The 54,873-nt window shown below is 59.8% G+C and carries 51 protein-coding genes; 31 read left to right on the forward strand and 20 right to left on the reverse strand.

Translation table 11 applies throughout. The features are described 5' to 3' along the window. On the reverse strand, positions 1-1,051 hold a 1,051-nt coding region (locus NW838_RS04175; protein ID WP_414427552.1), incomplete at its 3' end, for a D-alanyl-D-alanine carboxypeptidase. Between the two features lie 198 nt (positions 1,052-1,249). Continuing rightward, positions 1,250-1,630 carry a hypothetical protein gene (locus NW838_RS04180; RefSeq protein ID WP_414357087.1) on the reverse strand — a complete coding sequence of 127 codons (381 nt, stop codon included), beginning with the start codon at positions 1,628-1,630 and terminating at the stop codon, positions 1,250-1,252. Positions 1,631-1,986: 356 nt separating this feature from the next. Between NW838_RS04180 and NW838_RS04185 the strand changes: the two genes are divergently transcribed. Continuing rightward, positions 1,987-2,433: a Fur family transcriptional regulator gene (locus tag NW838_RS04185; protein WP_011433855.1), complete on the forward strand. Its 447-nt coding sequence runs from the start codon at positions 1,987-1,989 to the stop codon at positions 2,431-2,433. Between the two features lie 201 nt (positions 2,434-2,634). Beyond that, positions 2,635-5,079, forward strand: coding sequence for a M48 family metalloprotease (locus tag NW838_RS04190; protein WP_414427553.1), 2,445 nt, complete (start codon positions 2,635-2,637; stop codon positions 5,077-5,079). Positions 5,080-5,130: 51 nt separating this feature from the next. On the opposite strand, the gene NW838_RS04195 is transcribed toward NW838_RS04190, so the two are convergent. Continuing rightward, a complete protein-coding gene (locus NW838_RS04195; RefSeq protein ID WP_011433853.1) occupies positions 5,131-5,574 on the reverse strand; it encodes a phosphomannose isomerase type II C-terminal cupin domain in 444 nt (147 codons plus the stop codon). A gap of 193 nt (positions 5,575-5,767) precedes the next feature. Between NW838_RS04195 and NW838_RS04200 the strand changes: the two genes are divergently transcribed. The 4 genes from NW838_RS04200 (at position 5,768) to NW838_RS04215 (ending at position 11,302) form a co-directional block, all read left to right on the forward strand. Next, positions 5,768-6,151, forward strand: coding sequence for a 2Fe-2S iron-sulfur cluster-binding protein (locus NW838_RS04200; RefSeq protein ID WP_414357085.1), 384 nt, complete (start codon positions 5,768-5,770; stop codon positions 6,149-6,151). 470 nt (positions 6,152-6,621) lie between these two features. Continuing rightward, complete coding sequence (locus tag NW838_RS04205) at positions 6,622-10,584, forward strand: magnesium chelatase subunit H (RefSeq protein WP_414427564.1); 3,963 nt, start codon at positions 6,622-6,624, stop codon at positions 10,582-10,584. Positions 10,585-10,686: 102 nt separating this feature from the next. Continuing rightward, entirely contained in the window at positions 10,687-11,061 is a 375-nt protein-coding gene (locus NW838_RS04210; protein WP_414330567.1) for a DUF6883 domain-containing protein, read from the forward strand. A gap of 40 nt (positions 11,062-11,101) precedes the next feature. Further along, complete coding sequence (locus NW838_RS04215) at positions 11,102-11,302, forward strand: hypothetical protein (protein ID WP_414419053.1); 201 nt, start codon at positions 11,102-11,104, stop codon at positions 11,300-11,302. Positions 11,303-11,330: 28 nt separating this feature from the next. Here NW838_RS04215 and NW838_RS04220 read toward each other — a convergent pair whose 3' ends face one another. The 3 genes from NW838_RS04220 to cphA all read right to left on the reverse strand — a co-directional run bounded on the left by NW838_RS04220 (position 11,331) and on the right by cphA (position 15,530). Then, positions 11,331-12,161, reverse strand: a complete 831-nt coding sequence (locus NW838_RS04220; RefSeq protein ID WP_414357766.1) for a prepilin peptidase — start codon at positions 12,159-12,161, stop codon at positions 11,331-11,333. 149 nt (positions 12,162-12,310) lie between these two features. Continuing rightward, a complete protein-coding gene (locus NW838_RS04225; protein ID WP_011432545.1) occupies positions 12,311-12,511 on the reverse strand; it encodes a hypothetical protein in 201 nt (66 codons plus the stop codon). A 322-nt stretch (positions 12,512-12,833) separates the two neighbouring features. Beyond that, on the reverse strand, positions 12,834-15,530 hold the full coding sequence (gene cphA, locus NW838_RS04230; protein WP_414427554.1) for a cyanophycin synthetase: 2,697 nt from the start codon (positions 15,528-15,530) through the stop codon (positions 12,834-12,836). Positions 15,531-15,787: 257 nt separating this feature from the next. On the opposite strand from cphA, the gene NW838_RS04235 reads away from it, so the two are divergent. Then, positions 15,788-18,064 carry a ComEC/Rec2 family competence protein gene (locus NW838_RS04235; protein WP_414427555.1) on the forward strand — a complete coding sequence of 759 codons (2,277 nt, stop codon included), beginning with the start codon at positions 15,788-15,790 and terminating at the stop codon, positions 18,062-18,064. A gap of 87 nt (positions 18,065-18,151) precedes the next feature. Next, positions 18,152-19,138, forward strand: coding sequence for an ABC transporter substrate-binding protein (locus NW838_RS04240; protein WP_414357763.1), 987 nt, complete (start codon positions 18,152-18,154; stop codon positions 19,136-19,138). A gap of 126 nt (positions 19,139-19,264) precedes the next feature. On the opposite strand, the gene NW838_RS04245 is transcribed toward NW838_RS04240, so the two are convergent. Beyond that, positions 19,265-20,044: an exonuclease domain-containing protein gene (locus NW838_RS04245; protein ID WP_414357762.1), complete on the reverse strand. Its 780-nt coding sequence runs from the start codon at positions 20,042-20,044 to the stop codon at positions 19,265-19,267. 76 nt (positions 20,045-20,120) lie between these two features. Beyond that, a complete protein-coding gene (locus NW838_RS04250; RefSeq protein ID WP_414357761.1) occupies positions 20,121-20,396 on the reverse strand; it encodes a hypothetical protein in 276 nt (91 codons plus the stop codon). Between the two features lie 248 nt (positions 20,397-20,644). Between NW838_RS04250 and NW838_RS04255 the strand changes: the two genes are divergently transcribed. From NW838_RS04255 to NW838_RS04265, 3 genes are all read left to right on the forward strand, one after another. Beyond that, on the forward strand, positions 20,645-21,448 hold the full coding sequence (locus tag NW838_RS04255; RefSeq protein WP_414356407.1) for a prohibitin family protein: 804 nt from the start codon (positions 20,645-20,647) through the stop codon (positions 21,446-21,448). An 85-nt stretch (positions 21,449-21,533) separates the two neighbouring features. After that, on the forward strand, positions 21,534-22,472 hold the full coding sequence (locus NW838_RS04260) for a prohibitin family protein (RefSeq protein WP_414427556.1): 939 nt from the start codon (positions 21,534-21,536) through the stop codon (positions 22,470-22,472). A gap of 194 nt (positions 22,473-22,666) precedes the next feature. Further along, positions 22,667-23,692, forward strand: a complete 1,026-nt coding sequence (locus NW838_RS04265) for an HD-GYP domain-containing protein (protein WP_414356403.1) — start codon at positions 22,667-22,669, stop codon at positions 23,690-23,692. Here the strand turns inward: NW838_RS04265 and NW838_RS04270 are convergent. Beyond that, entirely contained in the window at positions 23,670-24,374 is a 705-nt protein-coding gene (locus NW838_RS04270) for a ComF family protein (protein ID WP_414427557.1), read from the reverse strand. The two genes, NW838_RS04265 and NW838_RS04270, sit on opposite strands and share 23 nt — an antisense overlap. Positions 24,375-24,583: 209 nt before the next feature. On the opposite strand from NW838_RS04270, the gene rpsL reads away from it, so the two are divergent. From rpsL to dapB, 6 genes are all read left to right on the forward strand, one after another. Beyond that, on the forward strand, positions 24,584-24,991 hold the full coding sequence (gene rpsL / locus NW838_RS04275; protein WP_011432553.1) for a 30S ribosomal protein S12: 408 nt from the start codon (positions 24,584-24,586) through the stop codon (positions 24,989-24,991). A gap of 83 nt (positions 24,992-25,074) precedes the next feature. Then, a complete protein-coding gene (rpsG, locus tag NW838_RS04280; RefSeq protein ID WP_011432554.1) occupies positions 25,075-25,545 on the forward strand; it encodes a 30S ribosomal protein S7 in 471 nt (156 codons plus the stop codon). Between the two features lie 153 nt (positions 25,546-25,698). Next, complete coding sequence (fusA, locus tag NW838_RS04285) at positions 25,699-27,822, forward strand: elongation factor G (protein ID WP_011432555.1); 2,124 nt, start codon at positions 25,699-25,701, stop codon at positions 27,820-27,822. Between the two features lie 31 nt (positions 27,823-27,853). Beyond that, positions 27,854-29,083 (forward strand): elongation factor Tu, encoded by a 1,230-nt coding sequence (gene tuf, locus NW838_RS04290; protein ID WP_414356399.1) that lies wholly within the window; start codon positions 27,854-27,856, stop codon positions 29,081-29,083. A gap of 124 nt (positions 29,084-29,207) precedes the next feature. Further along, positions 29,208-29,525, forward strand: coding sequence for a 30S ribosomal protein S10 (gene rpsJ, locus NW838_RS04295; RefSeq protein ID WP_414328725.1), 318 nt, complete (start codon positions 29,208-29,210; stop codon positions 29,523-29,525). A 121-nt stretch (positions 29,526-29,646) separates the two neighbouring features. Then, entirely contained in the window at positions 29,647-30,507 is an 861-nt protein-coding gene (gene dapB, locus NW838_RS04300) for a 4-hydroxy-tetrahydrodipicolinate reductase (protein ID WP_414356412.1), read from the forward strand. On the opposite strand, the gene NW838_RS04305 is transcribed toward dapB, so the two are convergent. The 9 genes from NW838_RS04305 to NW838_RS04345 all read right to left on the reverse strand — a co-directional run bounded on the left by NW838_RS04305 (position 30,504) and on the right by NW838_RS04345 (position 40,772). Further along, positions 30,504-31,421 (reverse strand): methylenetetrahydrofolate reductase, encoded by a 918-nt coding sequence (locus NW838_RS04305; RefSeq protein ID WP_414356397.1) that lies wholly within the window; start codon positions 31,419-31,421, stop codon positions 30,504-30,506. The two genes, dapB and NW838_RS04305, sit on opposite strands and share 4 nt — an antisense overlap. Positions 31,422-31,498: 77 nt before the next feature. Next, positions 31,499-33,094 carry a hypothetical protein gene (locus NW838_RS04310; RefSeq protein WP_414356395.1) on the reverse strand — a complete coding sequence of 532 codons (1,596 nt, stop codon included), beginning with the start codon at positions 33,092-33,094 and terminating at the stop codon, positions 31,499-31,501. 224 nt (positions 33,095-33,318) lie between these two features. After that, on the reverse strand, positions 33,319-34,209 hold the full coding sequence (locus NW838_RS04315; RefSeq protein ID WP_414427558.1) for a DUF2993 domain-containing protein: 891 nt from the start codon (positions 34,207-34,209) through the stop codon (positions 33,319-33,321). 83 nt (positions 34,210-34,292) lie between these two features. Next, on the reverse strand, positions 34,293-35,774 hold the full coding sequence (locus NW838_RS04320) for an NAD(P)/FAD-dependent oxidoreductase (protein WP_414373180.1): 1,482 nt from the start codon (positions 35,772-35,774) through the stop codon (positions 34,293-34,295). Beyond that, positions 35,728-36,342, reverse strand: a complete 615-nt coding sequence (locus NW838_RS04325; protein WP_414356388.1) for a nucleotidyltransferase family protein — start codon at positions 36,340-36,342, stop codon at positions 35,728-35,730. Before NW838_RS04325 ends, NW838_RS04320 begins: the two co-directional genes overlap by 47 nt. Next, entirely contained in the window at positions 36,332-37,018 is a 687-nt protein-coding gene (tatC, locus tag NW838_RS04330) for a twin-arginine translocase subunit TatC (protein WP_414356410.1), read from the reverse strand. Before tatC ends, NW838_RS04325 begins: the two co-directional genes overlap by 11 nt. 254 nt (positions 37,019-37,272) lie before the next feature. Continuing rightward, positions 37,273-38,478, reverse strand: a complete 1,206-nt coding sequence (locus tag NW838_RS04335; RefSeq protein WP_414356386.1) for an amino acid ABC transporter permease — start codon at positions 38,476-38,478, stop codon at positions 37,273-37,275. Between the two features lie 3 nt (positions 38,479-38,481). After that, positions 38,482-39,717 carry an amino acid ABC transporter permease gene (locus tag NW838_RS04340; RefSeq protein WP_414356384.1) on the reverse strand — a complete coding sequence of 412 codons (1,236 nt, stop codon included), beginning with the start codon at positions 39,715-39,717 and terminating at the stop codon, positions 38,482-38,484. 35 nt (positions 39,718-39,752) lie between these two features. After that, on the reverse strand, positions 39,753-40,772 hold the full coding sequence (locus NW838_RS04345; protein WP_414356383.1) for an amino acid ABC transporter substrate-binding protein: 1,020 nt from the start codon (positions 40,770-40,772) through the stop codon (positions 39,753-39,755). A gap of 281 nt (positions 40,773-41,053) precedes the next feature. Here NW838_RS04345 and NW838_RS04350 point away from each other — a divergent pair, with 281 nt between their 5' ends. Next, a complete protein-coding gene (locus NW838_RS04350; RefSeq protein WP_011432567.1) occupies positions 41,054-41,842 on the forward strand; it encodes an amino acid ABC transporter ATP-binding protein in 789 nt (262 codons plus the stop codon). 8 nt (positions 41,843-41,850) lie between these two features. Here NW838_RS04350 and NW838_RS04355 read toward each other — a convergent pair whose 3' ends face one another. Beyond that, positions 41,851-42,693, reverse strand: a complete 843-nt coding sequence (locus tag NW838_RS04355; RefSeq protein WP_414356380.1) for a class I SAM-dependent methyltransferase — start codon at positions 42,691-42,693, stop codon at positions 41,851-41,853. A gap of 28 nt (positions 42,694-42,721) precedes the next feature. Here NW838_RS04355 and NW838_RS04360 point away from each other — a divergent pair, with 28 nt between their 5' ends. The 12 genes from NW838_RS04360 (at position 42,722) to NW838_RS04415 (ending at position 52,769) form a co-directional block, all read left to right on the forward strand. Next, positions 42,722-42,937, forward strand: a complete 216-nt coding sequence (locus tag NW838_RS04360; protein WP_011430147.1) for a hypothetical protein — start codon at positions 42,722-42,724, stop codon at positions 42,935-42,937. Positions 42,938-43,078: 141 nt separating this feature from the next. Continuing rightward, entirely contained in the window at positions 43,079-44,494 is a 1,416-nt protein-coding gene (locus tag NW838_RS04365) for an ABC transporter substrate-binding protein (protein ID WP_414427559.1), read from the forward strand. 69 nt (positions 44,495-44,563) lie between these two features. Next, entirely contained in the window at positions 44,564-45,379 is an 816-nt protein-coding gene (gene trpA / locus NW838_RS04370; RefSeq protein ID WP_414427560.1) for a tryptophan synthase subunit alpha, read from the forward strand. Between the two features lie 404 nt (positions 45,380-45,783). Next, positions 45,784-46,305, forward strand: coding sequence for a phycocyanin subunit beta (locus tag NW838_RS04375; protein WP_414343171.1), 522 nt, complete (start codon positions 45,784-45,786; stop codon positions 46,303-46,305). A 140-nt stretch (positions 46,306-46,445) separates the two neighbouring features. Then, on the forward strand, positions 46,446-46,934 hold the full coding sequence (locus NW838_RS04380; protein WP_011432574.1) for a phycocyanin subunit alpha: 489 nt from the start codon (positions 46,446-46,448) through the stop codon (positions 46,932-46,934). A gap of 315 nt (positions 46,935-47,249) precedes the next feature. Further along, positions 47,250-47,519 carry a phycobilisome linker polypeptide gene (locus NW838_RS04385; protein ID WP_414349914.1) on the forward strand — a complete coding sequence of 90 codons (270 nt, stop codon included), beginning with the start codon at positions 47,250-47,252 and terminating at the stop codon, positions 47,517-47,519. A 73-nt stretch (positions 47,520-47,592) separates the two neighbouring features. Next, positions 47,593-48,363, forward strand: coding sequence for a HEAT repeat domain-containing protein (locus NW838_RS04390; RefSeq protein WP_414356375.1), 771 nt, complete (start codon positions 47,593-47,595; stop codon positions 48,361-48,363). Positions 48,364-48,438: 75 nt separating this feature from the next. Then, complete coding sequence (locus NW838_RS04395; protein WP_414427561.1) at positions 48,439-49,080, forward strand: HEAT repeat domain-containing protein; 642 nt, start codon at positions 48,439-48,441, stop codon at positions 49,078-49,080. 57 nt (positions 49,081-49,137) lie between these two features. Then, the gene (locus tag NW838_RS04400; protein ID WP_011432578.1) at positions 49,138-49,863 is read left to right on the forward strand and encodes a phycobilisome rod-core linker polypeptide; all 726 of its coding nucleotides are present in this window, start codon (positions 49,138-49,140) and stop codon (positions 49,861-49,863) included. Positions 49,864-50,005: 142 nt separating this feature from the next. Continuing rightward, the gene (locus NW838_RS04405) at positions 50,006-50,317 is read left to right on the forward strand and encodes a DUF6825 family protein (RefSeq protein ID WP_414356373.1); all 312 of its coding nucleotides are present in this window, start codon (positions 50,006-50,008) and stop codon (positions 50,315-50,317) included. Further along, positions 50,314-52,050 carry an ABC1 kinase family protein gene (locus NW838_RS04410; protein WP_414356372.1) on the forward strand — a complete coding sequence of 579 codons (1,737 nt, stop codon included), beginning with the start codon at positions 50,314-50,316 and terminating at the stop codon, positions 52,048-52,050. The genes NW838_RS04405 and NW838_RS04410 overlap by 4 nt, the downstream gene beginning before the upstream one ends. Further along, positions 52,050-52,769: a PP2C family protein-serine/threonine phosphatase gene (locus NW838_RS04415; protein WP_414356370.1), complete on the forward strand. Its 720-nt coding sequence runs from the start codon at positions 52,050-52,052 to the stop codon at positions 52,767-52,769. Before NW838_RS04410 ends, NW838_RS04415 begins: the two co-directional genes overlap by 1 nt. A gap of 11 nt (positions 52,770-52,780) precedes the next feature. Here NW838_RS04415 and NW838_RS04420 read toward each other — a convergent pair whose 3' ends face one another. After that, the gene (locus NW838_RS04420; RefSeq protein ID WP_414427562.1) at positions 52,781-53,698 is read right to left on the reverse strand and encodes a histone deacetylase; all 918 of its coding nucleotides are present in this window, start codon (positions 53,696-53,698) and stop codon (positions 52,781-52,783) included. 131 nt (positions 53,699-53,829) lie between these two features. On the opposite strand from NW838_RS04420, the gene NW838_RS04425 reads away from it, so the two are divergent. Continuing rightward, positions 53,830-54,873 (forward strand): serine/threonine-protein kinase (locus NW838_RS04425; protein WP_414427563.1); only part of this gene is annotated, 1,044 nt, incomplete at its 3' end.

Raw genomic sequence — 54,873 nt, forward strand, 5'->3', positions numbered from 1 at the left:
TCATCCGGCCAAACCACACGGCCCCCTGCGCGGTTGGAAAAACACCCCACAAGGAGCGGACCCTCATAACGGGGCCCGACTTGGCAATTAGGATCCCTGGCAACAGACGCCGCTCCAACACTCCCACATCTTGGCCAACGACGGCAAAAGCATCCGCCAGAGTGAGCCCCTGCTCCTCCAGAAGAGACTGGATGGCTTGAAGCATAGCTACATTGGCCCGCGGCGAAATGCGGTTTTCCACCCCCAACCCGGAGCCGTTGATCAGTTGCAGCTCTTCTGCCGGGATCCCGGCGATGGCCCGGGCGATTTGGGCCACTTGGTCTGCTCCCCCCACCGCATCGGCCAACATCTCGGCCATGGAGTTGTTGCTGTAGAGGTTCATCAGCTTGACCAGGTGAATGAGGGGGGGCGATTCATGTCTGAGCAAAACCTGAGCGCCGGGCGGGATCTGCTGGGCAACCCGCACCGAACCCAAGATCTCCACCTGCGGTCTGGGTGTGCCGGGGGGCAGGGTTGAAAATTGGACCTCCGCTTCTGGTGGCCAACGCCGCGCATCCAGCCCCTGCCGCAACAGGGATCCCGATTGCGCCACATCCCGGGAAAAGTTCATGTAAAAGCGGCCCACCACCACCAGATCCCCGCGCACCTGGCGGATCCCATAGGCATTGAGCAGGTTGCCGACGGAGAAGGCTTCCTCCCAGACAAACAAGGGATCCTCCCCCCCCAGAACCCAGAGATCCCCCTGTAGAACTCCCTCAGCAGTTAAGGGGCCAGTGGCCAGCCAGGTGGTAACAAAGCGGTGCTGCGGGCCAAAGTGCTGCAAAGCGGCCAGGGTCGTTGCCACCTTGGTCAAAGAAGCAGCCGGCAAGGGTGTGGATCCCTGATGCTGTCCCAAAACAAGGATTCTGTCCCGCTGAGGCGAAGGATCCTCCATCTGCAGCCAAACCCCCTGAGCTGTGGGCGAAAACCCCCGACCGGCCAACTGAGCCAGATAAGTTTCCACCTGAGGTTGCAGGGATCCCTGCTCCGTCGCCTGAGAAGTGGGAGACAAACTCAGCAACAGAGTGGCCGCCGAGAGCAGCCCAACCCAGCTCGAAACCAGCCGCCTACCGGGCCAGCCCCACAGATGTCGTTCGTGCCGTGGCGTCAGCGTTGCGGAGCAACAGTGTTGTGTAGCACCATGGGGTGCCGCAGGCATAGCACTTTTCACGGAAAACACCCTCTAAACATCCCGGCAACCGAGGGGGCATCAGCTCGTCAATTCCCAGCCACCCTCTTCCACAGGCTCTACATCGATGGTGCCGGGGGGTGTTTGCCGATAAAAACGTCCGTCTGCAACAAACAGCGGCTCTCCACAATTGGGGCAAAAGAAACGGCTGCCCTCGACGGCTTGCGATTCCGACCCACACACCGGGCAGCGATCGGTGGTAATCCAGCGGCGCGCCCACCAGCGAAAGGCCAGGAGCACCAATACCGGCAAGGACAGCAAAAACAGCAACAGAGCCACCAATCCGGCGACCAGCCACCCCAGCCCGACACTGGTCAGCAAAGCTGCCAACGCCAGGGATCCCAGCCAGAACCCCCAGCCACCCAGAGAAATGGAATAGGTTTTGGGCTGCTCAAACCGCATTTTCGTTTTCCTTCCCCGATCACTACGCTTGCCAACGCTGTCAGGATGCCGCGGGCCTTTTCTTGAGTATGTTAGCCTAGGCGCGCCCGAACACCAGAAACAGTCCGCCACATGGCTCTGCTCTGTAGGCTAGCTCATCCCGGATGGATGAGGGATTGGGTTTCCCGCACCCTTCCCGAGGCTCTCCCGGCAGCCCATGCGCCTCAGTTGCGTCCCTGTTCTATTGGGCCTGAACTGAGCTTGAACGATGTCTTCAGCAACCAAGTCGGGTGGTGTCGTCATAAATGAAGTTATTATCAATTACAGAACTTATTGACTGTTACGGCGACGTTGCCCAACAGCGGAGGGGCGGCATCATGGTCTACACCGAAGAGGCGTTCAAGGCAGAGCTCAATGCCAAAGGCTGGCGAGCCACTCGGCAGCGGGAGATCATCCTGCAAACGTTTCAAAACTTGCCTGAGGGCACGCATCTGAGCGCGGAGGAGTTGCACAAAAAGTTGCGGGAAGAAGGCCACAACATTAGCCTTTCCACCATTTACCGCACCGTCAAGCTGATGTCCCGCATGGGCATTTTGCGAGAACTGGAACTGACCGAAGGGCACAAACATTACGAGATCAACCAGCCGGCCCCCCACCACCACCACCATCTGGTGTGCGTCAAGACCAACAAGGTGATCGAGTTCAAAAACAACGCCATTCTTAACATCACCCAGAAGGTGGCAGAAAAGTACGGTTTCAAAGTGTTGGATTGCCAGCTCACCATCATCGGCATCAGCCCGGAGGGGCAGCGCTCGATTTTGTAGTCAAAAGTCCCTAGGGCTCAGGTTCTGAGGCTTTCCCAGCAGGGGAACCGTACTGGGCTGGGGAAGGATGGGGATCCCGTCAACGGGAGGAAATGCCAGAATAGCTCCCGTGAGGCCAATCGGCAGTCGGCAACCGAGGCAACAGTTGAATGGTTGATGAATAGTTGATCTTCTTCACCCCACTAGATCCGGGAGAGGGCCATGAACGAACAGGAAGTGGTGCAGTGGCTGGAGCAGGCGCTGGCCAATCCCCGCCTTAGGTTACAGGCCAAAGCCCAACCGCTCCGGGACAGCCCCAAGGCTTATGCCCTTGTCATTATGATCAACCGTCCTGCCGGCCTTGCTCTCAACTATGAGGAGTTGACGGCCTGGTTCCAGAAGGCGATTCCCACTTGCTACCCCCAAGTCAAACGGTTGGCCCTCTACAGCCGCCCCATGGGCCAGCAGGCTGCCGACTGGAAAACTCAGGTGAGGCTGGATCCGGAGCCGGCGACAGACAAGGTGGATCCCGGTCGTGTTTGCCGTGGAGAGCCCGTTACCGCTACGCGACCCGCTCGCGCACCCCGCCGTGGGGCGGCGTACCCGGAGAGGGCGGCTCTAAGCCGCCACTGCTTTGTCAGCAATCGCCAGTTGCTTACCGCCGACCTTCCTCAGCCGCCTGGTTTGCTCCGCCAGGCGGTTTTGGGTTTTCACGGCCTCACTTCTGGGCAAAAGCAGGAGGTTCTGCCCCTCCTGCCCACCTTGTTTCGCAATCCCAGCGCCGTCTCGACGGTGATGTTATCGGTGGAAGCGGCCTTGTGGCTGGAGCCTCTGAAAAGCCTGAATCCTCACGAGCTGCGTCTACTGAGCGTTTGGCTGAGCCGCTATTGCTTCAACCCCAGCCGCACCCTAGCGGAATTGGATCCCGCCACCTCAGGTCTCAAAACTGGGCAAACCAAGCGCAGCTACCGCGCGCCTCAGGTGGGGGTCTCGCTAATGTTGGCCAGCTTTGCCGGCAACCTGACGGCGGCCTCAGGTGTGACCCTGAGCCTGCTGTTCGGTATGGTGTTTGTGCTTTTCCTGACCGTCTTGGGCAGCTTAGAGGGGGGATTCTCTCTGGGCTCTTTCATCTTCGCCATTCTGCTCACCCTCGCCTTCAATGCCCTGATCTTCTTTTTGTCCCCTTGGCTGATGGACTGGATCCAGCACAGCCTCTATGGCACCGAGTGGGTGAGCTTGGCGGAAATCGGGCGTCGCAGCCCAGAGAGTGCAGAGGTGATTCAACGGGTTTGCCGCCAGTACAAGCTGAAGCAGCCGAAGCTGGGGCTGATCCGCGACCAAAACCCCACTGCTTTTACCTACGGCAGCCTGCCGGATACGGCCCGCATCGTCGTCAGCGAAGGGTTGTTCACCTACTTGGAAGATGAAGAGGTGGCTACGGTCTATGCCCACGAGCTGGGGCATGTGATCCACTGGGATTTCGCCGTCATGACCCTGGCTTCCACGCTGGTGCAGATTCTCTACCTTCTTTACGTCTACATGCGGGATGCGCGCGACAACGGCAAAAGGGGCAGCCTCCGCTCCCTGGCCTTGGTCGCCTACTTTTTCTATGTGGCCGGCTCCTACTTGTTGCTGTATCTGTCGCGGGTGCGGGAGTACTTTGCCGACCACTTTGCTGCCGAAACCACCGGCAACCCCAATGGGCTCTCGCGGGCTTTGGTGAAAATTGCCTACGGCATTGTGCAAGAGGGAGAGCGGGAGCGGGATGAGGAAACCCGACAGCGCAGTGCTCGCCTGCTGGAAGGAACGCGGGCTTTGGGGATCTACGATGCCAAGGCGGCTGTTACGGCGGGGACGGCCTACCGGGTTGCCTCGGATCCCGGCCAGGTGGGCAGGGTATTTTTGTGGGATCTGTTTAACCCTTGGGCCTGGTGGATGGAGCTGAACTCCACCCATCCCCTCACGGGCAAACGGGTACGGGCGCTGAGCACCTATGCGGAGCAACTGGATCTGCCGGTGGAGTTCGATATGGCCAGCGTGGTTGCCCAGGGCAAGCAGCTCAACCGGCAACAGCTCTACGGGAACTTTCTGCTGGATATACTGCTGTTGAACGCCGAGTGGCTGGGGGCAATCGCGGGGGCACTGCTCGGGATCCCGGCCTTGCAGGTGGGCTTCTATGAAATGTTTGCCGGGCTGACCCTGATGGGGGTGGGCTTGGGCCTGCTGCTGAAGATGACGGTGATGTACCCCAGTCTGGAAAACCCGCCGGCGTTGACCGTGCTGAAGGCGATGAGCAATCCCTACGCCAGCCCTCTGCGTGGGCTGCCAATGCAGTTGGAAGGGCGGGTGATTGGGCGAGGGGATCCGGGCTATCGCTTCGGCTCCGATCTCAAGTTCCAGGATGAGACAGGGATGATCTTCCTGCGCTATGCTTCCCGCTTTGGGCCGCTGGGCAACTTCCTGTTTGGAGCGCGCCAGGCAGGGGGGGTAATCGGCCAAGAGGGATCCGCAGTGGGGTGGTTCCGACGGGGGGTGGCCCCTTACCTGGATCTGGCCCGCTTTCAAAGCCGCCATGGCCAGCTCATCACCAGCTACCATCCCTTCTGGCAAGCTGTCTGGGCTGTGCTGTTGTTGGTGGTTGCCCTGCTGGCAATGCTGCTGTTCTAGAGGATCCCGATCCTCAGTAGCCAAAAGCTTGCCTAGGCCATTTGAGATTGGCTACTTTTGCCCACCGTTGACGCGGGCGTAGTCGTCGCTGAAGCGGACGATATCATCTTCGCCCAGGTACTGGCCATTTTGCACCTCAATAATCACCAGAGGGATGACGCCGGGGTTTTCCAGACGATGCTTGGTGCAAGGGGGCACATAGGTGGATTGGTTGGCCGTAATGAGCTTTTCTTCGTCTCCGCAGGTGACCTTGGCGGTGCCGGCAACGACGATCCAGTGTTCGCTTCGATGGTAGTGCAACTGCAGGCTAAGGCGATGCTTGGGCAAAACCACGATCCGCTTGATTTTGTAGCCAGGGCCCTCTTCCAGCACTGTAAAGCTCCCCCAAGGCCGACTTTCAGCATTGCTCTCGATCAGCTTGTTGAGGGTTTCGGCAGAGAGGGAAGGCGAAGGTTTTTCCGGTGAGGCCAGATTGGCATTGGGGGTTTCCAGCATGAGATGCTCTCCTTGGGAGGCCTACCTGTAGCTTATCTCAACAACCAACTCGAAGTCTGTTTGTTTATCTTTAGAACCACCAACAGATCGGCTTCAGCTCCTGGGGATCCCCAGCCAATTCGGGCTTGCCAGGGCAGTGGCTAGAATCCTGTGGAATCATGAATAAAGATCTCTGCAAAAAGGCCACTTCTCGATGCGTCCTTTCTCTTCTGTCCCTTCTTACCCGGTTCACATCCATGACCGCCAACGGGACACCCACTATCTGATCCAGGTGCCGGCGGATCAATACATTTTGGCCAGCGCCGAGGCCCAAGGGATCCAACTGCCCTTTGCCTGTCGCAACGGCGCCTGTACCACCTGTGCGGTGCGGGTACGGCGGGGATCCCTGTATCAGCCGGAGGCAATGGGCATCTCGCGGGAGTTGAAGGAGCAGGGGTATGGGCTGCTGTGCGTGGGCTATGCCCGCTCGGAGCTGTGGGTAGAAACCCAGGATGAAGATGAGGTGTACGAGCTGCAATTTGGGCGTTACTTCGGCCAGGGGCGGGTAAGGCCAGGGATCCCCATCGAGGATGAGTGATGTCTTCTTCGGCACCGGTTTTGTCTCCCGAGTTGTCGCCGGATCCCTTGCCCTCTCAGCCGAGGGGCTGGCTGCTGGCAGCAGCGGCGCTGATCCCGGTGAATCTGGCCCCCAGCTTACTCTTGGCTTTGGTGGGGACGATCCAGGGTTATACCCGCTGCGGTGGCCGGATCCTGCGGGATCCTCTATTTGGACTGGCGGCTCTCCTGAGCCTGGCTGCGGTGGGAGTGGCCCTTTGGGGGGAGGATTGGCGACTGAGCCTGCCGGGGATGTTCAACTACTGGCCTTTTTTATTGATGCTGCCGGCCTTTGCCGCTGTTCTGGCCGATCGCGTCAGCGGGACGGAGTCCTTTCGCGTCAGCGGGACGGAGTCCTTTCGCGTCAGCGGGACGGAGTCCTTTCGCGTTAGCAGGACGGAATCCTTTCCCCGGTTTACCCAATTTTTGCATTGCACGACGGAGAGCGACCGCATGTTTACTCTGGTTAAGCCCATCACCCGCCACGTTACCCCTGCCGAGGTAGGGGATCGCCGCTTGATGAAGGTGGTGTATGTGGTGTTGGAGCCGCAATATCAGAGTGCCCTGACCGCAGCAGTGCAGCACATCAACGCCCACAACTCCAAGCTGGCGGTGGAGCTGTCCGGCTATCTGGTGGAGGAGCTGCGGGATCCCGCGGGCTATGAGGCTTTTCGGCGGGATCTGGAAACGGCCAATGTCTTTATTGGATCCTTGATCTTCATCGAGGACATTGCCCAGAAGGTGGTGCAGGCGGTAGAGCCCCTGCGGGAACGGCTGGATGCGGTGGTGGTGTTTCCCTCCATGCCGGAGGTGATGCGCCTGAACAAGATGGGATCCTTTTCTATGGCGCAGCTGGGACAGTCCAAGAGCGCCATTGCCCAGTTCATGCGCAAGCGCCAGCAGGGATCCAACTTCCAGGAGGGGATGCTGAAGCTGCTGCAGACCCTGCCCAAGGTGCTGAAGTATCTGCCCTTCGACAAGGCGCAGGATGCCCGCAACTTCATGCTCAGCTTTCAGTATTGGCTGGGGGGATCCCGCGAGAACCTGGAGAACTTTTTGCTGATGTTGGCGGATCGCTACCTGCCGGGGATGCGGGATCAGGTGCAGTTTGCCGAGCCGGTCACCTATTTGGAGATGGGCATTTGGCACCCCCTGGCACCCCAGATGTTTGCCAGTCTGGCGGAGTATTTGGATTGGTACAACGCCCGCGAGGATCTGCCGCAGGACGTGAAGGATCCCTTGGCTCCCTGCGTGGGGTTGGTGTTGCAGCGCACCCACCTGGTGACGGGGGATGATGCCCACTACGTGGCCATGGTGCAAGAGCTGGAGTCGCGCGGGGCGCGGGTGGTGCCGGTGTTTGCCGGGGGTCTAGATTTCTCCAAGCCAGTGAACGAGTTTTTCTGGAACGCGCAGAAGACAGCGCCCATTGTGGATGTGGTCGTGTCGCTAACCGGGTTTGCCCTGGTGGGGGGGCCGGCGCGGCAGGATCACCCCAAAGCAGTGGAAGCGCTGCAACGGCTGAATCGCCCCTACATGGTGGCGCTGCCCTTGGTGTTTCAATCGACGGAAGAATGGGCCAGCAGCGATCTGGGCCTACACCCGGTGCAGGTGGCTCTGCAGATTGCCATTCCCGAGCTGGACGGGGCCATTGATCCCATCATCCTCTCAGGGCGGGACGCGGCCACCGGCAAAGCCCATGCCATGCAGGATCGGATCGAGCTGATCGCGGCGCGGGCCATTAAATGGGCCAATTTGCGGCGCAAGCCCAAGCTGGAGAAGAAGATCGCCATCACCGTCTTCAGCTTCCCACCGGACAAAGGCAATGTGGGGACAGCAGCCTACTTGGATGTATTTGCCTCTATTCACCGGGTGATGCAGGCCCTGGCCCACAACGGCTATGACCTCGGCCCCGAGCTGCCCAAAACCCCGCAGGAGCTGATGGAGTCCATCCTGCACGATCCCCAGGCCCAGTACGCCAGCCCGGAGCTGAATGTGGCCGCCAAACTGTCGGTGCGGGAGTACGAGGCGCTGACACCCTACGTGAAAGCCATCGAGCAATACTGGGGGCCAGCGCCGGGGCACCTGAATACCGATGGGCAAAATCTGTTGATCTACGGCAAGCACTTCGGCAATGTGTTCATCGGGGTGCAGCCCACCTTCGGCTATGAAGGGGATCCCATGCGGCTGCTTTTTTCCAGGTCAGCCAGCCCTCACCACGGCTTTGCCGCCTACTACACCTACCTGGAGAAAGTGTGGGGGGCGGATGCGGTGTTGCACTTTGGCACCCATGGATCCCTGGAGTTCATGCCGGGCAAGCAGATCGGCATGTCGGGCGAGTGCTATCCGGATAATCTAATTGGATCCCTGCCCAACCTGTACTACTACGCCGCCAACAACCCCAGTGAGGCCACTATTGCCAAGCGGCGGGGCTACGCCTGCACCATCAGCTACCTGACGCCGCCGGCAGAAAACGCCGGCCTCTACAAGGGGCTGCAAGAGCTGCGGGAGCTGATCGGCTCTTACCAAAGCCTGCGGGAAGGGGGGCGCGGCATTCAGATTGTTAACACCATCTGCGACAAGGCGCGGCTGGTGAACCTGGATAAGGATGTGGATCTTCCTGCGGGGGATGCTGCCCAGTTGAGCCTGGAGGAGCGGGACACGGTGGTGGGCAAGATCTACGCCAAGCTCATGGAGATCGAGTCGCGGCTGTTGCCCTGTGGTCTGCACGTCATTGGAGCGCCCCCCACAGCAGAGGAGGCGATTGCCACCTTGGTGAGCATTGCCAGCATCGACCGCCCGGAAGAAGGGATCCTGGGTCTGCCGCGCATTCTTGCCCAAAGCCTGGGCCGGGACATCGACGAGATCTACCGCAACCGAGATCGGGGGCACCTGGCGGATACGGAGCTGCTGGATCGCATCAACAAGGCCTGCCAGAAGGCGGTGGCGGCGCTGGTGCAGGAGCAGACCGACGCCCAGGGCCGGGTCGCGCGGGTGGCCAAGCTCAACTTTTTCAACATGGGCCGGCAAGCCCCCTGGTTGGCAGTCCTAAAAGAAGCGGGCTACCCCCAGGTGGATCCGGATCTTTTGAAGCCTTTGTTTGAGTTCCTGGAAGAGTGCCTCAAGCAAATTACCGCCGACCAAGAGCTGGGATCCCTGCTGCGGGCCTTGGAAGGGGAGTACATTTTGCCGGGGCCAGGAGGGGATCCCATCCGCAACCCCAATGTGTTGCCGACAGGGCGCAACATCCACGCTTTGGATCCCCAGTCCATCCCCACGGCAGCCGCCATCCAGTCGGCGGAGATGGTGGTGGAACGGCTGCTGGCTCGCGAGATGAGCAGTAACGGTGGCCGGTACCCGGAAACCATCTCGGTGGTGCTCTGGGGCACCGACAACATCAAGACCTACGGGGAATCCCTGGCGCAGGTGCTGTGTTTGCTGGGGGTGCGACCCAAACCCGATGCCCTGGGGCGGGTGAACAAGGTGGAGCTGATCCCCTTGGAGGAGCTGGGCCGTCCCCGAATCGATGTGGTGGTGAACTGCTCTGGGGTATTCCGGGATCTGTTTGTTAACCAGATGGACCTGATCGACCGGGCGGTGAAGCTGGCGGCCGCAGCGGTGGAGCCACCGGAGCTGAACTTTGTGCGCAAGCACGCCTTGCAGCAGGCAGAAGAGCTGGGGCTGACCCTGGAACAGGCGGCGACGCGGGTCTTTTCCAATGCGTCTGGCTCCTACTCGGCCAACATCAACCTGGCGGTGGAAAACAGCTCTTGGGAAGATGAAAGCGAGCTGCGGGAGATGTACCTATCCCGCAAGTCCTTTGCCTTCGGCTCCAACCTGCCCAACCAGCAGATGCGACAGCTCTTCGAGGCCAGCCTGAAAACGGTGGATGTGACCTTCCAGAACCTGGACTCCTCGGAGATCAGCTTGACGGATGTCAGCCACTACTTTGACTCGGATCCCACCAAGCTGGTGCAGAGCCTGCGCCCGGATGGCAAAGCCCCCTCTGCCTACATGGCGGATACCACCACGCCCAACGCCCAGATCCGCACCCTGAGCGAAACCATCCGTCTGGACGCCCGCACCAAGCTCCTCAATCCCAAGTGGTATGAGGGGATGCTCAAGCACGGCTACGAAGGGGTACGGGAGATCGCCAAGCGGTTGGTCAACACTTCGGGCTGGTCGGCCACGGCAGGTGCGGTGGACAACTGGATCTACGAAGAAACCAACGAGACTTTCATCAAGGACGAGGCGATGCGGCAGCGCTTGATGAACCTCAACCCCCACTCCTTCCGGCGCATTGTCGGATCCCTGCTAGAGGTGCATGGGCGCGGCTACTGGCAGACTTCCCAGGCCAATATCGAGCGCCTGCAGGAGCTGTATCAGGAGATCGAGGACAGAATCGAAGGGGTGGAGTAATTAATATGGTTGTTTCAGGTTAGCGTGAGACGTCTGGGCTACTGTTCGCGCCAGCGGGACGGAGTCCTTAGACCTTACGTGAAGTCGGCAAAAGCTGCAACCATGGCCGGATCCTTGCCCAGGGCTTCTGAAGCAGCAGTGGATCCTGCCAAGTTCGTTGATTACTCTATGAATCCAGCTAATCCTGGAAATCAAGGCAAGTGGATTGCCTTTGCAGAGCTTGGCTATGATGTCAGTACACCAGAGGGAAGAAGGGTGGGATTTGCTCACATTCTGCAACAGGTTACTGCTGCTCTGCCTTGCGCCTTAGCCGGGGATCCGTTTCCAACACCCTATGGAAGCCGCTATCGAGTCAAGATTGAAATTTTGGGCCTCAATCAGAAAAAAGGCACTTTAGTGACCGTGTGGCAGGTTGATAAGGAAAGTTTAATCCCTCGTTTGGTCACCAATTGGCTAGAGGTACACAATGATGAGTAAAACCACTTCTAGAATCAAGCCATACAGTAGAGTCAAAACTGTGGCAGATGTCAAGGAGTATTTCAGCGAGACCACTATTCCTGCTGGAACTCAGGGATCCATTGTGGAATGTTACTCAGATCCCACTGAAGGCTATGCGGTTGATTTAGCGGTTCCGGATTTGAGCTTGGTAGGAGGTTTTCGATATTTTAATCTCATTCTTTTTCCCGATCAGTTTGAAGTCATAGATCCCGAAACATGAAGTATCCAATGTTGAATGGACGTTCCCTCTACCCCACCAATCCGGCCCAGCGTAGGTAGCCCTCCACCAGTTGGGATCCGGCCAGAGCCGCTACCCCTCCACCCAAGGCCAGGTAGGGGCCAAAGGGGATGGGTTTTCCCAGGCGGGCTTGCCCCAAGCCTATAGCCAGCAGGCTGCCCACCAGGCCAAACCCGCAGCCCAGCAGCAGGGTGACTGTCACCCCCTGCCACCCCAACCACATGCCGATCACAGCCAACAGCTTGCCATCTCCCCCACCCATGGCCTCCCGCCGCAAGACCCACTGGGCCAAAAGGCCAATCCCCTCCAACAGCCAGAGGCCCAGCACAGCTCCTGCAATCCCTGCCACCAGTGACAGACCCGTAGCAGCCAGGGATCCGGATCCCTGTAGCCACGGCAGAGCCAGGCGGGCCAAAAGCCCCACCACCAGGCCTGAACGGGTCAGCTCCTCCGGCAGCAAAAAGGTATCCAGATCGATGAGCGCCAGGGCCAACAGCCAGCTCAACAAGACGCAGGTGAGGATCCCTTGGGCAGAAAACCCCAAAGCGCCGATGCTGAGGGCAAACAGGCCCATTGTCAACGCCTCAACGGCAGGGTAGCGCCAGCTAATCTGCGCTCCACAATGGCGGCAGCGACCGCGCAGCAACAACCAGCCTAGGATGGGAATGTTCTCCGTCGGGCCCAGCGGCGTCTTGCAGCTTGGACAATGGGATCCGGGATAGAGCAGAGAAAGGCCCTGCGGCAGGCGATAGACCACCACGTTCAAGAAGCTGCCCACACAGGCCCCCAGTACCAGTACCAGCACCCAGCCCAGTAGGTGCAGCTCCCAGGTGCTGTTCACATCAGCGTTGCTTAGCCACATCACGCGAGCGTTGCGCAGTAGGGGAGAGCCTTGAGCGTGGCAGCGATTCCCATCGCGTCGGCGGGACGGAGTTCCCAAAGGCAGAAGAGGAAGGGGGGATCTGCTCTGTCAGCGTAGCTCCTTGTGCCTCACCGCAGCGGCTCCAATTGCTGCAGCGGAATAAAAGTTTCCTGGGGCAGCAGGATGGGGAACTCGGAAAAGATCAGATCCCCTCGCAGGGTACGGCGGTGAATAACTACCCCCCGCGGAGGTTGCTCCAGCACTTCCGGTCGATACTGCAGATGAAATTGATAAATCTGGCGAGCCGCTTGAAGCAGAGCGCTGTCCATGAGCTGTTTTCCTTGCCAAATTCACAACTACCCTAACGACATTCCCATCGCGTCGGCGGGACGGAGTCTTTAGACCTTTTGGGATCCCCAAAGTTCTGTCTGCCATCCCTCAGACTTTTTTAGAACGGTTAAGGCTTCTGAAAAGCCGAGGATCCCCTGAGCCGAACACCTGCTGCTTCCCAAAAGACAAGTCACCCGCCCCCGCCAGCCTAAACTTAGGATATCGCCGCCGAGGACTTATGGGTCACCTCCGCCCACTCAATTCTCGATGTCTGTCCAGGAATGGAGGCCATAGAGCACTCTGGAGTTGTCGGCAGCCAGCCTAAGACAGTTTGACGTCAGGGCTGGGGGAGATCAAATCTGGGCCGATGCTGTAGGAGGAGCCACGGTAACTGGGTTTGGGATTGAGCTTGTCTTGAAAGCGGGTGATGATCTGGATGGTGCGCTGTACATCCGCCGGAAAGATCACCACCAGGTCTCCGGGTTCGGCCTTTTCCAAAGCGGTTTCGATGGCAGTTGCCTCATCCAAGATTTCCTGCAGACGATCCCCTGCCTTTTCCTGTTCCCAACCCTGCCGGATTAGGGCGGCCACCTCGCCTGGTTCCCGTCCTCGCCGGTCATCATCTTCTTTGACAATGGCTCGGTCGAACATGCGCGCTGCCAAGACTCCCAGCTCTCGTAGGTCGCTGTTGCGCCGATCCCCAGGCCCGCCGATAACCCCAATTTTTCGTTGGCAATCCCAGCGCTCCAGGGTACTTTGAATGGCTTCGTAACCTGCTGGGTTGTGGGCATAGTCCACCAACACCTGGTAGCCCCCTACATCAAACAAGTTGAGGCGACCGGGGGTCTGGGCTACAGAACTGGTGAAGGTGCCCAGCGCCATGCGGATGTCGTCGATGGAAACCCCGTGCAGGAAGGCTGCCAAAGTAGCGGCCAGCACATTTTGGATCATGAAGCTGGCCTTGCCAGAGAGGGTGAGGGGAATTTTGGTTACATCTTCTATGCGCAGTTTCCAGCCCCGTTTCAAAATTGAGATGTGGCCCTCTTCATAGACAGCTGCTATGCCCCCGGAAGCAATGTGCTTTTGAATGAGGGGATTTTCCGGGTTCATGCTGAAATAGGCCACTGTCGCCTTGACATTGGCGGCCATGGCGGCCACCAGACCATCATCGGCATTCAAGACAGCGTAGCCCCGCTCGTGTACCGCTTCCACCAAGACGGATTTGACGCGGGCCATGTCTTCTAGGGTTTCGATATCCCCCAACCCCAGGTGATCTGAGGTTACGTTGAGCACCACGCCAATATCGCATTCCGGAAACCCCAGCCCCTCTCGCAAAATGCCGCCTCGCGCCGTTTCCAGCACCGCCACTTCTACGGTGGGATCCCTGAGCACCAGGCGGGCGCTGTGGGGGCCGGTCATGTCTCCCTTGGCAATTTGATGGTTTTGGATGTAAACGCCGTCGGTGGTGGTGAAGCCGACCCGCTTGCCGATGCCTTTGAGGATGTGGGCGATCAGGCGGGTGGTGGTGGTTTTGCCGTTGGTGCCGGTGACGGCCAGGATAGGGATGCGGGTGTGGCTGCCGGGGGGAAAGAGCATGTCGATGATGGGCTCAGCCACATTGCGCGGGATCCCTTCGCTGGGGGCCAGGTGCATGCGCAAACCCGGAGAAGCGTTCACCTCGACAATGCCGCCCCCGGTTTCGTTGACGGGCTGGGCAATGTCCGGGCAGATGAGGTCAATACCCGCCACATCCAGGCCGATGATCTGAGCTGCCCGTTCGGCAATGAAGGCGTTGTAGGGATGGATGATATCGGTGCAATCGACGGCAATGCCGCCGGTGCTCAGGTTGGCCGTGGACTTGAGGGTGCAATGTTCTCCTTCGGGCAGCACGGTATCCAGGGTGTAGCCTTTGCTTTCGAGGATGCGCAGGGTCATGTCGTCAACGCTGATTTGGGTCAGCACGTTTTCATGGCCAAACCCCCGTCGCGGATCCCTGTTGACTTCGTCGATCAGCTCTTGAATGGTGGAGCGGCCATCTCCCACCACATAGGCTGGGATCCGTTTGGCCACAGCCACCAGCTTGTTGTTGATCACCAGCAGTCGGTAGTCATCCCCCACCAGGTGCTTTTCCACCAACACCACATCGGAGTATTGGCTGGCGGCATCGTAGGCGATCTCGGCGGCTTCCAGGCTGGTGATGTTGACGGTGATGCCCTTGCCGTGGTTGGCGTTGAGGGGCTTGATCACCACCGGAAAGCCCCCGACATCCTCGATGGTGGCTGCCAACTCGCTGCGGCGACGCACCGTATAGCCCTTGGGCACCGGGATCCCCATGTCCTGCAGCAGCTCTTTGGTGGCCCGCTTGTCGGCGGCCAGGTCGGTAGCAATGATGCTGGTTTTTTCAGTGGTGGTGGCTTCGATGCGCTTTTGGTAGACGCCGTACCCCAGTTGCACCAGGGATCCCTTGTTGAGGCGCAGATAGGGGATCCCGCGCAGGGCGGCCTCGTCCAGCAAAGCTTGGGTGCTGGGGCCGAAGCGGACGTTCTCTCGGATCTCTCGCAACTCTTGAATGTCCAGTTCTAGGTCGCGGCGGTAGTCTTCTCCATCCACCAAAGCCTGACAGAGGTAGACTGCAGCTTTGGCCGCAAAGCGCCCGGCCTCTGCCTCTTGATACTCGAACACGACGTTGTAGGTGCCGGGGGTGGAGGTTTCGCGGGTGCGGCCAAAATCCACTTTCATGCCGGCCAGGGTCTGCAGTTCCAAGGCCACATGCTCCACCACATGGCCCATGAGGGTGCCCTCTTCCACCCGTTGCAAGAATCCCCCATAGCAGCCGCGGGAGCACTGGTGTTCCCACAGTCCCGGCAACAGGGCCTCCAACCTTTCTTTGAAACCCGGGATGGTGTTGGTGGGTCGCTCCTGCAAGTCTTCCAGATCAAGCCGCATTTGAATCAGCTTATGACGACGGATGCTCCAGTAGTTGGGGCCACTGAGAACGCGGATGGATCGGATGCGCATAGGGTCTAGGGGAAACAGCGGGGAAGGGGACAGATAACTTAGGGTCGTTTTAGGGTCGTTTTCAGGATGCCGGCGCAGGAAACTGCCAAGGACTACATCCCGCTGGCGCGACCAGCCCTAATCTACACTCCCTTTGCCAAGGTCGAGAAAGAGTATCCTTTAATACAATTCTTTCGGCAGGCGAGCAAGGTTAAGACAACGCAATGGATCCCGCTTGACCACATCGGTACAGTGGGGGGCAGACGGGTCTGCGGCACATGGAAAGAACCTATCTGCTGGGGTTGGGCTGGATCTTGGGCCTGCTGGTGCGGGCTTGGCCCCAGGCTGCCGGGTGGGGCTGGGGGATCCTGCTGGGATTGGGGCTGGCGGGATCCCTGCTGTGCCGGCGGCAACCGCGTCTGGCCCGCACTTGGCTGGCGATGGGTCTGGTGGGGTGTCTGGCTTGGAATTACCTGGGTTGGCGGCAGCCTTTTCCCGGGCCGACGGATATCAGCCTGTTGGCCCCCCAGCAGCAGATGAACTTGGTGGGCACCGTCCTCTCGGAACCCCGTCCCACCCGCAGCGGACGGCTGCAATTTTGGCTGAGAGCAGAGCAGGTGCTCAACGCCGACTCCACGGCCCGCCAGGTCAGCGGCAAGCTCTACGTCACCACCGGCCCTGAGGCCCTCCAGGACAAGGATCTCCACCCCAACCAACGGGTGCGCCTGACGGGATCCCTGTACCTTCCCAGTCCGGCCTTGAACCCAGGCAGCTTTGATTTTCAAGCCTACCTGCAGCGCCAGGGAGCTTTTGCCGGCTTCAGCGCCCGTGAGGTGATCCTGCAGCCGGGGGGAAGAGGTTGGGGGGGCTGGGTGTTGCGGCGGCGGGTGCGAGAGGCGTTCGTTGCTGGATTGGGGGAGCGGCAGGGGAATCTGTTGGCTTCCTTGGTGCTGGGATCCCGGGCCGCCCAATTGGATTTCGACTTGCAGGATGCCTTCCGGGAAATCGGCATGGCCCATGCGCTGGCCGCCTCTGGGTTCCATGTGTCGCTGTTGGTGGGGGTGGTGTTTGTCCTAACACGGCGGTTGGCGGTGCGCCTGCAGCAGGGGATCATTCTGGCAGTGCTGGGGCTTTACATTGCCCTGACGGGGTTCAGCCCTTCGGTGTTGCGAGCGGCACTGATGGGGGCAGCAGCCATGGTGGTGCTGACGGAGCCGCGCCTGGAAGGAAAGGTGAAGCTCAATCCCCTGGGGACGCTACTGGTGGCGGCAGTTTTGCTCTTAATCTACGAGCCGCTGTGGATTACAGACCTGGAGTTTCAGCTCAGCTTTGCCGCCACCCTGGGCCTGCTGGTCGGAACAGCCCCAATTGTTTCCCGGCTGGACTTTTTGCCTCCGGCTGTGGCCACCGCCTTGGCCGTTCCTCTGGCCGCCCAGATCTGGACTTTGCCGCTGCAGGTGGCCATCTTTGGCCGCATCCCCACCTATTCACTGCTGGCCAACCCGCTGCTGCTGATTCTGCTGGTGCCGCTGCTGGTGGCGGGGTTCGGGGTGGCCTTTGTGGCTTTACTCTCTCCAGGGCTGGGATCCCTGCTGGCAAGGCCCCTAGGGCTGCTTCTCACGCCTTTGATCAACTGGGTGAGCTGGATAGCCGGTTGGCCCTTCAGCTCCTACTACACCGGCGGAGTTTCTCTGCTCCAGTGCTTGCTCCTCTACGGCGCGCTGGTGGCCCTAACCTTTTGGCCGCGGTGGCAACGGGCTTTCCGCTGGCAGGGCACTGCCTTGATCCTGGTCGGGATCCTGTTGGGGCCGGGGTTGTGGCCGGGGCCAGCCGTTCAGATCACCGCCTTGGCCAGTGGACGAATTCCCATCCTGGCCATTCAAGCGGAAGGGCGCCACCTCTTGCTCAACAGCGGGGATCCCCGTTTGGCAGAACGCACGGTGTTGCCCTTTTTGCGGCAGCGGGGCCTGCGCCGTCTGGATGGAGCGGTGGCCATGACCTCCGCCGGCTCTGCCAATGGCGGCTGGGAGATCCTGCTGTCGGCTTTCTCCAAAGGAGTACGTCCCGCCAACGCGATTGGGCAATTCTGGGATGGGGGAGGGGCTAATGCGGCTTCCGAAAGTTACCTGCGCTCCCTCAGTGCTGTGCAAGCTGCCGGGATCCCCTATCGAGTGTTGCAGCCTGCCGACCGGATCCCGGTGTCGCAGCGGTTGAGCCTACAGGCCATCCACACCAACCCCCTGGTGTTGACTTTAGAAACAGAGGGATCCCATTGGCTGCTGCTGGGCTCTGCCGGCACCCATGTGCAAGCCGAGCTAACCGGATCCCCGCTGATGCCGGCCCAGATCGACTGGCTGTGGTGGGACGGAGGATCCCTGATCCTGGATCTGTTGGAGCGCTTTCAAGTGCAGGCGGGCATCAGCTCTGGCCCTGTCAGCGAAGCAGTGACTGCCTGGTTTCGGCAAAAACAACGGCCCCTCTACGTAGCCGATCGAGCTGGAGCGGTGAGCTGGTCGCGACGGGGGGTGCAAACCCTGAAGGCGCAATTGGACTGAGCCGTGCTGTAGCCTGAAATACAGACTCGATGGGTTGCAGAAAGCAACAATCAATTGTTCTTTTCTCAATCCATCCAGAAGCCCAGAATGATGAAACGTCGCGATCTCTTGAAATACGGAGCAGCTTGTTCTGCCGCGCTTGCTCTGCCGGTGCAGCAGGTTCGTCGCGTAGAGGCGGCAACCTCCATGTCCTTTCAGTTTGATTGGAAGTTTAACGCCCAGTTCGCGGGCGTGTTTGTGGGGATCGATGCCGGTTTGTACGCAGAGAAGGGTATCGCACTTGAGCCTCGGCCCTGGTCGGATGGGGTTAATGTGGTTGCCGAGGTAGCTATGGGCAAGGCTGACTTTGCCTGTGCCGAACAGAATCTCATTCTTGCGGCTCAGGCTGATGGTGCCTCTGTCAAGGCGATTGCGACAATGTTTAAGGCCTCACCCTATGGCCTGATGACCACCCCGAACCAGTCACTTTCTAGCCTGGCCGATCTGCGAGGCAAGCGAGTTGGTGTACATCTGGATGGGCTGAAGATCATGGCGCTGGTCAAGGGGGTGAACGGCATCGAAGATATCGAGGTGGTGGAGATCCCCTACAGCAACAAGTACGAACGTGTTCTATCGGGTGAGTTTGCCGCTGTACAGTGCTACGTGATCGACGAGCCCATTGGGGTTGCGAAGCAGTTCGGCGTTGAACCAAAGGTTCTCAAACTTTCGGATCACGGCCTCCTCTCGACAGCACAGACCATCGTAGCCTCGGAGGCGACGCTGGCCGATAAACCTGAGCTTGTTCGTGCCGCTATGGCAGCAACTTTCGAGGGTTGGAAACGGGCTCTAGCCGATAAACCCAAGACGGCAGCCATGATCGTAGAAAGGTTTGTCCCTGAGGGATCCCCCTACAAGGATGTTGCCTATCAAACCCGTACTCTTGAGCTTCTCGATCCCTATGTCACTGCAGGGGGCCGGTTGGGCGAAATCGATCCCACTGTTTGGAAGAAAGCAGCGGAACTCATGATGGAATACGGAATCCTGGAGAGCTTGCCTGATCTGACCTCAACTCTGGCTCCTGGCTTCGTCAGCTAAACTCTTCCTTGGCAGATGTAGCCCAAAGTTCGGGTTCATAGTTAGTATAGGATTATACCAAATTGTGTGGCCAAGGTGTGGGTTTGGAGGGCCCCATTCGTAGGATCGTCGCCAGACCATTAGCCCTCAATCCGCTGCCTCAGCCGCAACACTTCTTTCCGCCAAGGCTTCCACCTCGTCACGGCGATACAGATAGGCTCCGCTGCGGCTAGCGCGTGCCATTAGCCCCGCAGTTTCCATCTGTGCACGGGCTTCGCGAGTAGAACAGCCCAAGATTTGTGCTGCTTCGCTAACTGGGATCCACTGCCGCCCAAAACGGGCCAATATTTGTTCTTCCGGTTCACAATACACCTGCTGCAATAGCCGCTCTGCCAGCAGCCAACAGGCCAAGGCATCGGCTGCGGCTCGGTGGGAGTATTTTCCCCCCGCCACCAGCGGCCCACCCAACTGCAACTGAAAATGTTCCACCAAAGCGGGCAAACTGCGGGAGGGCAAATCCGGCAATAACAGCCGTGCCAACTGTAGGGTGCAGAACTGATCTGGTTTCGGTCGGACAAATGGGATCCCTAGCCGCCCGTATTCCATTTGCAAAAAGCCGTAGTCGAAGGCGAGATTGTGGGCCGTCAGCGTTCCTGACTCCAGATCGGCTTGAATTTCTGGCCAAATTACCGCCGGGTCAGATCCCTGGGCCACCATCTCGGGCGTAATGCCTGTCAATCGCACAATTGAGGGGGGGATGGGAATGCCGGGATCCAACAACCAAGCCCTGTGGTCGAGAATACCTTGCTCTAGACTGGCCTTGAGCAGTGAAATTTCGATGACCCGTTGCCCAGGCACACAGGATCCCGTGGTTTCCACGTCCACAACCGTCAGGGTCTGGTGACGCAAGCGACGATAATACTGCAAAAGTTCCCGAGAGCGCACAACCGGATGGAGACAAAGACCAACCCCATCTTCGCCCGCAACAGGGATTCTTATACCCCTACACCTGCAGCGGTTCCCTGAAACAAGCGGGCAGTTGCCAGCACATCTCCAGCCAGTTTTTTAGCTCTTCCGGTTGGCCCATGAGGCTCATTTCCACCAGCAAAATGGCGGCCCGGTCGGCGGCGCCTTTGGATCCGAGACGAATTAGGGCAGACAGGCTCTCTTCCCGCCAGCAGATGGATACCCCCTGCCGGATCAAGGCCTGGGCGGCAGCGGGAATGCACGAGGGTGGCACCTGGATGTCTCGCCGCTCGTAGTCGACAGTAGGTAGCATGAACGGCAACCCAAATCTTTATTATGTTTTAATCTTCTTCCCTTTTCGCTTGTCCGTCACGGGTCTTTGCAAAGTATGAAGTGATCTTTTGTGAACTTTGTAGAGAACTCGACATCGTTGAGAACAGTGGGTAAGCAAGCGCGGGATCTCTCGCGGGATCCCTGGAGAAAACTTAAAAGATAGCGGCGATTTCTCAGCCTCATTTCCCCACAGCCGCGAGAATGGCTGCATGCGCAGGAGATGGGGAGATGCGAGCAGAAGGTTGGGAAAGGCGAGTTGGTCGCTGGTTGCCCAAGGCCACCCTTGCCGGAGCCGTGTTGATCCTGGTGGCAATGGGCAGGCCGCTGCGGTTGGTGGGCAATGGAGAAAATATGGTGGTGTTCACCTGGGGAGGGGGGGTGAGCCCGATGGCTTTGCAGCCAGGTCTGCATTGGGTGCCGCCTTTTGTCTCTCGCACGGTGATTTTTGATGTAAAAACCCAAGCTCTGACCTGGAAGGACAACGACCCGACTGCCTACGCGCCGCGGCTGGTGGCCCTTTCTCAGGATGGGCAGCAGATTGCGGCTGAGGCGACCCTGCAGTTTCGCATTGTGGACGCCCCCAAGGTCTATACGCAACTGGGGGAAAATTACCTGGATCGCATCGCCCCCATCGTCCGGTCGGTCATTCTGAATGAGACCAGCGGCTTTTCTGCCCAGGCTCTGTATTCTACCGAGCGTCCGCTGCTCCAGGGCCAAATCCGCGAACGGGTGGCTCTTCTGCTGAAGGAATACGGCATCGAGGTTTTGGATTTTCTGCTGCGGGATGTGGATTTCGATCCTGATTTTGTAGCGGCCATTGAGGCAAAGACCATTGCCGAAAATCAACTGGCGCAAAAGCAATTTGAGATCGAGCAGGCCCGCCAAGATGCCCGCGCCATCATTTCTCAAGCGGAGGCAGAAGCCGGTCAATTGAGAGCCAAAGCACAGGCCCTCACCCAAAATCCGCAGTACCTAGAGGTGGTGAAAGCCACAGTACTGGGATCCCGCCTGGAAACTTTGATCACCAAATAGATAACTCAATTAGGAAATCAATCCTTTTGGCTCAGCCCCAGCTTCTTCAGCTCTTCTCACCGACCCTCGAACGGGAGCAGCCGCCATGTATCCAACAGGAGAAGCACCCCAAAGCAGAGTGGGTTGGTTAACCGTAGGAGGGATCGCCGTCTTGGCGGCCCTGGGAGTGCTCCGCGCTTGCCTGTACGTCACTTTGCCCGGACATGCCACTGTAGTTTTCAATACCTTTTCCGGGTTGCAGAAGGGGCGGGTGGAACTGCCAGGGGCCATCTTCCGGATCCCAGGGATCGAGACGCCGATCACCTACACCGTGCTCACCCGCGTTTGGGAGTTTACCAACGACCCCGCCTCGGCCAATGCCATCAGCAACGCCATCACCGTGAACACCGCCGATGGGCAAGCCTTTGCCATCGATGTAGCCATTGCCCTCAAGCCCAACCTCGCCACTTTGGACGAGCTGCACGCCAACATCGGCGAGAACTATCTTTCCACGGTGGTGGTGCCGGTGGTGCGCTCCAAAATCCGGGATATCTCCGCCTCTTTCAATTCGGAAGACTTTTACCGGAAAAGCCAGCGGGCTGCCATCGAACAACGAGCGCTGGACTTGATTCGCCAAGAGATGCCCACTGTCAACCGCGATGGCCAAACCCTGCCTCTGGTGCAGGTGGAGGGCCTGTTTCTGGGCAACCCCGATTTCCCACAAGCCTTAAGAGACTCGATTGAACGCAAACAGGTGGCCTCGATTACAGCACAAACGGCGGCAGTGCGGGCGCAGATCCAGGAAAAAGAGACGGAGCGACTGTTAATCCTGGCGGCGGCCAACCAGCGGGCCATCGAGCTGAAAGGACAAGCGGCAGCGCAGAACGCGCAACTGGCGGATCTGCTGTTCTACGAGAAGCTGCAAGAGCGCATCCAAAACCCGACGGGCTCGCTGCCCCCTTTGCGCATCATCCGCGTCGAGGGAGATGCCACCGTGTTTCTCAATGTGGATCCCCATCAGGCAGCCTTACAAAGAGCGCAGTAGGTTCAGCAAAGTTGCGGAGTACAGACTTAAAAGTCTGAGTATAAAGTGTGTCCAGATGTGAAGGCGAAGGGATGTCATTCGAGTTCGTTGACATCCTACCGCCAGGGGTCTGGACTGGGATCCCCTGTGGGGTTGCGCCGAATCCGGCTGAGGGGGAAAGCTCGTACTCGATGCAAGACTAGATTTTGGCCGCCATGAACTCCCGCCTGACTCACACCCCCTTTCCCCGTCTAAACCCGAAGCTGGCGGAGGCGGATCATGTTTTGGTGGTGGACGATCAGGCCAGCAGCCGCCTCTACATCGGTGAGCTGTTGCGGTCGGCCCACTTCCGCGTGAGCGAGGCCACCAACGGCGAAGAGGCTTTGGAGGCTGTGGAGCGGCTTCGGCCAGACTTGGTGCTGTTGGATGTGCTGATGCCGAACATGAGCGGGTTCGATGTCTGCCGGCAACTGAAGGCCAATGAGCTGACCCGCCTGATCCCCGTTGTGCTGATCACTGCCCTGACCGACCGCTCCAATCGCCTGATGGGGATGCAGGTGGGGGCCGACGACATTTTGACCAAGCCCTTCGATCACGTGGAGCTGCTGGCGCGGGTACGCTCATCCATCCACCAAAAGCGCTTGAACGAAGACCTGGATCACGCTGCCAGGGTGTTGTTTGCCATTGCCCGCGCTGTGGAGAGCCGGGATCCCACCACGGGTGACCATTGCGAACGCTTGGTGGCCATGGGGGAACAGTTTGGCCGTTACTTGGGGCTGTCTCGTCAACAGATCAAGGCCCTGCGCTGGGGCGGCTACCTGCACGACATCGGCAAAGTCGGGATCCCGGATGCGATTTTGTGCAAGCAGGGCAAGCATACCCCGGAAGAATGGGAGATCATGAAATCCCATGTGTTGATCGGCGAAGACATTTGTCGGGGCTTGCGCACCATGCAGGATGTGCTGCCGATCATCCGCCACCACCACGAGCGTTGGGATGGCAGCGGCTACCCGGATGGGCTGGCAGGCGAAGAGATTCCCCTGTTGGCCCGCGTCTTTCAGGTGATCGACATTTTCGACGCTCTGACCTCTCCTCGCCCCTACAAACCCGCCTTGACTGCCGAACAGGCCATAGGAGTGCTGCGGGAGGAAACCCGCAAGGGCTGGCGGGATCCGAACTTGGTGCGCGAGTTTTGTGACTTTATGTTTGTTACGGCCTTTAATTTGGTGGAGGCGGGATAGGGTCTGGAGGGCCGGGCCAGTCTGGAGAGGCGGCTTTTGGGGTTTGAGCGGCAACGATTACCCCGGCTACACGGATCCCGGCAGCGGCCAATACCTGCTGGGCGGCTTGCACAGTAGAGCCGGTGGTGTAGATGTCATCCACCAGCAACACCGGTGTGGCCGGAACTTGTTTCAGGGCAAAGGCCCCGGCCAAGTTGTGCTGTCGTTGCAGCGGGTTGAGCTCATGTTGAGCCGCTGTGGCCCGCACCCGCACCAGAGCCTCAGGCCAATGTCTCAGACCTGTCCGCTGGCAAAAGGCTTGGCTGATCAAGGCGGCTTGGTTGTAGCCCCGTTGCCGCAGGCGCTCCGCATGAAGCGGGATGGGCACCACCGTATAGTCCAAGCCATAGGCCCTACGGGAGCCTGAAGACGGCTGTCGGCTTTCCACCCAGCGGGATCCCAGCCATTCTCCCAAAACCGAGCCAATGCGCCGTTGTCCTTCGTACTTCAGGCAGTAGATGGCCCTGCGCAGCGCCCCCCGGTGGATCCCCCAGGCGTAAAGTGGCAAAGGCGAGGTGGTGACTGGCCAAGTGGCAAGGCGCTCCGCCTGCAACCGCCTTTGACAGTCTTGACAGAACACGGCCTTGGCAGGGCGCCGGCAAAGCGGACATGGAGGCACAATCCACCAATCTAACCAGCCCATCGTCTGCTAGGGATCCTTTCTGGTGTGCAGAGTCTCCTAAAAAGCTGAGGCAAGGGGGGAACGAGGCCGAAATTCAGACTCGGCCAGGCTAACAGCCCAGCAGTCCATCCCCAAGTTGACGCTGGGATCCCGCCTTGCTAGGATTCAATATCGCCGGATAATTCAACCGGATAATTTAAAATTTAAGCCGTGACCTTCTCTGCCAGCCCATGCCCACCATTCAGCAACTGATCCGTGAGGAGCGCAGCGTTGCCGCTCGCAAGACCAAGTCTCCTGCCCTGAAGGCTTGTCCACAGCGGCGGGGGGTTTGCACCCGAGTGTACACGACAACGCCCAAAAAGCCCAACTCAGCGCTGCGAAAAGTGGCTCGCGTTCGCCTCACTTCCGGCTTTGAGGTCACTGCCTACATTCCTGGCATCGGCCACAACCTGCAGGAGCACTCTGTGGTCATGATTCGCGGTGGGCGGGTTAAGGATTTGCCCGGCGTGCGTTACCACATTATCCGGGGCACCCTCGACGCTGCAGGGGTCAAAGACCGCAAACAAGGCCGCTCCAAATACGGGGCGAAACGGCCCAAGCCGGGCCAAGCTCCAGCCGCCGCTGGCAAGAAAAAATAGCTTTGCCCTCACCCTCAACCCTCCATATCCCACTCGTCATCTTTCTTTCTGCCATCCCCATCTGAACAAGCAACCCAGCTCCTATGTCTCGCCGCAACCGTGCCCCTCGTCGTGATGTGCCCCCGGATCCCAAGTATGGGAGCCGTCTGGTTACCATGCTGATCCGCAAGTTGATGATGAGGGGTAAGGCATCCCTGGCTGCCAGGATCCTCTATGAAGCTCTGGACATTGTGCGGGAGCGCACTGGCCAAGACCCACTGCCCTTGCTGGAAAATGCTGTTCGCAACGCCACCCCACTGGTGGAGGTGAAAGCCCGCCGGGTGGGCGGAGCCACTTATCAGGTGCCTGTGGAGGTGAGAGGAGAACGGGGCACTTCCCTAGCGCTGCGCTGGTTGGTGACCTTTTCGCGCACTCGTCCAGGTCGCACCATGGCCGCCAAGTTGGCCAATGAGCTGATCGATGCAGCCAACGAAACCGGCAGCGCCATTCGGCGGCGAGAAGAGGTGCATCGCATGGCCGAGGCCAACAAAGCCTTTGCCCACTACCGCTACTGAATTAGCCTGGCGGAGCAGTGGAGACTTTTGGGATCCCTGTTCTGCCCACCCAGAGTTCCAGCGAGGTGGAGAAAAATCGGCAAAAAAGATTAGAATTGTAAAGGATTTTTTAGTTTGCCCAAGTCGCAGGGCGACGAGGATTGGGAGGTTGACGTGGCACGCACAGTTCCCCTAGAACGAGTCCGAAACATCGGCATCGCGGCTCACATCGATGCTGGCAAGACCACGACCACAGAGCGGATTCTCTTCTACTCCGGTCTGGTGCACAAAATTGGCGAAGTTCACGACGGAACTGCGGTCACCGATTGGATGGCCCAGGAGCGGGAGCGGGGCATCACCATCACCGCTGCGGCCATCACCACCCGTTGGACCAAGCGGGATCCCGCAAATCCTTCCCAGCCCCTCTCCGGCGCACCGGAGTACACCATCAACATCATCGATACTCCTGGGCACGTCGATTTCACCATTGAAGTTGAGCGCTCCATGCGGGTGCTGGATGGGGTGATCGCCGTCTTTGACTCGGTGGGCGGCGTGCAGCCTCAGTCTGAGACCGTCTGGCGGCAAGCCAATCGTTACAATGTGCCCCGCATTGCCTTCGTCAACAAAATGGATCGCATGGGGGCCAATTTCCTCAAGGTTTACAACCAGATCCGGGAGCGCCTCAAGGCCAATGCTGTGCCCATCCAACTGCCCATCGGTGCCGAAGACGGGTTTTGCGGCATTGTTGACTTGGTGCGGATGCAAGCCCGCATTTATATGGATGAGATCGGCAAAGACATTCGTCCGGCCCCCATCCCTGAGGAGATGAAAGATCTCGTGGCAGAGTATCGGGCCAAGCTGGTGGAAGCAGTGGCCGAGACGGACGAAGCTCTGATGGAGAAGTACTTTGCCGAAGAAGATCTGAGCGAAGCCGACTTGATGGCGGGTCTGCGCAAAGGCACGATCAGCGGCCAAATTGTGCCCATGCTGTGTGGCTCTGCCTTCAAGAACAAGGGAGTCCAGATGCTGCTGGATGCGGTGGTGGATTACCTGCCCTCGCCTGTGGATATTCCGGCCATCAAGGGGGTGCTGCCAGATGGCTCAGAAGTGTCCCGCCGTGCCAGCGACGATGAGCCCTTCTCCGCCCTGGCCTTCAAGTTGATGAGTGATAAGTACGGGGATCTCACCTTCATTCGCGTCTACTCGGGGGTGTTGACCAAAGGTACTTATGTGCTCAACTCCACCAAAAACAAGAAAGAGCGAATCTCGCGGCTGGTGGTGCTGAAGGCCGATGAACGCTTGGACGTGGATGAGCTGCGGGCAGGAGATCTGGGAGCTGTGGTGGGCCTCAAGGACACCACCACCGGAGACACCCTCTGCGACGAAAATGCGCCGGTGATCCTGGAGTCTCTGTTCATCCCAGAGCCGGTGATCTCGGTGGCTGTAGAACCCAAAACCAAAGCCGATATCGATAAGCTCTCCAAGGCCCTGCAGGCCCTGGCCAAGGAGGATCCCACCTTCCGCGTGTCTGTGGATCCCGAGACCAATCAAACCATCATCTCTGGGATGGGCGAGCTGCACCTAGAGATCTTGGTGGATCGGATGCTGCGGGAGTTCAACGTAGAAGCCAATGTTGGTAACCCACAGGTGGCCTACCGCGAAACCATTCGCAAGCCGGTCAGCCGCGTGGAAGGCAAGTTTGTTCGCCAGAGCGGTGGCCGTGGCCAGTACGGCCATGTGGTGATCGACCTAGAGCCGGCGGAGCCGGGTACAGGGTTTGAGTTTGTTTCCAAAATTGTGGGTGGCGTCGTGCCCAAGGAATACATTGGGCCGGCTGAGCAAGGGATCCGGGAAGCCTGCGAATCCGGTGTGCTGGCGGGCTATCCCTTGATCGACATCCGCGCCACTCTGGTGGATGGCTCCTACCACGAGGTGGACTCCAGCGAAATGGCCTTCAAGATCGCCGGTTCGATGGCTCTGAAGGAGGCTGCTCGCAGGGCAAGCCCTACCCTGCTGGAGCCGATGATGAAGGTCGAGGTGGAAGTCCCTGAAGCCTTTGTGGGGGATGTCATCGGGGACATCAACGCCCGCCGCGGCCAGATGGAGGGGATGAATACAGAAGGCGGCATTACCAAAGTCAATGCCAAGGTTCCGTTGGCGGAGATGTTTGGCTATGCCACCGACATTCGCTCCAAAACCCAGGGTCGAGGCACCTTCACGATGGAGTTCAGCCACTACGAGGAAGTTCCTCGCAGTATCGCCGAAGCCATCATTGCCAAAAACAAAGGAAATGAGTAGCTGACTGAAACCAAAAAGGAAGTGATGATTCATGGCACGCGCTAAGTTTGAACGCACCAAACCCCATGTCAACGTTGGCACCATCGGCCATGTTGACCACGGCAAGACCACCCTGACGGCTGCCATCACCACCACCTTGGCTGCTTTGGGTCAGGCTACAGCCAAGCGGTACGATGAAATCGACGCAGCGCCAGAGGAAAAAGCTCGCGGCATTACCATCAACACCGCCCACGTCGAGTATCAGACTGCCAACCGTCACTACGCCCACGTGGATTGTCCCGGCCACGCCGACTACGTGAAGAACATGATCACAGGCGCGGCTCAGATGGATGGGGCCATCTTGGTGGTGTCTGCGGCTGATGGGCCTATGCCCCAAACGCGGGAGCACATCCTGCTGGCCCGGCAGGTGGGGGTGCCCAGCTTGGTGGTCTTCCTAAACAAAGAAGACATGGTGGATGATCCAGAGTTGCTGGAGTTGGTGGAGCTGGAAGTGCGGGAGCTTCTCTCCAAATACGACTTCCCCGGCGACGACGTTCCCATCATCAGAGGATCGGCGCTGAAAGCCCTAGAAAGAATGACCGCCAACCCCAAAACCCAGCGGGGCGAAGATCCTTGGGTGGACAAAATTTATGAGCTGATGGATGCGGTAGACTCCTACATTCCCACGCCTGAGCGGGATGTGGACAAGCCCTTCCTGATGGCTGTGGAGGATGTCTTCTCGATTACTGGTCGGGGCACGGTGGCCACGGGCCGGATCGAGCGGGGCCGCATCAAAGTGGGCGAAACGGTGGAACTGGTGGGCCTGCGAGAAACTCGCTCTACCACCGTTACCGGCCTGGAGATGTTCCAGAAAACCCTCGACGAAGGGATTGCCGGCGACAACGTTGGTGTGCTGTTGCGGGGCATTCAGAAGAACGAAGTGGAGCGCGGCATGGTGCTGGCCAAGCCCAAGACCATTACTCCTCACACCAGCTTCGAGTCTGAGGTGTATGTCCTCAAGAAAGAGGAAGGAGGTCGCCACACGCCGTTCTTCGCCGGCTATCGTCCTCAGTTCTATGTGCGCACCACCGATGTAACCGGCACCATCTCTTCCTTTACGGCTGATGACGGATCCCAGCCGGAGATGGTGATGCCCGGCGACCGCGTCAGGATGACGGTGGAGCTGATTCAGCCCATCGCCATCGAGCAGGGGATGCGCTTTGCCATTCGCGAGGGTGGCCGTACCGTCGGAGCGGGTGTTGTCTCCAAGATCCTGAAGTAAGCTGCTTTTTCTCGGCAGGGATTGAGTGCTGGAGGCCCCAGACCAACTCGGTCGCAACAGTGGTGCGGAGCACTTTCCCTGCTGACCTTTTCGAGTCCACCGTTCTCTGGATTGCTCTCCGGCCATGCCTACTTTGACCCAACAGAAAATTCGCATCCGCCTGAAGGCTTACGATCATCGGCTGCTGGATACTTCCTGCGACAAAATTGTGGATACGGCTCGTCGTACCGACGCCGTACCTGTCGGCCCGATCCCTTTGCCTACGCGGCGCAGAATCTACTGTGTGCTGCGTTCCCCCCACACCGACAAGGACTCGCGGGAACATTTTGAAACCCGCACCCACCGGCGCATTATCGACATCTATTCCCCCTCTTCCAAAACCATCGATGCTCTCATGAAGCTGGATCTGCCGGCAGGAGTAGATATTGAGGTGAAGCTGTGATGGATCTGCAGGGATCCCTCTCCTTCCCAGTTGTTGCGTAGAGCTTGGATGAGGGTGGCAGCGGGTGACGACATCGGTTGATCCAGTTGACCACGATAGCGGTGGGGAGCACTTTCAGGAGTTGACAGCTCCAGAAGCGGCTACATCCCCCATTCCGGTTTTGGTGGTGGGGGCCTTGGGCAAAATGGGGCGAGAGGTGGTGCGAGCCGTTGCCCAGACGCCCGACATGAGGTTGGTGGGGGCGGTGGCCCGCTCTCAACTGGGCTCGGATATTGGCGAGGTGCTGGGCCTGGGATCCCTGGGGGTGGAGATTACCGACGACCTGCCGGGGCAGTTGCTGAGGTTGTCGCAGCGCAGCAGCCGCGGCGTAATGGTGGACTTTACCCATCCTCGGTCGGCCTTTGAACATGTTCGCTCGGCCATTGCCTTTGGCGTACGCCCGGTGGTGGGGACGACGGGCCTGACGCCGGAGCAGGTGGAGCGGCTGCGGGATCTGGCGGATAAGTCCGGTGTGGGCTGTTTGATCGCGCCCAATTTCGCCATCGGCATGATTTTGCTGCAGCAGATGGCCCTGCAGGCGGCGCAGTATTTTGACCACGTTGAGATCATCGAGCTGCACCACAACCGCAAAGCGGATGCCCCCAGCGGCACGGCTCTACAGACGGCACAACGGCTGGGACAATTGGGCAAAACCTTTAACCCGCCCGTTCGCGACAGCGGGACGGAGTCCTCAGTGGAAGAAAAAGAGCTGATCCCCGGTGCGCGGGGAGGGCTCTCTGGCCCCAACATTCCCATTCACAGCGTTCGTCTGCCGGGGTTGATCGCCCATCAGGAGGTCATTTTTGGTGGGATGGGGCAAACCCTCACGTTGAGACACGACACCACGGATCGGATAGCTTTTATGCCGGGAGTGATCCTGGGGATCCGCAAGGTGCTGCAGCTCAAAGGTTTGGTCTACGGGCTGGAGCAGGTCTTGAGCTAGTGGGTCAGGGGAGGGATCCCGGCCTCATCCAGAATGCGGGGGATGAGGTGCTCGGCTTTGACGGCCATCAGATGCACCCCATGGCAGATCTGGCGGGCCTGACGCACCTGTTCGGCGGCAATGCGGATCCCTTCTTCGAGGGGGTGGGCGGCGTTGGCCAGCCGCTGGATAATCCCGTCTGGGATCTTCACTCCTGGCAGGTTGCGGTTGATAAACTCGGCATTTTTGGCCGACTTGAGCAAAAAGATGCCAGCCAGGATGGGCTTGCCGGCGGGACGGCCCAACTTATCCATGAAGCGCTCCAGCTGCTCGAAGTCGGTGACCATCTGGCTTTGGAAAAATTGGGCTCCGTTTTCCAGCTTGCGGTGGAAGCGCCGCTCCAGGCCGGAAAAGCTGCCCGATTGGGGTTCTACCGCTGCCCCTGCCAACAGATGCGTGCCCCCATCCGGGAGAGGTTTGCCGTTGCAATCGAGGCCATTGTTCAGCCGTTGGATAAGCTGCAGCAAGCGCACCGACTCCAGATCGAATACGGGGCGGGCATCGGGGCAATCGCCGATGTGGATGGGATCCCCGGTGAGGGCCAACACATTGCGCAGGCCAAGGGCTGAGGCCCCCAACAGATCCCCTTGCAGGGCCAGGCGGTTGCGATCCCGACAGGCCAACTGCAGGATCGGTTCAACACCCGCCTGATGCAACAGCACCGAGGCCGCCAAGGGGCTCATGCGGGCCATGGCTCGGTTGGAGTCCGTGATGTTGATGGCATGCACCCGCCCCTTGAGCTGCTGGGCCAAAGACAGCAGGGTGCTGGTGTCGGATCCCTTGGGGGGGGTGATCTCGGCGGTGAGCAGAAATTCCCCCTGCTGGATGGCCTGGGCGAAGCGGGACAGGGGAGGTGATGAGGGGATCAGGGCCACAATTCCTGAAGGAAAGGTAAAACGGCTGGCTTATTATCGACTTTTCCGGGAGGTTTTTCCAGACAGGGCGCCCTTTCTCAGAGCTTGGGCGAGGGAAGGGGGCTGGGCGGGGGCTGCACCCGCATTTCCCCCAGCCATATCTGGGGATCCCCCTGTTGCAGATGCTGCCGCCAATCTTGTGCGGCTGCAGGAGGGATCCCGTCCGGGCTTAAAGTCCAGCTCCAGCCGATCACCTGAGGCCAGCGCTGCGCCTCCAGACCTTCCAGCAGCGGTTGAGAGGCTTCCGAGCCCAGGGCTGGCCCGCGGATCACCACAGGCACTTCCGGGTTGAGGGCCTCAAGGCGGCGGTACAGCGGTTCAAAAGCGGCGGGATCCCCCGTTACCTGTAGGCTCAGCCAGTCCATCTCAGGGAACCGAGCCCAGGTGGACACGGCCTTGGCATCTTCTCCGTCCAGCTCCACCACCCAGAGCAAATTGGCCGGGGACTCCGTCCCGCTAACGCGAACAGAGCGCAGGGTTTGCATCAGGTGTTGGTAAGCCCGTTGTTGCAGCGAGGACTCCGTCCCACCAAAGGGCTCCCCACCGCTACCGCGAGCGCGTTCGGGATCCCCGTCGCCAACGACGACGGCCAGGATGATGGGGGTGGCAAAGCGCTGGATCCCGCGGGCCCAAGAGCGCAAGGTCTCATCGTGATCCCCATTGGCCAAGGCAGAAAGTTGGGCTGGATCTAGCCGCAGGCGCAGGTAGGGGACTGAGCCGCTTTCCCGCAGGCGACTGGCCAACTGCTGTGGAAAGTCCTGGCGGGGATCCCAGAGGTGATCCACGGCTGCCCAGGCGGGGGGTTGACCGATGGCCTGGCGATAGGCGAGGAGTTGATCCCAAGTGGGAATGCCCGGCCAAGCGACCCCGTGATACAGCCGACCCGGAGGTGGCGGCAGCGGCCTACCCCGCAGAAAGGGGGCGGAATCGGGTGGGATTGGCGAGGTGAGAACAACCTCCAGCCGCAGCGGCGGCAAGACCTCACCGGCAGGGGGATGCGGCAGGGAGAAAGGGAGGATCCAACTGCGCTCCTGGAACTGGCCTCGGATGATCTGCTGAGGGTGAAAGTCCTGGGGAGGTGGCAGCGGTTCCAGCGGGTCTTCCCCCCAGAAAGCCCGTTGGATTACCAAGCGCACCCCTGCGCCGGGGTGGATCAGAGGCGTGGTGGTATCCAGGTGAAAGCTACCCCTGAGGCGGGTGGACGTCTCATTGGGCTCAACCCGGAAGGAGAAGGTGAGCTGGTCAGATCGGTAGGTGCCTGGAGCGGGGGAAGCAGTGGGGGGCGGGGATCCCGGCAGGCTTTCGCAGTCGGTGCAGGGAAAAATGGCCTGCGGATGGAGAGAGACAGAAGCCTCGCGGGCAGATTGCAATTGCTGGGGGCTGATGACAAAGCTGGCCCAAAGGTGTTTCAGACGGGGCTCGCGACCGGGCTGAATATCGGAAAAGGATCGGCCTTCGGGAGTGGCCGTCCGCGTGCCGACAGCAGCGCCATCCAGAGGGACTGTAGAAACCGGGTCGCCAGCACATCCCCCCAAAAAACCAACCGACAAAATCAGCAGCAGCGCCCAGCCGCAAGTGCTCCGCACCGCTACCGCGACCCAGGGGTCGAGTTTGCAGTTGGATGGCTGGATCATGATCTCACCTCAATACACCACTCCTGTCCGGCTACCGAAGGGAGTCGATGCCGCTCTCGTCTTGTGGACGGTGCGGTTCCCGACGGGGCACCAACGCAAACGGCCAGCAAGATCCCTTTCCCTCCGGTTGCTAGAGGGATCCTCGCCCAGAGGCACACCCTTTGAGATTGATCCCGATCACACCCGTTGCTGAACGGGAAAGGTCTCCGTCCTGCCCAGGCGAACTATCCCTGCGGCACGGTTGCGACTTCTGGGTAAATGGTCAGGATCCCTTCGTAGAGGATTTGGCCGGGCTGCAACTCCAAGCGGTCGATGCGCACGCCGGGATCCAACTGAATGGGGAAATCGGCCAGGCCGGGGATGGGGATCTCTTGGCCTTCGCTCACCCAGAGGGGATTGACCAGCCGCAACCGGTTGGGGCCTTGGGCTTCTAGGCCGGTCAGCACCGTCACCGGCGCTTCCACCCCTTCCGGAGTGGTCAGGTTAGCCTGGATGCGCAGCCGACCCTGTTCCAGCGTGACCTGAGGCTGGCGGATGAGAAAGGGCACCACTTGGCCCCCAACGGGCAACTGCACCTGGGCCTGGGCCAGTTGGGCTTGGATGAGGGGAGCCTGAAGGGTGCGGTTCAGGTCTTCCTCGGTGAGGCGTAAACTCACCTGCACCGGCACAGGGGCCAATAGCCGCAGCGGGCTCCGTCCCTGGATGGCTTCGCCCACATTGAGGCGAATATCCTGGCCCCGCAGCCGCAGATGGCTGACCTGAAAGCCTTGATAGCTGAGGTTGTCTCCCGACACCTGGGCCTGAGGGATCTGCCCATTCAAAATCTGGGCGTCAGAGCCGGCAATCTGTACCTGCAGGTTATCGACCCTCCGCACCTCAGAACGGATCCAAGCCGCCACCAAAGGGCTGAGAAGGGATCCGGCAATTTGGGCAAATCCGGGCCAAGGCCAAAACATGGTGGGTAGGCTGAGCAGCAATGCAAACCCTAGCCGCTGCCCCGCTTGCGAGAGCCGTTGGCGGCGACAGGCTGCCGATTGGGCTTCGAGAGGAGACGGATCTGGAGCAGGCCGATGGCAAGACGTGAGCAGCACTGGATACCTCAGGAGCAACGACAAGCGATGGTTTCCACCCGAACTACAACCAGACTAGGGCAGGACTTCTCTGCCGAACAGAGGGATCCCCCGCACACTTGGAGAGGCTATCCATCCGTCAACTGCCACCAGAGATACCCCAGCCGCAGGTAGTGAAGCCGTAGCCAGGGCAAAGGGAAAGAGCGGGGCGGCTGGCGAAACAGAGCGCTCATCTGAGAAGGGATCCCGGCGATCTCCTGGGCCAGCATTTTGCCCGCCCACACTGCTGTGGCCACACCGCTGCCGTGATAGGCCAAGCCGTACCACAGGCTGGGATCCGCCGGCGAAGGGCCAATATGGGGGTGAAACTGCCGAGAAAGGCAGACCAGTCCATTCCAGGCGTACTCGATCTCCACCCCTTCCCAAGCAGGGAAAAGACGATAGAGCTGTCGGGTCATCCAAGTGCGCAACTGCTGTCGCTCCGTCGGGGTATCGCGGGTGCCACCCCGTCCCCCAAACAGCAGACGCCCATCCGGCAGCAGACGGTAATAGAACAGCAGCCGCCGCATGTCGTAGAGCGGCGTCGGATCCCACCACCCCTGCGCTTTCTGCTCCTGAGGCGTTAGAGGTCGGGTGACCAGGATGTTGGACAGTGCCGGCAACAGGGATCCCGCCAGTTGGGGATACAGGGCCTCTGGGGTGTAGCCATTGGTGGCAATGACCAAGTGCCGAGCGCGCACCGTTCCTCCCGGCGTGTGACAGATGTGTTGGGATCCCACCTTTTCCCAGGCCATGACCGGACTGCCGCTGTACAGTTTTGCCCCCCACCGGTGGGCTGCTTGGGCCAGCCCTTGGGTGAGCTTGAGGGGGTTGAGGCCAAACCCCACCCCGATGTGCAAAGCACCGTGGTTCTCTTGGCTGTCGAAGCCGCGTTCCCGCAGCTCTTTGGAGTTGAGAAGCTGGGCCGGGTAGCCCGCCACCTGAGTACAGATCTGGTACTCGGCCTCTAACTCCGACCATGCCTGTGGACGATGGGCCACTGCATAGCAGCCCTGTCCCTGAGCCTCTAGGGAGAAGCCCTCGCTGGCCGCCAGCTCCTGAACGGTTTCCACTGCCTGCCATTGATCCCGGTAGTAGCGCTCTGTCTCTGCCAGGCCCACCCGCCGCACCATCTGGGTGTGGGTAAGGTGGCTCGACCCCACCCCGCAAAAGCCACCGTTGCGTCCCGAGGCCCCCCAACCCAGGGATCCCGCCTCCAGCAGACAAGCATGGATGCCGTGGTCGCGGGCCAGGTGCAAGGCCGTCGATAGCCCCGTCAATCCTCCCCCCACAATGACCACCTCCGCGCCCACCTGCGCTTGCAAAGGTGCCGGATGCCGCCAACCGGGATCTGCTATCGTGCTGTCCCAGTAGCTGCCGACCGGGCAGGCAGGATCGTAGGTGCTGGCAGGATAAAGGCCCTTTCTCATACGAGCAATGGGAAGAACATCTTGCTGGGCAACGCCGAAGTGCTCGGTACCGCTGAGGCGACCGGTCGCAGGACAAATGCTGAAGGGGATCCCCTCACTCCTGGGCAACGCTGTCGCAACCGGCAGCAGCGGCCTCCACATCGGCAGGGGTATTGCAGTCCAGGAAGATCTCAGGAGTGTAGAGCTCCACCTCCTGTACCCGCCTGCCCAGATCCTGCAACAACCGGCGCAGGCCCAGGGTTTCTTCTCGGAGATCCAACAGCTTTTCCCGCAAGCGCCTGTCGATCAGGGTAGGGTGCCCCCGTCGTCCTCGATGCACCGGCACAGTAGCCCAAGCGCGGTGGCGCAGATGGTACTCCAGCAAGCTGTGGTAGATCCACGCCGGGCGGGGCTGATCCACCGCCGAAATGGCCAGCACCTGAAAATCGGCAGGGATCCCTTCCACCCCTACCCGAATGGAGTGGGTCTTGCCCAGCTCAGGAGCCGGATTGACCAGCACCTCTGCCCCTGCCAAGTGGGGTTGGGCTGCCGCCAAATGCTGGGATCCCAGCACCACCCAGGGTTGAAACCCCGCCTGTCGCCACTGAAAAATCTGGTAAGAGAGCAGGGTTTGCCCGTCTTTCCAGGGCAGAAAGGCTTTCGGCTCTCCCATCCGCGTGGAAAACCCAGCCGCCAAGATCAGCGCATGCAGCTTCGGCTCATTTGCCAAGGAGCTTCACCAGCAGAATGCCAAACAAATATAGAAACGTCACAGCCCCGGCCAAAAGGCTCTGGGTGAGGGGATCCGTCGAGGGGGTGAGAATGGCCCCCGCCACCACCGCGCCCAGAACCACATAGCGCCAGCCCTTGAACATCTGCTCGGCAGTCACCAGCCCCAGCGCCCCCAGCAGCGCCTGCAAAATCGGCACCTGAAAGGCCAGGCCGGTGCTGAACAGCAGCAGCAGCACAAACTCAAAGTAGCGGTCGATGGACCAAGCCTGATCCACCACCCCTTCGCCGTAGCGGATGAAAAAGTTAAGCGCCGCCGGAATGAGGAGATAGTAGGCAAAGACCAAGCCGGCCACAAAGAGAAGGCTGGATCCCAGCACCACCGGCCCCAGCAGCTTGCGCTCCTTCACGCTCAGCCCCGGCAAGACGAAGCGGGCAATTTGGTAGAGCAAAAAGGGTGTGGCCAGCAATAGCCCCGAGTAGGCCGCCACCTTCACAGAAACGAAAAAATACTCCCCCGGCGCCAGTTGCAAAAAGGTAACCCCCCGAGCGGGCACCTCCAGCAGGGCGACAATGCGGTTCACCACGGCAAAGCAAGCGATGATGCAGATCACCACCGCGATCACGCTGGCCAACAGGCGGCTGCGCAGCTCTTCCAAGTGCTCCATCAAGGTCATCTCGACCTCGTAGGGAAACTCCGGATCCCGCACCCGACCAGACTCAGGGGCCGCCGCGGCTTGCTCCGGGGATTCGGTCTCAGAGGCAAGGGTCATGGGCCAAGGTGTAACGAGACGTTCCCCGCTATCTTAGCGCTGCCCCCTCTCCAGGGAAAAGCACTTGTCGAGCCGCTATAGGGGGATGTAGCCCTGGCCTGTTAAGGGGATCCCGGGGCCTGAGCAGATGAAACTGGGAAGGGGAGCGGTTGCAGTTTTTAGCGCTTGCCCAAGCCCAGCGCCTTTTCCACCTGCTGGGCGGCGTAAGCCATGGCAAAGCAGCAGATAAAGTAGATCAGGCCGATAAAAAACAGCACTTCCCGCTGGGTGCCCAGCCAGTTGGGGTTAGTGAACACCACCCGCCCCGCCTGCAGCAGGTCGATGAGGCCGACAATGAACACCAGTGACGTGTCTTTGAAGAGGGTGAGGAACTCGTTCACCAGCGCCGGAACAGCTGCCCGCAACGCCTGGGGCAAAATCACCAAAGCGGTCACTTGAAAGGGGTTCAAGCCCAGCGCCCGTGCCGCCTCCAGCTGGCCCAGCGGGATTGACTGCAGGCCGCCCCGCACGTCCTCGGCCACGTACACGGCTGTAAACAAGATGAAGGCCACCTCCGCCCTGATGATCAGGTTGACGCTGATCCCCCCCAGAAAGAAGGGCACCAACAGCCAGGCGGCAAACAGAATGGTGGTCAGGGGCACCCCCCGCACCAGCTCGATCACCAGCGTGCAGAAGATCCGGATTACCGGCAACGCCCGATTGGCCCGGCCCAACGCCAGCAACACCCCAATGGGGAAGCCGATGATCATGGCGGCTGCCGCCAAGATCAAGGTCAGCAGCAGTCCAGACAGTTGCTCGGTTCGCACTGCCGGCCAATTGGGGCCCAGGTCGCCCAGCAGCAGCTGCAGACAGAGGGGCAAGATCAGGGCCCAAACCCAGATGGAAGCCAGCCGCCAGGATTCCCGTCCCCGACTGAGGGCAATAGCGGCAAAAGTGACGCCAGAGCAAACCGCCAGCCACCCCTGCGACTGGGTTCCCAAAGGCAGGAAAGCGGCCAAGCCCATAGCAGCTCCCAAGAGAATGAGGTAGTGCAGCAGCACACCGCCCCAAGCCCCCCCCGCTACCCCCAAGGTGGCCAGCACAATTCCCAACACCGCCCACACCCGCCACAGTTGGCTGCTGGGGTAGGTGCCGCTGGCAAAGATTTTCAGGTTGGCCGGGATCACTTCCCAGCGGGCTTGGGTGAACGCCCAGTTCCAGAACAGGGAAATTGCCCAGGCCAACACCAAGGCAGAGACCAAGGTGAGCAAGGTGCTCAGCCAGGAGTCGAACAGGTTGCGGCGCACCCAAGCCAGAGGACTTTGTTTCTCCCTGGGGGGGAGTACCTTTTCTTCTACAAGGGGGGAGGAGAGACTGCTGGGCATGGGTTAGCGCTCCACCAATTTGACGCGGGCATTGAGCCAGTTCATGCCGTAGGAAACCACCAGGTTGAAGGTCAGATAGGTGGCCATGAGGATGGCGAACATCTCCACCGAGCGTCCCGACTGATTGATGATGGTGCTGCTGATGTTGAACAGATCGGAAAAGCCAACGGCAATGGCCAAGCTGGAGTTTTTGATCAGGGTGAGATACTGAGTGTTCAAGGAGGGGATCATGATCCGCAGGGCCTGGGGCACAATCACCAAGCGAAAGGTTTGCAGCTCCGACAGGCCGACGGCCCGGGCTGCCTCCCACTGCCCCCGCGGCACCGCCAAAAAGGATCCCCGCACCACTTCGGCAATGTAGCAGCCGGTGTAGGTCACCAAGCCCAGCATCATGGCGGTAAACTCCGCCGAAAGCTGGATCCCACCCCGGAAGTTAAAGCGCTCCAGTACCGGGACATCCAGCCGCACCGGCGGCTCTGGGAAGAGCACCCAGCAGGCCACCGCCAGCAGCGCCACCCCCGCAGCCACCCACAGGTTCCGCTGCAGGGATCCCAGCTCGGGGCGACGGGCCAGGAGCAGCTTGCGGATCCCCCACCCAGCCGCGATTACAATGGCCAGCGCGGGAACCAGCCAGCCGCTGGGATCCAACCCGGGCAGCTTCACTCCCCGCTGGTTGATAAAGACAAGCCCGCCGATGGAGAGACTGTTGCGCACCCCCGGCAGGGTGAGGATCACCCCCTGGTACCAGAAGATCACGATCAGCAGCACCGGGACATTGCGAAAGATCTCGGTGATGACGGTAGCCAATTGGCGGGCCAGCCAGTTGCTGGAGAGGCGGGCGATCCCCAAGACAAAGCCCATCGCCGTCGCCAACACAATGCTGACCGCGGACAGCCAGAGGGTGTTCACCGCCCCCACCACCAGCGCCTTCAGGTAGCTCTCGGAAGGGTCGTAGGGGATAAGCCCTTCGGTGATGCCGAAGTTGGCAGAGTTGCCCAAAAAGCGGAATCCCAAGCTGATGCCCAGGCGACGCATGCTGGCGAGGAGATTTTGGGCGAGGATCCCGAACACCAGCAGCACGGCCACGACAAAGGCCACCTGCAGCAGAACTTTTAGGATGCGCTCATTCCGCCACCAGGGGGGGCGAAGGTGGGACTGGTCGGACAGAGAAGTCATGCGGGGCAAGCAAAAATTCAGAGCACAGCAGAGAATAGGGGATCCCTGGCCGGTACTGACCAACCGGGATCCCTAGGCCCGGATTCCGAATCAGCCGATCAGCGGAAAGGCGGCGCGTACTGGATCCCGCCTTTGGTGTAGGGCTGGTTCAAGCCCCGCGGCACGCCCAAGGGGGTCAGGTGGCGGTCGAAGATCTCGCCGTAGTTGCCCACCGCCTTGATGACATTGACCACCCAATCCGGCTTCAGGCCCAGCAGCTCTCCCAGGTTGCCTTCCTGGCCCAAGAAGCGGCGAATGTCGGGATCCTCGGACTTGAGGAACTCGTCCACATTGGCGCTGGTGATCCCCTTTTCTTCTGCATAGAAGAGGGCGTAGACCGTCCAGTTCATAATGTCGGAGAAACTCTCATCTCCGTGGGGAACCAGCGGCCCCAAGGGCTCTTTGGAGATCACCTCCGGCAAGATCACGTGGTCGTCGGGAGAAGCCAAGCTGGCCCGGCGGGAGATGAGGGCGCTTTGGTCGCTGGTGATGGCATCGCAACGGCCCTCTTCGTAGGCGTTGAAAGAGGAATCATCGCCGTCGAAGGTTACTGGCGTAAAGGCAATGCCACGGGCGCGGAAGGTATCCGCCAAGTTCAGCTCGGTGGTGGTGCCGGCAATCACACAGATGGTGGCCCCGTTCAGGTCTTCCAGCTTTTCCACCCCCAGCGACTTCCGCACCATAAATCCTTGGCCGTCGTAGTAGGTGGTGGGGCCGAAGGTCACCGCCCACTCGCGATCCCGGGTGAGGGTCCAGGTGGTGTTGCGGCTAATCATATCGACCTCGCCCGACTGAATCGCAGACTGGCGATTGGCCGCCGTCAGGTAGACGTATCGAACCTTGTCCGGATCTCCAAAGAGAGCGGCAGCTACCGCCCGGCAGATGTCGATATCAAAACCCACATACTTGCCTTGGTCATCCAGGTTGCCGAATCCGGGCAGTTGGTTGTTTACCCCACAGATCAACTCGCCCCGAGCCTTGATGCGGTCGGTGAGCGGCCCCAGCTGCGCCCAAGCGGGAAGGGACTGCAGGCCCATAGACAACGCCAGTGCCCCGGCCAAGGGAGCCAATCCGTTCAAATGCTTTATCCAGTTCATAAAATTACCCCATGTCAATCCTCAAGATCTTCGTCGTCAACAGTCGTTCATACACGGCACTTCAACCGAGATACCGTGCCATTGGGTTACACTCCTGCCACACCCCACACCCCATAGAATGGTTTGCCATAGGCGCCTACGATTTTCTCAAAGCCTTACATGTCAGGGCGTATGGAAATGTTGCAGAGGCTACGGTTGTGGCTCGGCCAGTTCTGCCATGGTACCCATGCCTGCTTTGGTGAAACTTAGGGAGTCACCCACCCATGCAAGGATCCCCGCACATAAGGTCTTCACTCTCTCCGCAAAGTGCAGCCAGCGCTGACATTATCCAATGCGAAGATGTTCACAAATGGTACGGCGATTTCCACGTCCTCAAGGGCATTACCACCCGCATCCGCCGCGGAGAGGTGGTGGTGGTCTGTGGGCCTTCAGGTTCGGGCAAGTCAACGTTTATTCGCACGTTGAACCGCTTAGAAGAACACCAGAGAGGGCGCATTGTGGTAGATGGCATTGAGCTAACCAGCGACCTGCGCAACATCGATGCCATTCGCCGCGAGGTGGGCATGGTTTTTCAACAGTTCAACCTGTTTCCCCATCTCACGGTTTTGCAAAATGTAACCCTTGGCCCAATCCACGTGAAAAAGATGAAAAAAAGTGAGGCGATAGAGCGGGCTATGGAACTGCTAAGCCGCGTGGGGATCGCCGAGCAAGCAGAAAAATACCCGGGGCAACTCTCGGGGGGGCAGCAGCAGCGGGTGGCGATTGCCCGCGCCTTGGCCATGAATCCGGCGGTGATGCTCTTCGATGAGCCCACCTCGGCCTTGGATCCAGAGATGATCAAGGAGGTGCTGGACGTGATGCGGGAGTTGGCCCGCTCGGGGATGACCATGGTGTGTGTAACCCACGAGATGGGCTTTGCCCGCGAGGTGGCGGATCGGATTATCTTCTTCGACCGCGGCAAGATCGTGGAGGAAAACACCCCCCAAGAGTTTTTCAGCAATCCGAAAGAAGAGCGCTCCCGCCTGTTTTTATCCCAGATCCTTTCCCACTAGCGAGTCCTTCAGAAGGGGGTGAGGCGTGCCAGAAAAGCCCCCTCCGGCTCTTGATAGACAATCTGCCCCTGCCAGCCGTTGGCGTGGGCACACTGCAGCAGGGTTTCCGGATCTACAAATAGCCAGGGAAAGGGATCCCCCCGCTGGCCGTTGTACTCGGCTACAAAGTTCACTACCTTGGCTTTTGCCTCGCTCCCTTCCTGCCAATCTTCTGAGCCACCTGCTTCGAGGTGGGCAGGCTCGGTCAGCTTGCCAGAGGGGCTTTCCCAGTTTTCTGATTCTCTTTCTGCCGGCAGATCCTCCAGATCCGCAGGGTTGCCGGCATCGCTCAGATCGGTGGAATCTAAGAGCAACTGCCCCGTGGGCTGGATCCAGTGCCGGGCCAAGCGCAAAAAATGCTCTAACCCCGACGGGGATCCCACCAAGCCGACGCCATTCATCAGCAACAGCAGCGTATCGAAGGGATCCTCCGGCCCCGGCCAGTGGAAAAGATCGGCGGCAATGCGGCAACGCACCCCCCGCTCTGCCATAATCTGCAAAGCCACAGGGGAGCGATCCAAAGCGGCCACGGCAAATCCTTCTTCCTGCAGCAGCAGGCTGTGGCGGCCCGTACCGGCGCCGATGTCTAGCACCCGACCGCGGCAGAGTTCCAAGGCCAAGGCTTCCACCTCCGGCAACTCTTGGGTGAAGAACACCTCTGGGGAGACCACCTGGGGCTCTTCCGCCAGCGGGATCCCCTCCAGGCTGTAGGCATGTAAGAGAAGGGATCCCTTGGCCTGTCCCCGATGCCAGTCCCACAGCGCTTGCTCCAAGGGATCCCGAAGTGGGTGATTCTCGACAGCCTTTATCATGGAAGGGGAAAGCTAAACCATTGACCCGATGGCCATCGTCGCCTTTCTTTACGGTGCCGCTATCGTCCTTTTGCTGATTGCAGCAGTGGTTTGGGCAACATCTCGGCAGTTCAATGTGGAGACCGAGACGCAGATCGGCACCTCGCCAGAAGAGCCCTCCGAGACCTCATCCGTTCCCATTTCCATTGTGGAGCAGCTAGAGCGCCAATACCGCAACAGCCCTTCCTACCGTCCCGATCCGTGACATACTCCCGCACTCATGCTGATGCATAGTCGGAGATCCTTAGAGATCCTTGGAAAGATGACTTTTGAGGATTCCTGAGGATACAAGCAGTGTCTTTGCTGGCCAAAAGCTAGCGTTTTCTCTCTCTATAACATGAGATATATGGTTGCCAAGTCTCCACCACCCATTGTCTACATTGCCTTGGGGCTATTGCTACTCTGGGGCGGTCATCGTGCTTGGCGGGCGGGCTATGTTCGCTGGCCGGAAGGCATTTCTCTACCGCCAGTATCGCTGCCAGGGTTGGGGGGTGGAGCACAAGATCTGCTCCTGACCAGCGGCGAGCGCACCTTGTTTGCCGATAGCAGTCCCGCTGCCGTTGCCGCTGCAGAGCTGTTGCGCCAAGGTAACCTCAGCGCAGCCATCCCGGTGTTGGAGATGGGGCTGCAAAGCAACCGCAACGACCCGGAAGCTCGCATTTTCTTGAACAATGCCCGTGCCCAGCAGCAGGGCAGTCCCTTGAGCCTGGCGGTGGTGGTGCCCATCTCCAGCAACCCCAACCGCGCCAAAGAGACCCTGCGCGGGGTGGCGCAAGCTCAGGAGGAGCTTTTCCAACAGGGGGGAATCGGAGGACGGCTGCTGCGGGTAGTGATTGCCGACGATGGCGATAACCCTGAGCGAGCAGCAGCGGTGGCCAAAGCCCTGGTGGCGCAGCCTGAGATCTTGGGCGTGATCGGCCATAACACCAGCGACGCCACCCTGGCTGCAGCCGAGGTTTATCAGCCTGCCGGCTTGGCGATGATCTCCTCCACCTCCACCAGCACTCGCATCAGCATGCTGGGGGATGCCATTTTTCGCACCGTGCCCTCCGATCAAGTGGCCGGCACGCAACTGGCCCGTTATGCTCTCAACACGTTGCGGTTGCAAAGGGTGGCCATCTTCTACAACCCCAACAGCGCCTACAGCTCCAGCTTGCGCGATGCCTTTGCCTCCACCCTGACCAGCGAAGGGGGCATCGTGCTGGCGGAGTTCGACTTATCGGCGTCGGACTTCAACCCCCAGGCCAGCCTGCAAAGGGCCGTCGGCCAAGGAGCCCAGGTAGCTTTTTTAGCTCCCACGGCTTCCGTAGCCGAAAAAGCGCTGGCCGTAGCCCGCGAGAACGCTGTAGCTGGTAAGCCCCTTGCTCTTCTGGGCGGCGATGTGCTCTTCAGCCTCGCCACGTTGCAAGACGGGGGAGCAGCGGTAGAAGGCTTGGTGGTGGCGGTACCCTGGCATCCTCAGGTGCCTCGCAACCGCGAGTTTGCCCAGAAGGCAGCCCAGCTCTGGGGAGGGCAGGTGAGCTGGCGCACCGCTCTGGCCTACGACGCCACCCGGGCTTTTTTGCGAGCCATCCAGCAGGGATCCCCCAGCCGCAGCGCTGTTCTCGCCGCCCTGGGCGACCCGAACTTCCGCTTGCCGGACGGCGCTTCCGGAGAAGTGCGCTTCTTGCCCTCCGGCGACCGCAACGCTCCCAACGTGCTGGTGCGGGTTGAGCCCGGCAACCGCTCCGGTACCGGCTACGATTTTGTGCCTCTCCCCTAGGGATCCCGGCAGACGCTACAGTGGGGGATGCTCTCAACTCTCTCGATCTCCCCAGATCGGATGGATCCCATGCCCACTCGGATCACAGCCTGCTTTCAGGCGCTGCGCAGCCGTGGTGAAAAAGCCCTCATCCCCTACCTCACCGCTGGGGATCCCAACTTGGAAACCACCTTTGAGGCTTTGCAGGTTCTGGATCAGAGTGGCGCCGATCTCATCGAGCTGGGGGTACCCTACTCGGATCCCTTGGCGGATGGGCCGGTGATCCAAGCAGCAGCCACCCGCGCCCTCAGCCGGGGAGTCACTTTGGGCGCCATTCTACAAGGCTTGCGCCGCCTCTCTCTGCAGGCCCCCCTGATCCTGTTCACCTACTACAACCCCATCCACCAGCTCGGCATCCCCAACTTTCTGCATCAACTGCGGCAGGCCGGCTGTGCCGGTTTGGTCGTCCCCGATTTGCCTCTGGAAGAGGCGGGATCCCTGCGACAAGCAGCCCAGGCCGAAGAGATCGACCTCATCCTGCTGGTGGCCCCCACCAGCCCCCCGGAGCGCATGCGCCGCATTGCCCAGCAGTCCAGTGGCTTTGTCTACTTGGTCAGCACCACCGGCGTTACCGGCGAACGGGCCACCCTGGAAAAGCGGATCCCGGCTTTGCTGCAGCAACTGCGCCAACAAACCCCCCTGCCGATTGGGGTGGGCTTCGGCATCTCCACTCCCGACCAGGCCCGCCAGATCGCTCTCTGGGGAGCAGATGCGGCGATTGTGGGCAGCGCATTTGTGCAACGGCTGGCCAAAGCCCCCACGCCTGAAGAAGGACTGCAACAAATAGCTCACTTTTGTCGAGCCCTCAAAGCGGCCCTGCAAGAGGTGACCACTCCAGAGTGTTAACTTCTGTTCAGGAAGGTGCCCACTCAGACTGCTTCCATCTCAAAACAAATGTTTACATTCCGTAAGCCAGCCTGTAGACCCATTTCCCCCCTGCTGCGCCCCACAGTCGGGGGATCCCAGGCTAAGCAGACATTTTGGTATCGATGGGTTTGTAAATCTTCACAAAACACTCATCCCTCCCGCGATATAAAATTAGGCTGGATGCTCGGCTGTCTGAAAGTCGCAGAGGTTCTTGACCTATCTAAAAATTGGGGGGTTCGGTGGGGGTAGTTTTGAGCAGCCTGCTGCCACGGAATCCCCAGTTTTTGGAGGTCAAAGAGGATCCCGCAAAAAAGCTTGGGATTTGGCTTTTGGGAGGTTCAGCCAGTCGCTCATCGCTTTTTGGAAAGACCAGAAGGAGATCCATCATGCAAGACGCCTTTACCCGGGTGATCGCTCAGGCAGATGCACGCGGTGCCTTTTTAAGTGACCAAGACTTTGACCGTCTGGCGGCTTTGGTGGCAGAGGGCAACAAGCGCCTGGATGCCGTCAACCGCATGACCAGCAACGCCGCCCAAATCGTAACCAACGCAGCTCGGTCTTTGTTTGCTCAAGAGCCGGATCTGATCGCTCCCGGTGGCAATGCCTACACCAACCGTCGCATGGCCGCCTGCCTACGGGACATGGAGATCATCTTGCGCTACATCACCTATGCCACTTTGGCCGGGGATAGCTCTGTGCTGGAAGATCGCTGCCTGAACGGCCTGCGGGAAACCTACATTGCTCTGGGGGTGCCCACCACTTCTGTGGCCAATGCCATTGCTGCTATGAAGAAGGAAGCGCTGGCCAAGATCATGGATCCGAAGGGCATCACTCCTGGGGACTGCTCGGCGCTGCAAAGCGAAGTGGCCAGCTACTTCGATAAGGCTGCTGCCGCCATCGTTTGAGCTTTGGGTCGAAGCTGGCTTAGTCGTCCCTTTTTAGATCGGTTAGATCCCTTCATTTCTGATAGGCAGGTGGAGATCCAGTCCGCCTTTCCTACAGAATGTTCGTTAACAACACAATTGATGAATTTAGGAGTTGCAAGGTGAAAACCGTCATCACTGAAGCGATTGCTGCCGCTGACAATCAAGGGCGTTTTCTGAATGCCAGCGAGCTGCAGGCCGTGAATGGTCGTTACCAGCGTGCTGCTGCTTCTCTGGAAGCGGCCCGTGTCCTAACCAACAATCAGCAAACCCTGGTGCGGGAAGCGGTGCAGGAAGTGTTCAAGAGGTTCCCTTACTTGACCCAGCCGGGTGAAATGGGCCACGGCGATGTGTTTCAGGCCAAGTGTGCCCGCGACATCGGCTACTACCTCCGCTTCATCACCTATTCCCTGGTTGCGGGTGGCACCGGCCCCCTCGATGAATACTTGGTAGCCGGGCTGCGGGAAGTGAACCGCTCCTTTAACCTCTCTCCGAGCTGGTACATCGTGGCTCTGCAGTACATGAAGAGCCGCGCTCTGGGCATGCTGAGCGGCCAAGCGGCCAACGAAGCTGCCATCTACTTCGATTACGCCATCAACGCCCTCAGCTAGGGGATCCCAGGGCAGAGATCCCTGCTTGTTGGGAGTGGACGATCTCTTTCTTTGTCTTCCAATTGTGTGTCTCTCCAGAGCAGGCGACGGCTCCAAAGAGGTCTATTCCACCTGTTTCCAGGTTGGTTTGGCGCCTTGGCTTCTCTTAAGCCGGTTGGGTTGGTCGCCTGCTCTCCAGTCTGGGGTAGTTAGCCTTTGGATTGTAGGCATTGCCCAACGGCAGCGTGCTGGTTCGCGAGAATAGCCGGTACGGCTTGTTCGCTGGTCAGTTTGCCTGTCTTCCAAACGAAGTCTCATAGATACCTGGGGAAAGCGATGTTTGGTCAAAGCACCACCAGCCCTGAAGCCCTGACAGAAGCCGGCAGCCGGGTTTACCGAGTTGAGTACACCGGTCTGCTCAACCCGCCCGATGCTCTGGCCACCTCTGCCAAAGTTCGCCGCAGCACCCTGAGCGCCACCGTCCCCTACAGTCGGTTGTCTGCCGAGATGCAGCGCATTCTGCGGATGGGTGGCAAAATCGTGCAGGTCACTGCCTTGTCGGGAGCCAATGCCTCTCCTGCTCAGGACAACGGTGCTGCTGAGTAAGGGATGCTCGACGGCTAACTGAAGTTACCGGCAAGGTTGCCCAGGTGTCATGAACAGCTCTGCAACGGTTCGTATGGCATCCAACACGGCGGTGCTGCCACAGCAGCTTAGCTGGGAGCAGGCGATAGCCCGGCTGCAAGGGGATGACTTGCAAGATCGCTACTATGCCGCCTGGTACTTGGGCACAGTTCGGGATCCACGTGGGGTAGAGCCACTGCTTTTGGCGTTGCAGGATGAACGGGATCGCACCGCCTTGGGGGGCTATCCTCTGCGCCGCAATGCTGCCAAGGCCCTGGGGCAAATCGGGGACTTGCGGGCCGTGCCCGGTTTGATCGAGGCCCTCACCTGTACTGACTTCCACGTGCGGGAAGAGGCTGCCTATGCCTTGGCTCAATTGGGGGACAAGCGAGCAGTGGATCCCTTGCTGGCACTGTTGCAGTCTCGCGAACAGGATCAGCCCTGGGAAGCCCTTATCGAGGCACTGGGCCAGCTTCAGGCCACCGAGGCTGAGGCAGCAATCCGACCCTTTTTGAGCCATCCCTCCGAACGGGTGCGTTCGGCAGCGGCTTGGGTGCTCTACCGCTTTACGCAAGCCGAGGAGCTGACCCAAATCCTAGTGGCGCTCCTGGCCCACTCCAACTCCAGCTTGCGACAGGCCGCTTTGTTCGACCTGGCCGAATCGGGATGGGTGGCGGGGGCACCGCTGTTGGCAACAGCCGACGTAGCGCTCAACCTGCGCATCAATGCTCTGAAGCGGCTGTTCGATGTGGCGCTTCAGTTGGGGCGGGTACCGCCGGCTCAGGTGGCGGCAGCGATCCTTCCGCAACTGGAGAGGCTCTTTTAGGATTTTGGGGCGCTCAGTGCCTTTGATTTAGATCATTTCAGATGCTTCAACTGTACCTTTGACTACTCGTTGCTTATGTCCTCCACCTCGGCTGCTCAAGCGCTTCCCACTGCTGTGGCTCAACTGGCGGCAGAGTTGGAGCAGGCCACGTCGCCTGAGGACTTGCTGCGGGTGGTGAGGGCGCTGGGGGCTCTGGGCCAAGTGGAAGGGATCCCCATCTTAATTCGCGCCTTTGGGTTCAATCGCCCTGCAGTGGGGGAAGCCGCCCTGGAGGAAGTGCTGCGCTTTGGGGAGGCGGCGGTGCAGCCCTTGCTGAGCCATATTGACGGTTTCGATTACGGGGCGCGGGCCTATTCGGTGCGGGCTTTGGCTCGCATTGGCCATGGGGATGCCTACCCCTTTTTGGCAGAAGCCATTGTGGCGGACTTTGCCCCCAGTGTACGGCGGGCGGCGACCCGCGGGCTGGGACGGGTGGCTGCCAAGCGGCCCTTGCCCGATCAAGAGCGAGCCTTGCACCTGTTGCGGCAATGCCTTGCCGATGCCGATTGGGGAGTCCGCTATGCCGCCGTCGGATCCCTGACGGACTTGGCTCTCCAGGGTGAACAGTCCCTGCGACCCTCAGCCGAGGCTGCGCTCCAGATGGCCTTGGAAGATGCGGATCCTCTGATCCCTCTCCGCGTCCAGATGAGCCGGCAGGAGTTGGCTGCCGAGCCTTAGCTTCTCTGCTCTAGTGTGTCTTTCTCGGTTTTTCTCGTTTTTTCAGGAGCACCACCTATGTCTCTTCCGTTGCTTGCCGATCGCCCCACCACCCAAAATGAGCGGGTGCCTCGCTACTTTGTGCCCAGCGACGAAACCCCGCCCGTCTACCGTCCTGACGACCCGACAGGTATCGACAACATCATTCGCGCTGCCTATCGCCAGATCTTCAGCGAGCATCTGATGCTGGAGAGTTATCGGCAAAAAGCTCTGGAGTCCCAATTGCGCAACGGGGCAATCTCGGTCAAAGAGTTTGTGCGCGGCCTGGGCAAGTCGGAGGTGTACCGGGATCTGGTCATGGTTCCCAACGACAACTACCGCTTTATTGAAGTCACCTTCCAGCGCTTCTTGGGTCGGCCCACCTACAGCCAACAGGAGCGCATCAAGTACTCCATCATCGTTGCCACCAAGGGGCTGGATGGCTTTATCGATGCCGTGGTGGATAGCGAAGAGTACAATGCTGCCTTTGGGGATGATGTGGTGCCCTACCAGCGCCGTCGTCTGTCGGAAAAGCCCGCCAACCTGGTGACCCCCCGCTATGGAGCCCGTTGGCGCGATGTCTCCGGCGTGAAGCGCTCGACGCGGGAAGTGGTGCGCACCTATCGTCTCACCCGTCCTCCCAAACCCGGGGATCCAGAAAACTTCCTCAACATGGCCCGCATGCTCAATCCCAAGCCGGCTGCACGGCAAAACATCAGCGTCTTCGATCTGAAGATCCCGGACATGACCACCAGCCGCCGCTAGGACTGGGCAAGCTTCCGGGGACAACCCTTTGCGGGCTCTGCCGGGCCGATCGATCCGAGGCTGTTCGGATGGGTCGGCCTGCCGCTGTGCCTGGGGCAAGATTCGTTATAATCCTGGTGATGCTTCTTAACACTTGGGTCGCATGAAGAATCCGGTTGTGCGGGCTTTTTTTGTCGGCAAGGCTGTGGCGGATGTCCTACGGGAGCGTTTGGAAAGCGCCCTCACCGATATTGCCGGAGAAGTGGGCAAGGTGTGGGCCGAGCTGCAGGAGAGCTGGCAAACCTTTGCCCAGGATGTCATGACCCGAGCTGAGGCAGAAGCATCCGTGGCCGCCCAGGAAAGGGTGCCGCCTCCTTTCCAGACAGAAGATCTGCAGGCAACTCTGGACGACTTGCGGGCAGAAGTGGCGCAGTTGCGCTCCGAGTTGCAGAAGTACCGGAGTCGAAACGCTTGAACGCGAGCCTTTTGGGATCCCGGACTTCTTTGGGATCACAACCCGTCAAGCCCTATACCGCCTACCGCTGGGCCCGGGAGAACTATACTCGCCAGGGCCGCATGCTGGACATTTGGCGATTTGTGCTCACCTGGCTGTTTTACCTTTGGCTGGATCAGCAGGCTTGGAGCTATGGGGGGCAACCCACGCCTGAGCGAAAGGCCAAGCGCCGCCGTGCCAGAGCCGTTTGGATCCGCGAGACGCTGCTCAACTTGGGCCCTACTTTTATTAAAGTGGGGCAGTTTTTCTCCACCCGCGCCGATCTCTTCCCCCCGGAATATGTCGAGGAGCTCTCCAAGCTGCAGGATCGGGTGCCTGCTTTCAGCTACGAACAGGTGGCGGCAATCGTGCAGCAGGAACTGGGCAGGCCGATCACCCAAATCTACAGCTATTTTGATCCCACCCCTTTGGCCGCTGCCAGCTTAGGGCAGGTGCATCGCGCCAAGCTGAAAACCGGGGAAGAGGTGGTGGTGAAGGTGCAGCGTCCGGGGCTGACCCGCTTGTTCACCATCGATCTGGAGATCTGCCGCGGGATCGCCGAGTTCTTTCAGTATCGCACCCCTTGGGGTGGGCCAAGCCGGGACTGGATCGGCATCTATGAAGAGTGTCGGCGCACCCTCTGGGAAGAGGTGAATTACCTCAATGAGGGCCGCAATGCCGATACCTTCCGTCGCAACTTTCGGGATATGCCGCAAATTGCTGTTCCCAAAGTGTATTGGCGTTACACCTCTCCTCGCCTGTTGACGTTGGAATACCTGCCGGGGATCAAAATCAGCGATTACGAAGCCCTGAGCGCGGCGGGGCTGGATCGCAAGGTTTTGGCTCGTCTGGGGGCAGAGGCTTATCTGCGGCAACTGCTCAAGGATGGCTTTTTTCACGCCGATCCCCACCCCGGCAACATTGCCGTGAAGCCCGATGGCACGCTGATCTTCTACGACTTCGGCATGATGGGCCGCCTGCCCTCCGATGTGAAAGAAAAGCTGATGGGCACGCTGGCAGGTGTGGTCTCCAAAAATGCCGATCAGGTGGTGGCCTCGCTGGTGGAACTGGGGGTGCTGGTGCCCACCGCCGATCTGGCTCCCGTGCGCCGCTCGGTGCAGTACATGCTGGATCACTTTATGGACAAACCCTTTTCCGGCAACTCAGGAGAAATCTCGGTGGCGGCCATCAGCGAAGACCTCTACGAGCTGGCCTACGATCAGCCGTTTCGCTTTCCGGCTACCTTCACCTTTGTGATGCGGGCCCTGACCACGTTGGAGGGGCTGGGGAAGGGGCTGGATCCGGAGTTCGACTTTATGGAAGTGGCCAAACCCTTTGCGGAGGAGCTGATGAGTTTGAACGGAAGCGAGACCGAGACCCTCTTGGCCCAGGTTGGCCGTCAAGCGGCTGAGTTCACCAGCAGCAGTCTCAGTTTGCCCCGCCGGATCGAATTGACCTTGAGCAAGTTGGAACAAGGGGAGCTGCGCCTGCGGGTGCGATCCAGCGAGACGGAGCGCTTGCTGCGCAAGCTGAACAACACCGGGCTGGGAGTCATTTACGGGGTGTTGTTTGCGGCCTTTTTTTTGAGCGCAACTCAGCTCTTTTTGGCCGGACATGCTACCTTAACGGTTATCGCTTTGGTTTTGGCTGCCCTCGCTGCTCTTGCTTTACTCAGAGTACTCTTAAGGTTGAATCGGTCAGAGCGATTGATGTGATGCGACGATATGCCTGCGCTACGGATCCCGGCAAGCTCCGCAGCAGCAATCAGGATGCCTACTACTGCGATCCGGAGGGACGCTACTTTATTGTTGCCGATGGTATGGGAGGACATGCTGCTGGGGCTACAGCCAGCCTGTTGGCCGTCGAGACCATCCGGGAATATCTGGATCGAGGCTGGAAAAACGTGCCGGCGCCCCGGTTGCTCAGCGAAGCCGTAGAAGCGGCCAACAGTGCCATCCTCAAGGATCAGCGGGAGAATCCAGAACGGGCAGACATGGGCACTACGGTGGTGGTGGCCATGGTGGATCCCAATGACAACTGCTGGAGCGCTCACATCGGTGATTCTCGCCTCTATCGCCTACGGGGATCCGAGATGCAGCAAATGACAGAGGATCACACCTTGGTGGCCCGCTCCATTCGACTGGGGGAGTTGACCTACGAGCAGGCCCGGATTCACCCCTGGCGACATATTCTCGAGCGCTGCCTGGGCCGGCCTGATGCGGGGCCGCCTTCTGTGCAGCCGATTACCGTGCGTCCGGGGGATCGCCTGCTGTTGTGTAGCGACGGCCTGACGGAGGAGTTAGACGACGAAGTGATCATCGAGTACTGCCTGCAGGTGGAAGATTTGGAGCAGCTTCCTCTAAAACTCATCGAAGCGGCCAAAGAGCGGGGCGGGCGAGACAACATCACGGTGGTGATTGCCGAATACGCCTAGTTTGCCCCCGGCTAGAGACGGTATTGGCGGTACACTTCGCTGGCCGCTCGGTGCAGCAGGGAGTGGCGATACACAAGGCGGTCGAGGTCTTTGCCGTAGCCGCCGCCGATGACGCAGGCGACGGGGTAGCCCTGCTTTAGGCAAGTATTCAGCACCTGCATGTCTCGCCGAAACAGCCCCTGGTCGCTGAGGGCCAGCTTGCCCAAGAGGTCTTCTTCGTGGGGATCCACACCGGCATCGTAGAACACCAGATCGGGGCGCACCTGAGCCAACAGATCGGGCAAGTGGTCGGCCAAGGTCTGGAGATAGGCTTCATCTTCCATGCCTACCGGCAGGGCCACGTCCAGGTCGCTCTGCTGCTTGGTGGCGGGGAAATTGGCCTCGCAGTGCATGGAAAAGGTGAACACCCGCGGCTCGGAGCGAAAGATCCAAGCAGTGCCGTCTCCCTGGTGGACATCCAAATCCACGATCAAGAGCCTTTGCACTAGCCCTTGCTGCAGCAAGACTTGGGCGGCAATGGCCAGGTCGTTGAAGATGCAAAACCCAGAGCCGTAGCCGGGGAAGGCATGGTGGGTGCCACCGGCGGTGTTGCAGGCCAAGCCATGGCGCAGGGCCAATTGGGCAGTCAGGATGGTGCCGCCCACCGCTCGACAGGTGCGCTGTACCAGCTCTGGGCTCCAGGGCAGGCCGATACGCCGCTGCAATTTGGCTTCCAGGGATCCCTCACAGTAGGCCCTGACGTACTCAGGGGTATGTACCGACTCAATCCAGGCGAGAGGGGGCAGCTCAGGGTGGTGCACTTGCTGGGGGCGGATCACCCCTTCCCGCAGCAGCAGCTCTTGCAAGAGGCGAAATTTCGGCATGGGAAAGCGATGGCCCGGCGGCAGGGGGGCACTGTAGTCGGGGTGGTAAACAATTGGCAAAGACATCAAGGGCAACTGGATTGACGGCGGCGAGCATGGCCTATAACGGCTCCAGTGCTTATGGTAGAGGTAGCCCGCTCCTGCCGGATCCCTTCGAGACTCTTGCAAACCTGTTCTCTGTACCGCCGCGATTCCCTATGTTTACTGCGTCGGATCCCTTTTTGGGTCGCCTCTTGGCTCAGCGTTATCGACTCGTACATCTGCTGGGACAGGGGGGCATGGGGCGAGTCTATTTGGCTCAAGATTTGCTCTTTGGTGGGGTGGAAGTGGCCGTCAAGCTGCTCTCCCAGCCGGCAATGGATCGGCGCACCCGCCTGCGCTTTGAACGGGAAGCGAAAGCCTGCGCGGCTTTGGGCCAAAAAAGCCTGCACATTGTCAAAGTCAATGACTATGGTATTACCCCCGATGAGGTGCCCTTCTATGTGATGGAATACCTGAACGGCAAGACCCTCAAGGATATTCTGGCCGCGGGGGCTTTGCCTTTGGAGCGCTTTTTCCGGCTGGCCCGCCAAATTGGCCTGGGGTTAAAGGCGGCCCACGAGGGGATCCTCATGGAAGGGCAAAGGGTACAGGTGATCCACCGCGATTTGAAGCCGGCCAATGTGATCGTGGTGGCCGATGACAGTTTTGGGGAACTGGCGAAGCTGGTGGATTTCGGCATTGCCAAGCTGCTCAATAGCCATGAATCTTTGAGCTTTACCCATGCCTACCTGGGAACGCTGGCCTATTCTTCCCCAGAACAACTGGAGGGATCCCCTCTGGACGTCCGTTCCGACATCTACAGCTTCGGGATCATGCTGTACCAGATGGTGTCTGGCCAGATGCCCCTCAAGCCCACCACCGAATCTTTCCCGGGCTGGTACCAGGCCCACCACAAGCGCCGCCCCATTCCTCTGGAAGACCTGGGATTGAAGTTCGCGCTGCCCGCCGGTTTATCCGACTTGATCCTCAGTTGCCTGGCCAAAGATCCTGCCGCCCGCCCGCAATCGGTGGCTAACGTGTTGACGGAGCTGGAGCACATTCAAGCCAGAGCACAGGGATCCCAAAAAGGATCTCCAGAGACCGTTGCCCTTCAATCTCCGCTGATCTCCTCTGGAAGTGTTGCCTCTGGCCCACTTTCTGGAGACCCCACTGCTGTTGCGCCGCCCTTGGCCGCATCACGTACAATGCGGCTCAGGCCC

The sequence above is a fragment of the Synechococcus sp. R55.2 genome (assembly GCF_047462075.1).
Classification (GTDB): domain Bacteria; phylum Cyanobacteriota; class Cyanobacteriia; order Thermostichales; family Thermostichaceae; genus Thermostichus.

Bases quoted from the DNA above. Each gene is read 5' to 3' on its own strand.
- NW838_RS04250 (WP_414357761.1), bottom strand. From the start codon at position 20,396: ATGCTACCTACTGTCGACTACGAGCGGCGAGACATCCAGGTGCCACCC.
- cphA (WP_414427554.1), bottom strand. From the start codon at position 15,530: ATGCGCATCCGATCCATCCGCGTTCTCAGTGGCCCCAACTACTGGAGC.
- NW838_RS04265 (WP_414356403.1), top strand. From the start codon at position 22,667: ATGAACTCCCGCCTGACTCACACCCCCTTTCCCCGTCTAAACCCGAAG.
- NW838_RS04180 (WP_414357087.1), bottom strand. From the start codon at position 1,630: ATGCGGTTTGAGCAGCCCAAAACCTATTCCATTTCTCTGGGTGGCTGG.
- NW838_RS04365 (WP_414427559.1), top strand. From the start codon at position 43,079: ATGGTTGCCAAGTCTCCACCACCCATTGTCTACATTGCCTTGGGGCTA.
- tatC (WP_414356410.1), bottom strand. From the start codon at position 37,018: ATGACCTTGATGGAGCACTTGGAAGAGCTGCGCAGCCGCCTGTTGGCC.
- NW838_RS04390 (WP_414356375.1), top strand. From the start codon at position 47,593: ATGGCATCCAACACGGCGGTGCTGCCACAGCAGCTTAGCTGGGAGCAG.
- NW838_RS04235 (WP_414427555.1), top strand. From the start codon at position 15,788: ATGGAAAGAACCTATCTGCTGGGGTTGGGCTGGATCTTGGGCCTGCTG.
- NW838_RS04415 (WP_414356370.1), top strand. From the start codon at position 52,050: ATGCGACGATATGCCTGCGCTACGGATCCCGGCAAGCTCCGCAGCAGC.
- NW838_RS04335 (WP_414356386.1), bottom strand. From the start codon at position 38,478: ATGCCCAGCAGTCTCTCCTCCCCCCTTGTAGAAGAAAAGGTACTCCCC.
- NW838_RS04185 (WP_011433855.1), top strand. From the start codon at position 1,987: ATGGTCTACACCGAAGAGGCGTTCAAGGCAGAGCTCAATGCCAAAGGC.
- rpsL (WP_011432553.1), top strand. From the start codon at position 24,584: ATGCCCACCATTCAGCAACTGATCCGTGAGGAGCGCAGCGTTGCCGCT.
- NW838_RS04270 (WP_414427557.1), bottom strand. From the start codon at position 24,374: ATGGGCTGGTTAGATTGGTGGATTGTGCCTCCATGTCCGCTTTGCCGG.
- NW838_RS04320 (WP_414373180.1), bottom strand. From the start codon at position 35,774: ATGTGGAGGCCGCTGCTGCCGGTTGCGACAGCGTTGCCCAGGAGTGAG.
- trpA (WP_414427560.1), top strand. From the start codon at position 44,564: ATGCCCACTCGGATCACAGCCTGCTTTCAGGCGCTGCGCAGCCGTGGT.
- NW838_RS04195 (WP_011433853.1), bottom strand. From the start codon at position 5,574: ATGCTGGAAACCCCCAATGCCAATCTGGCCTCACCGGAAAAACCTTCG.
- NW838_RS04385 (WP_414349914.1), top strand. From the start codon at position 47,250: ATGTTTGGTCAAAGCACCACCAGCCCTGAAGCCCTGACAGAAGCCGGC.
- NW838_RS04255 (WP_414356407.1), top strand. From the start codon at position 20,645: ATGCGAGCAGAAGGTTGGGAAAGGCGAGTTGGTCGCTGGTTGCCCAAG.
- NW838_RS04420 (WP_414427562.1), bottom strand. From the start codon at position 53,698: ATGTCTTTGCCAATTGTTTACCACCCCGACTACAGTGCCCCCCTGCCG.
- NW838_RS04355 (WP_414356380.1), bottom strand. From the start codon at position 42,693: ATGATAAAGGCTGTCGAGAATCACCCACTTCGGGATCCCTTGGAGCAA.
- NW838_RS04190 (WP_414427553.1), top strand. From the start codon at position 2,635: ATGAACGAACAGGAAGTGGTGCAGTGGCTGGAGCAGGCGCTGGCCAAT.
- NW838_RS04200 (WP_414357085.1), top strand. From the start codon at position 5,768: ATGCGTCCTTTCTCTTCTGTCCCTTCTTACCCGGTTCACATCCATGAC.
- NW838_RS04395 (WP_414427561.1), top strand. From the start codon at position 48,439: ATGTCCTCCACCTCGGCTGCTCAAGCGCTTCCCACTGCTGTGGCTCAA.
- rpsG (WP_011432554.1), top strand. From the start codon at position 25,075: ATGTCTCGCCGCAACCGTGCCCCTCGTCGTGATGTGCCCCCGGATCCC.
- NW838_RS04260 (WP_414427556.1), top strand. From the start codon at position 21,534: ATGTATCCAACAGGAGAAGCACCCCAAAGCAGAGTGGGTTGGTTAACC.
- NW838_RS04350 (WP_011432567.1), top strand. From the start codon at position 41,054: ATGCAAGGATCCCCGCACATAAGGTCTTCACTCTCTCCGCAAAGTGCA.
- NW838_RS04210 (WP_414330567.1), top strand. From the start codon at position 10,687: ATGGCCGGATCCTTGCCCAGGGCTTCTGAAGCAGCAGTGGATCCTGCC.
- NW838_RS04405 (WP_414356373.1), top strand. From the start codon at position 50,006: ATGAAGAATCCGGTTGTGCGGGCTTTTTTTGTCGGCAAGGCTGTGGCG.
- rpsJ (WP_414328725.1), top strand. From the start codon at position 29,208: ATGCCTACTTTGACCCAACAGAAAATTCGCATCCGCCTGAAGGCTTAC.
- NW838_RS04360 (WP_011430147.1), top strand. From the start codon at position 42,722: ATGGCCATCGTCGCCTTTCTTTACGGTGCCGCTATCGTCCTTTTGCTG.
- NW838_RS04240 (WP_414357763.1), top strand. From the start codon at position 18,152: ATGATGAAACGTCGCGATCTCTTGAAATACGGAGCAGCTTGTTCTGCC.
- NW838_RS04310 (WP_414356395.1), bottom strand. From the start codon at position 33,094: ATGATCCAGCCATCCAACTGCAAACTCGACCCCTGGGTCGCGGTAGCG.
- tuf (WP_414356399.1), top strand. From the start codon at position 27,854: ATGGCACGCGCTAAGTTTGAACGCACCAAACCCCATGTCAACGTTGGC.
- NW838_RS04225 (WP_011432545.1), bottom strand. From the start codon at position 12,511: ATGGACAGCGCTCTGCTTCAAGCGGCTCGCCAGATTTATCAATTTCAT.
- NW838_RS04400 (WP_011432578.1), top strand. From the start codon at position 49,138: ATGTCTCTTCCGTTGCTTGCCGATCGCCCCACCACCCAAAATGAGCGG.
- NW838_RS04205 (WP_414427564.1), top strand. From the start codon at position 6,622: ATGTTTACTCTGGTTAAGCCCATCACCCGCCACGTTACCCCTGCCGAG.